The organism is Nodosilinea sp. FACHB-131, from assembly GCF_014695395.1.
Taxonomy (GTDB): Bacteria; Cyanobacteriota; Cyanobacteriia; order Phormidesmidales; family Phormidesmidaceae; genus Nodosilinea.
Genome location: NZ_JACJOF010000027.1, coordinates 399,564 through 457,234, shown reverse-complemented (window position 1 = coordinate 457,234; position 57,671 = coordinate 399,564). Strand labels below are relative to the sequence as shown.

Genomic DNA, 57,671 nt, shown 5'->3' with positions numbered 1-57,671 from the left:
CCAATCGGTAACTTGACCATTCTCAGTAGATCGCAAGGTCTCTGCTAGCCCTCTCCCCCAGCCCCTCTCCTAGGGGGGAGAGGGGAGCCGGAAGTCGCTCAAAGTCCCTCTCCAACGTGGGATGGGAGAGGTATTTTGAGTGTAGTTACTACAGCTTTGTAGATTGGGTTGAACGCAGTGAAAACCCAACTCCGTTGAGGAGCTTTTGGGTTTCGCCGAGCCTCAACACCAACCTACAAATTAAGCTGACCGCGCTGCTACGAGCGAGAACCTGGACTTGGATCTAGTGGTGCTATGCAATCAGCAGCGTTTTGGTCAAAATTGCCATCCACTGGTTGGGTTTTTCGGTAGGCATGGGCTCGCTCCAGTCGTTGGGGTCGGCATAGCCGAGGGCGTGGAGGATCTTGATGGTGCGGTCTATGGCGGCCAGACTGCCGTAGAGCAGGTGGCGCACTTTTTCGGGGTTGAGGGGCTGTCTCCCTTTGGTGTTTGCACCAGATGGCGGCAGCGGTAGGGAAGGGGCCTCTTGGTTGTCTGGGTTGTCGTTAGCATCGGGCTCTTGATAGTCAAACATCGGTTCTGTTTCCTTGTATTGGGTACGGAAGAAACAGAACGCGAAAACCCTAGCCACCCGCAGCGCAAGTGCAAACTGAAGGGGCTAGGGTACCATGAGCCTAGCCTCGCAATCTGCGGCGTAGATTTGCGGGGTTAGCTGTCGGTTGGTGGTGCAAACACCTTCCGGCAGCGCCAAGATTTTCGAGTTCTGTGCTGAACACCGCTCTGCTCGAACGGCTTAACGTAAGAGAGTACTGTTACAAAAGCTCCCCGTCAACCGTATTAAAGGTAGTTGTTGAAGGCAGGCTTAGCTATCCAATGGGCTTCTCACTCCCAGTCCACCTCGATTCAAAACATGGGTGTAAATCATGGTGGTTTTCACATCTTTGTGGCCCAACAGCTCTTGAATAGTGCGGATGTCATAACCGTTCTCTAATAGGTGAGTTGCAAAGCTGTGGCGGAACGTGTGGCAACCGACCCGCTTTTGGATTCCAGCTTGGCGTACAGCCTGCTTGACGGCTTTTTGCAAGCCGCTTTCATGCAAGTGAAAACGGACGATAGCTCCGCTACTGGGATCTCGACAACGGGTCGAAGCAGGAAATACAAATTGCCAAATCCATTGCCGATTCGCATTAGGATACTTGCGAGCTAGGGCAAACGGGAGGGTTACAGCTCCATAGCCCTGATCTAAATCTTGTCGATGGGTGCGCTGTACGTCTTCCAAATGGTCTTGGAGAGGGAAAATAAGACTTGTGGGCAACATCGTAATCCGACTCTCCTGCCCCTTGGCATCTCGCACCACAACTTGGTGTTGAGGAAAATCCATCCTTAATGCGCAACTGCATGGCTTCTCGTAGCCGTAGGCCGCTGCCGTAGAGCAGTTGAACGATTAACCTATGCACACCTGATATTTGCTCAATTACCGATCTAACCTCACCTGGAGTCAGTACAGTTGGTAGTTTGCGGGAGCGTTTAGCCCGAATAGCATCAATCCTGTCGTCTAAGGGCTGCTGCAAGACGTATTTGTATAAAAAGATAAGCGCACTGAGAACTTGGTTCTGGGTGGTTGCAGCAACACACTCTTTGACTGCCAAGTGGGTTAAAAAGGCTTCAATTTCTGGCACTCCCATCTCTTTGGGGTGGGGCTTGTCATGAATCAAAATGTAGTGACGAATCCACTGCACATAGGCTTGCTCTGTGCGGTAGGAGTAATGCTTCAGACGAATGGCATCGCAAACTTGGTCAAGCAGCTTTTTGGGACGAGATTCCGGTTGCATAGGGCCAAATACCAATTAGAGATGGTAAACAAACCTTAAACACTCAAGACAGCAAAATGAAGGACTGATTATACTGAAACTTTCTGCCTAATCACCTATATAGGAGAGTTATGCTGACGTATTTCCACCTACACATCCGTATAGGGCGTATAGGCCGATACCATTTCACCTAATCACCCATATAGGAAAGTTATGCAGAATGGATCTCTCTAATTAAGAGTTAGGCTGCTAGGCGACTGGTGGTGACAGAAGCCTAAGTTCTGTCTTTTGGAGTTCTATATCCTCAGAAAATTGTCGGTAAGGCGGGCAGGCTCCTCAGCTTATTGATGTAAAAAGCTATATTTCATATGATTGGATAAATTCTCATGTGCAGCTTGGAGTCGAGCATCCAACCCTATGAGTAATCTCTTAAAAAGCCCCTTTGTACAAGTTTTTCTGCCTCCTGCTGTTATTGGAACTTTACTAGGTTACTTTGGCAACCAGATACCTGAGCTTCCAGAACGATTCAAACCTTTAAGTATCATTGCGGTACTTCTTCTTACTCTTGCATCGGCTTGGATCGCATGGAAAGGGCAGCAAGAAAAAGTTGCTGAAGAGAAAAATGTTCAAGAGATTAGTACTCTTTTACACGTTGGAAGTGATTCACAGGCGACAGGTCTGATAAATAAAATCATTTCTGACGACGGAAAAAGCAATCGTGCTGCTAATGTCACTGTTAACAACAGTAGTGGACAAGTGCAATTCCAATCTAGTGATAATCAAACCTTTCAAAACAAAATCTATTCACTTAGCGATGATGAAGCAATTAAAGCAACACTACGATCGCTTCTAACGTGGGGAAGCTTACAACCCCCAAGAAGAGTCTTTCCTATTGGGTGGTTGATTGGTGTATTCCTTAGCTATTCAGCTATAGGTTACTCTTTATGTCATTTTCAGCAAACAGTAAGTCCAGAAAGCTTTGGTAGATTACTGCCATTTTTAAATGGTTTTCTACCTAGTGATATAGCTGTAATTTTAGCTCTGCTCATCACGGGAGCAGGAACTTTAGCTGGTGCTTTGGCTGGAAGTAGAAGCATAATTATGCTAATCGGTTTCCTATTTGCTGCGGCTTGGGGTTCAAGTATTCTTTACCTAGGTCCTGCAGTTGGAGTTATTTTTCTAGTCATAGCAATATCTTTAGCCTGGTCTCGAATTGGTGCAGAAGTAGTTCTTGGTGCTGGAGCTTTGGCTACTTCTGTGGTTACTGCTGGTTGTCTCGCTGGGGCTGTATGGTTAACTCGAATTTTAGAGTTAGAGCAGAATTCATCCTCTTTGGAATATTTGTCCTCTCCTAATTCTGTCCCTCAATGGTGTATGGCATTCTCATTCGGCGTATCTACATTCGGTATCATTGCTTTGATAAGAGTAGGTGATAAGATGGGGAACTCCCTAAGCCGATTTGGAAAAAAGTGGTTGAACTTCTCAATTACCTATCCACTTCTTCTCTCCGCTTGCGGCTTAGGCATCATTTTAGGTTGTCAGGTGTTTGCGAAATAACGGAGCAGTCTAACAACTCGGTTGGAGCCGACTGTCGAAAATTCACTGGTGGAGTTGCAAAGGTTGTTTACAGCCGCTTAACCGCACCGTTAGATGCTCATAGCTAGTTCAATTTTATAAATAAAGGACAAATAATGGGATTTACTGTTACAAGAGATAAAATGCTTGAGATTGGCGAGCAAGCTAGATTAAGAACTGATAAGTATCTGACCGTTATAAGCGATATTGTAAAAGCCCCAGGTGGAGATAAGAAGTTAGAAGCAAAATATCGGGGAACAGGTTGTTACGTATTGTTTGATGGTTTTCCATTTGTACTAACTGCTAAACATGTTATCGATTCTAACAATGTAGAATACTGTGTTCACGGTAGAGAGTCGGGCGCAAAACCATTCCCTTTTAGAAGCGGTTGGGTCTCTGCACAAGACGTAGATGCTGATGTCGCAGTATATGGATGTTTCCAACAAGCATTAGATGATTCAGGTATTGTTCCTCTGTCATATTCTGAGCTAATGGTACCATCATTTAATTTCAAAGATGCTTTTTACTATTGCAATGGATTTCCCGGCGCTAACATGCTTCATTTGCCATTCCTTGGCGAATCAACTTTTAATGGGAATCCTTTCATCGGAAAGGAAACCACTTTACCAAGTGGTTATAATGAAGATATACATTTTGCAGTTGAGTATCCCTGTAAAACACCCCCCAATGGAATGAGTGGGTCACCAATTTGGAATCTTCGAATACATTGCATGAATAAAATAGAGGTATGGTGTCCTGATGTTGTGAGTTTTGCCGGCGTAGTACATAGATGGCATCAAGATACTCAAAAACTGATCGTAACAAAAGTAGAGTTTATACGTGACTTTGTTCCAAATGGCATTCTATTCCTTAAAGAAAAGTATGGATGGAAAAACGGAAATGAATAAAAACATCTAACATCTTTCTGCACCTGATCGGTGCTCTGCTGCCGCTTCGCACCGACAGGTGAGAAATGCGTTACGACAGCTACCGAAGCAGTGCACTTGCCACGTTTTTATGTATGCATGAAGGCGTCTCGTCATCAATTGACGCTTAGAAGGCCAAGAAACCCCAAGGTAGAAGGCCTGAAACCTTAACTCTGTTCAGAGAGCCATCGATTCCCTTTTGCACTACGCTAACGGAGAAAAAAATAGAATCGACAGTGCCTCAAACAGAATCGGCAGAGAAAAACATATAACCAACGCTGCCCCAGACAGAATCGATAGAGAAAGATGTAGAACTGACGGTGTTCTAAACAAAATCAATGGAGAAAAATATAGAATCGGCGATGTTCTGAAGCGAAGCAGAAGGGCTTTACTCCGGACACCTACGCCATTTTGCCTATTGATAGCTTGATACATATTAACTCCCGTATATTTACAGAAGCTAGCCGAAGCTTTCATAGAGGATTAATTGAAAAGTGCATCACGGGATGCGTCATCCCTTATTTGAAAATCTAAAATGAACAATCAAACCGTAACAGCTACACTATCTACCCAAGAAGCTTTAGAAATTGTGGCTCAGCTCAAAGCAGTTCGCGAGCAGCTTGCCTTCCTGGTCGGGTTAACCCCCCAAGAGCGGCGTCAAATACCAAAGATGGGCCTCAAATCTCAGACATTTACAACTCGCGCTCTAGACATGGCCGCCCAGCACATCGACATGATGCCACGCCATCTCGATGTCGAAGAAGCCCGCCGCGATCTAGCTCTCTTCGAAGCGCTGAACCCTATTCTGCAAGCAGTGAACCACCTCAAAGAGCTGCTGGAAGATACTCAAATGCTGGCCGGTAGCGAAGCCTATGCAGCAGCCCGACTAGCCTACAACTCCGCCAAAGTGACAGGCAAAAATAGAGGACTCGATGACGTCATCGAAGATCTCTCTCAGCAGTTTCGCAAATCGCGCCGACAAAGCGCGATCGCTCAATCACCCGCTCCCCAGTCGCAGACAGCCTAGCTAACCCTGGATAGCCCTGCACAATTCCAACACCCATCGCCCCGATGATGCCGATAAGGCATCATCGGGGCGATGGTCTTTTTAGCAAACTAGTGCCGCTGCTTAGCTCCACGTTATAGCTAGAGTCAACTAGCGGTCTGGCAAGCCTCAAATTGTAAGTTGGGTAGCGCGCTAGCAGAGCCCAACAAAGCTTATCGTCGTTGGGTTTCACTTCGTTTCACCCAACCTACGAGAACTGCAACACCCCTACAACTCTAGTTATACCAATAAGCACTATGGGTATCCTCTGCTCAGACATGGTTCTGGGCATTACTTGATATAGCTCAAGCATAAGGAGAATTTATAGTATGGGTTTACTGGATATTGCATGCGACGGGTGTACACAAAAGTTTCCCATAGATACACAAATTTCTAGCGGTTCGCCGAACAAGGAGCATGTTCGCAATATTGGAGGAACCTTCAATGGTATTTTTGTGTGTCCTACTTGTTGGAATAGTGCCATATCTGAAGGATTCAAACTAGAGCTTAAGGAAGAAGCAAAACGTTGGAAGTCCGATCCAAAAATTGTAGAAAACAAAAAAATAAGAGTAGAAGAAGCCTCTAGAAAAAAAGCTGTAGATAATAGACAGAGTAAATTGGAAGAAGCCTCAGGTCAAATGTTAGAAACTTTGACTGCGGAAATGGAAAAGCTTTTTATCGACGTATTGTTACCCAATGAAAGATTAATTTATAAGTTGAGAAGCGCTCCTTCAGGGGATCGGAGCCAAGCTGTTCTAACTAACTGTAATCTCATAATCATCAACAAGGGACTTTTGGGCGGTCAAGGTCAGGACTCAGATGGCATCCTTGGGATGATGATGGCATCAGGAAGAATTTCAATTCGAATATATCCTGTAGTAGAAATACGGAGCGTTGAAATTCAACCAATCCAGGGAATGACAGTAGGGCACCTACAGGTGTTAACTAATGCAACTATGGAAAATGATAATGAGTCAAAATTTTTGTTTGATACGGAGTTAGGATATTATAAATCAATATTGATGTACCGAAAAATCCGTCAATTGCAGGGGTTTGGTGTTTCAAGTAAGGCCCCCAGCCCTAATCCATTGCCTACATCAAAAGTACCTGCTTAGCAGCATCCAAACAGTTTGCCTTTGATTGAGACTGCTAGTTTTACAACACCCGCCCGGATGCGCGGCGCGGCAAATATTCGCCCATACCCGATCGCCCCAGCCACTCATCCCCATCCACAATGCACTGGCCCCGCAGAAAGACTTTTTTGACCTTGCCCGTCACCTCTCGCCCCTCAAACAGCGAGTAATCCACCAGGGAATGGTGGGTGCTGGCGCTGAGGGTGTGGGTTTCGTTGGGGTCAAACAGCACCAGGTCGGCGTCGCTGCCGACGGCGATCGTGCCCTTGCGGGGAAATAGGCCAAACATTTTGGCTGGGGCGGTGGCAGTGAGCTGCACAAAGCGGTTGAGGTTGATGCGTCCCGCTCTCACTCCGCCGTCGTAGAGCAGGGTCAGGCGCAGTTCTACCCCAGGGGCACCGTTGGGAATCCGGTTGAAATTGTCTTTGCCAAATTGCTTTGACTTCAAAATCCCGAGCGGATTCTCGTTCATGCAGAAGGGGCAGTGGTCGGTGGCCACCAGCTGGAGATCGTCGAACTGGAGCCCTCGCCACAGGGCGTGCTGGCAACTGTGATCCCTCAAGGGCGGAGTCATGACATACTTTGCCGCTTCAAAGCCAGGGGCGTCGTACTCTGACTCATCGAGAAATAGGTAGTGGGGGCAGGTTTCGGCGAAAGCGTGGATGCCGCGATCGCGCGCCTCCACCACCGCCTCCAACGCTTCCTTTGCCGACAGGTGCACAATGTACACCGGCACCTCCGCCAGCTCCGCAATGCGAATCACCCGATGGGCGGCTTCCCCTTCCATCAGGCTGGGGCGAGTCAGCTGGTGATACTTGGGGGAGGTGTTGCCCTGCTCCAGCGCTTCTTCGATCAGCGCTTGAATCACCACTCCATTCTCAGCGTGGAGGTTGACCATACCGCCGTGATCGCCCGTGCGGCGCATCGTTTTGAAAATGGCCGCATCGTCCACCATCAAAACGCCGGGGTAGGCCATGTAGAGCTTGAAGCTGGACACCCCATCCTGGTTGATCAAGTCGGGTAGCTCTGCTAAGGAGCCGGGGTTAATGTCAGTGAGAATGACGTGGAAGGCGTAGTCAACGCAGCACTGAGGCTCAGCCGCTGCCAGGCGTCTATCCAAAGCCGCCTTGGGGCTATCGTTGTGGAACTGCTGAGCGAAATCGATGATGGTGGTAGTGCCACCAAAGGCAGCCGAGCGAGTGCCCGTTTCAAAGGTGTCGCAGGTGTAGACGTCGTTGCCCATGGGGGTTTCCATGTGCACATGGGCATCGATACCGCCCGGCAGTACGAGCAACCCAGTGGCATTGTGGCATTCAGCATTCTCCACCGAAAGCTGGCGGCCAATGGCCTCAATGCGGCCATCTTGGATGAGGATGTCACCCTGGTAGTCGTCTACCGCTGTGACAATGCGACCGCCCTGAATCAATACCGATGTCATAGCAAGCCTTTGCAGCGAAACGGGGCCTGGCTGCCCATCCCCCTAGGGGGAGCGCAGCGTTGCTATGACTATAGTGAGCGACCTAACGCTTGCCCATTAAATAAATGTGCAGTTGTAGGGGAAGGTTCAAGGTTTAGGGCTTGGGGTACGAGGAACCGCCTTGAACCTTAGACCTTGCACCACAAACCTCCAACCCTAGTTGTGATAGTGCAGCTCTTCAAGCCAGGTGCGGAGCTCGTCGGCAGAGGCGTGGTCGATCGCCATCTGGGTAATGGGGTCGTAGGCATTCCACAAAGTTTGGCCAGAGGTATCGCTGGCTTGCCACACGCGGGGTTCAGTGGTGGCTTCGAGGTGGGCTAGCAGATTTTGCCAGAGGGCACCGAGTTGGGCAACCAGGCCAGTGGTGTTGCTGGAGTTGTTGATCGGCCAATAGCTGCTATTCACAGGTAAATCTCCTTTAATGTTGCGTCAGGGGTTTTCACCCACAACCTAAGAATAGATTTCTGTATCTAAAATTACAAAAACTTTCTGTCATGGTAGGCATGAACAACTTTGATGCCCGATTCGCGGAGCGTTCGGGCTCCGACTCGGAACGAGTATCCGTTCTGGAATCGCTTGCCGAAGCAACACATGTGCTCCCTATGTAGAATTGTCAAAAGCTGATATTTTCAAAAAACAGTAGCGTACTATACAGATATCAAGATAATCGTTCATCTCCCCCTGATATTTACCGGTGCACTCCCCCTCAGGCACCCCAGATGGGAGACGGAAGTAGGGACACTCCCGAAGGAACGCGCCTCACTACGCATCGCTTCTAGGAGGCGACACTATGAAACTCACCTATCGCGGCAACAGCTACGACGCTCCATCTCAGCCTGCGCCCAAAATGGGCGAAACTATTGACACCGGCACCTATCGGGGTGCTCCAGTTGCGTTTGAGTCTGTGGCCGAACTGCCCGCTCAGCCCGCTGCCGATTTGACCTGGCGCGGCGTGCCCCACCGCACGGGTATTGCTGCTCCGGTGGCGGCGATCGCCCCCGTGGTCATCGCCGCAGAGTTGCCGGCGGTTGCCGCCAGCCTCGTTGCCCCTGTGGTGGAATCTGAACCTGCGCCCGTCAACCTTTCTGACCTAGCCCGTAACCTGTTTATTCGCCGTCACCAGCGCAGCCGTCGGCGTGAACAGGGCATGATGGTCCGCCTAGCGGCTGAGGTCGGCATCCCTGTAGAAGACGCGGCCCGTTACGAGAGCCACATTCAAGGCAAAATGCCCCACGATTTCTCCGGCTACGATCGCGGTTCGTCAGCTATGAGCTAGCTTCGAGACGATACGGCAGATGGCCCGGCGCTCTGGCACCCCGGGCCATTTTTTTGTGCGAGGGCGGCGATCGCTGCCCACTCTGGCTCGGTTAGAGGTTGGGAGATGAGCTGGCATTTAAACCAGTCCTCGGCCGCCTGGATCAGCGATTCAACGATTTTGGAGATGGTTAACCCCTGTCGTACGGCCAACTGAGCCTGATTCGCTTGCGGTGCGGGCGTTTGAAACACCTGCTGCCACAGCTCAGCATCGGTCATCAGTCCCATCGATCCGTGCTGAAGTAAGCAGGAACCGCGCCGCAGCTGGGCGCTGCCGATGACTTTGTGGCCTTGAACATCGACCAGGTCGGCGCTGGTGGCCAGGGCAAAGCAGTTGTGCGAACGCCCATAGTCTCGACTGGGTTGCCCAAACGCTAGGGACACACCCAGGTTTGCCCAGCCCGCAATTAAGAATTGGCAGAGAAATCTGTAGGCTTGGTTGCGGCTTCCAGCAGTGTGAGAAGTCACTAAGCCATAGGTTAAATCGCCTTGGTGCAGCACTCCGCGCCCGCCGGTCGGTCGCTGCACCAGATCCACCGGCTGCCCCTGCCAGACAAGACCTCGCCAATGGTCGGGCATCTGCCGCCGCTGGCTTGCTCCCAGGGAAACCGCTGCTGGATTCCAGGTGTAGAACCGCAGAGTAGACGGATGCCCCTGGTGCAGATGCTGATCGAGCAGCCAGGCATCGATCGCCATCTGCACCGCGCCGGGGGCGTCCAACAGTGGAATCAGCCGCCAGGTCACCTGACTCAAGGCGCTTCCCCAGCGTGGTAAGAGCTACGCACCAACGGCCCAGAGCGCACGTGCTCAAAGCCGAGTTCTTGGGCGACTTCTCCTAACCGGGTGAACTCTTCAGGAGTCCAGTAGCGAGCGATCGGGCGGTGATCGAGCGAGGGGCGCATGTATTGGCCGATAGTAAGGCGATCGCACCCCACCCGTCGCAAATCTTGCATCGCCTCAATCAGTTCTGCCTCGGTTTCGCCGTGGCCCACCATGAGTCCTGACTTAGTAGGAATGCTGGGGTCAAATTCTTTAACCAGCAATAGGACTCGGAGAGAGCGATCGTACTTAGCCCCGCGCCGCACCGGGTCTTGCAGCCGCCGCACGGTTTCAAGGTTGTGGTTGTAGCAGGCTGGCTTGGCAGCTACTACGGTTTGAACGCGATCGGCCTGCCCCGCATCCCGCGCAGTGCCACCCCAAAAGTCTGGAGTCAGCACTTCGATGTCAGTTCCCGGATTCTCCTGACGAATGGTGTGCATCACGGTGGCAAACCAGCTGGCACCGTGGTCGGGCAAATCATCCCGCGCTACCGAAGTCAGCACCACATAGCGTAAGTCCAGCAGGCGCACAGATTCTGCTACTTTCTTGGGTTCGTGGGGGTCGAGGGTCATGGGCGCATGGCCCTTCTCCACCTGGCAAAACGAGCAGGCACGAGTGCACACCGACCCCATCAGCAAAAAGGTGGCGGTGCGGTTGGCGTAGCATTCGCCCCGGTTGGGGCAGCGACCCTCTTCGCAGATGGTGTGAATTTGCCGTTCTTTGACAATGCGCTGCACTGCCGAGATCTCGCTGGCGTTGCCAATGGGGCGACGCAGCCAGTCGGGCATGCGCTCCAGCTCAGCCCTGAGCTGCTGCCGTGAGTTGGTTGTAGAAGTCATGAGCCACCGTAGGGTGGGCACTGCCCACCAAATTCTTTGCCGCCAGCAGGATTAAATCACCCTACAAGCTCAGAGCAAACGGTTGTTTGCCCCTACTGGATTCTATCGCGGGTAATTTCTACCGCCACCTGACCGGTGTAGTCGGGGATTGGTGGGGTGAGCTTGGTGATTTTGACCGTTACCTGCTGAAGTCGGGGGTCAGAATTCATAGCTAGAGTGGCGATCGCCCCCGCCAGCCGCTCAATCAGCGCAAACTTGGCTTCGCGAATGATTTGCTGGGTGCCGTTGATCACGGTGCGGTAGTCGTGGGTGTCGGCAAGGCGATCGCTCTGAGTAGCCTCAGCCAAATCCAAATACAGGGTGAGATCGGCTTGAAACCACTGACCCAGCACGTTCTCTTCGGGCAGCGCCCCCGTGTAGCCGTAGGCGCGGATATTGCTTAAGTGAATGGCATCCATAAAATACGAAATTTTTGATTGATAAATGAACGCTGCTGCAGCTCCGCTCCCTAAATGTTTAGTGCAATATGCCAACTAAAACCCCCCTGATTGAGAAAGGCAGGGGAGATCTCTTGCGAGACCGTTGACCACTGCCCTCCCCAACTCGGGGGGCGGGAGATTTGGAGATGTGTCTTACCGAACGGTGTTGAGCTACTTGAGCCAACCTTTGAGGCGAGCAGCCACCTGGGGCCGTCGCAGCTTACGCATAGCTTTGGTTTGAATCTGGCGCACCCGCTCTCGGGAGAGGTTAAAGATGCCGCCCACCTCCTCTAAAGTGTGGGTCTCGCCAGTGGCCAGCCCATAGCGCAGCGTAATAATATCTTTTTCGCGTTCGGTTAGCACCTCGCCCAGCACGCTGGTAATTTCCTGGCGCATCATGTTTTCGCTAATTTTAGACTCCGGCGTTTGGGTGCTGCTGTCTTCGAGCAGTTCCATTAGTTCGGTGTCTTCACCTTTGCCGACGCGGTGGTTTAAGGAGAGCGATCGCCGCCGCACCTGCTGCAAACTTCTCAGTTGATCGACCGTCACATCGAGGGCATCAGCCAGTTCTTGCTCGCTAGGATTGCGCTGCAAATCGCGCCGCAGATCGCGGTGAGCTTTCTTCAGCTTGTTCAACTTTTCCACAATGTGGATCGGCAGGCGAATCGTGCGGGCATCGTTAGCGATGGTGCGAGTAATACCCTGGCGAATCCACCAGTAGGCGTATGTCGAAAATTTGTAGCCTTTGTCGGGATCAAATTTTTCGGTGGCTCGGTTTAATCCCAGCGCTCCTTCTTGAATTAAATCGAGAAAAGGCACTCCTCGGTTTAAATAGCGCTTGGCGATCGACACCACCAACCGCAGGTTAGAGCGAATCATTCTCCGCTTGGCAGTTCTACCTTCGTGAAGCTTTTGGGTGAACTCCGCTTCACTGATCTTTAGTTTCTCAACTAGTTCTTGTCGGTTGGGTTTACGACCCAACTCTTTTTGCAGTTTTTCACTGGCTGCTTCGACCTTAGATAGGAAGCGTACTTGCCGGGCAAGCTCAATTTCTTCGCTCGGTTTTAGCAGTGGGTAGCGCGCCATTTCCTTAAAGAAAGCCCCAACGGCATCGTCGGTAATGGTTTTGCTATAGCCCGACAGCCCCATCTCTGACATGGCCTCTGACTGAGAGAACTTTGCCAGAACCTCCCGATCTTCGTCCCAGGCCGTAAGGTCTGGGGTGATTTGACTATCAGCGGCAGACACCTTTTCTGCCACCCGATTTAAGTCGGTATCGAACCCATCCATGGGTTCATCGGCCCAAGCAATAGAACTGTCTCTGTCGGAGTTATATGTAGTGGCCATGGGGTAAATAAAACTGTATACCTACGGGTCGAAGCATGCAGATTGAAGGCATGTATATTCGGGTTGCCCTGCCAATGACAACCTCTGACAAAACGCTTGATCCCGGAACTGGATCTTTAGACTTATTTTGTGAGTCCACAATACGGATTATTTTGTGAATTCCCAGGCAATGTAACATTTCTTTGGCAACTTGCGTAGTGTAACAGCCAATCCAAAAAATGGACCGAAAATTTAAGGGTAACCTCAAGGATTTTTTGCTATCCTCGGACACTTTGCCTTGCTATTGATTGCCGTCCAGGGACAGAGGCAGGTATCCAGGGTTGAGGCAGATTGCTGTTGCTCTCGGTTTAGAGATCTATATTTTTTCTTCTATATGGTTTGGCTCCGTTTTCAACAGATTGTGGAAAACTTTCCACAATCTGTTGAAAACTTTCCACAGATTGCATTCTGTTGAAAACTAGCAGGCTTGAGTGTTTAGACCTGATTCGAGTCTGGCTGAGGATTGTGATCTGTAGGGACGCTAATCGATGCCAACTTGAATTGGTGATAGACAGCGCTCAGCGCTGAGGCTACTCACGCTATCAACAATCTTGAGTAGTGGATTGCGTCTGCCAGTACTGTTGCCTCAAGCGGTGCGGTCACACCCCAAAATGGGATGTTGTTGGCCGGTGGAAAGGTTGTCAATCAGTCTTCAGTCAGCTGGTCAAACAACCTCTTACACTGGCAGAGGTAACGTAGGTGGTGTAAAACACGTGGGCCTTGGTGAGAGTGGACCCCAGCCTCAGTGGGTCAACGTTTTGGTGGACTATGGCGGCCAGCCCGCAGAATATACCTATGCAGTGCCTGCTTCGTTAGAAGTGCAGGTGGGTGACATCTTAACGGTGCCTTTTCGTCAGCAAAGCATTGGTGCGATCGCCCTCTCCCTTTCCCGCACTCCTCCAGCCAACTTGGTGAGCCACCAAATTCGAGCTGTAGAGGGCGTGGTTGAACAGCGGTTTTTTGCCCCGCCCTACTGGATGTTGCTGCAGCGGGTGGCTCACTACTACCAGGTGCCGCTGATGCAGGTGCTCAAGTCGGCGCTGCCGCCGGGGCTGCTAGCTAGATCCCAACGACGGCTGCGGCTGCGGCGCGATCGCCTGCCCCAGACCCTGCCCTTAGCGCCAGGGCTGAAGGAGCTAGTGGAGGATCTCCAGCGATCGCCCACAGGAGACTACACCTGGCCCTATTTGCAGAAACGCGGCCACAGCTATCGCACTCTACAACAGCTCATCCAGCTAGGCTGGGCCGAGTCCTACCTATCACCGCCTCAGCCGCCCCAGGCCAAGCGCCGCCAGGCGGTAACCCTGGTAGGTGGCGACACCCGACCCCCCGATCTGACACCCCGTCAGCAAGACATCATTGCTACCCTGCGCCGCCAAGGTGGTGATCTGTGGCTCAGCGATGCTCTGCAACTGTGCCAAACCACCAGCCCCACCCTGAAGCGATTGGCGCAGTTGGGCTGCTTGGTGATCGAGCCGCGCGAGCAGCTGCGGACCGAAACCGGGCCAGCGCTGTTGCCTGACCGGCCTAAGCCCCTCACCTATCACCAGGCTCAGGCGCTTGCTCCTATTAATAAGAGTCAGCAGGGAAGTCAGTTTTTGCTGCATGGGGTAACGGGGTCAGGGAAGACCGAGGTGTATTTGCAGGCGATCGCCCCTCGCCTCGCCGCTGGGCAATCGGCCCTAGTGCTGGTGCCCGAGATTGGCCTCACCCCCCAGCTCACCGATCGCTTTCGCCGTCGCTTTGGCGATCAGGTATGGGTCTACCACAGCAATCTGGCCGATGGCGAACGCTACGACACCTGGCGGCAGAGCCTTAAGCCGTCTAAACCGCTGGTGATTGTGGGCACCCGTTCGGCCATCTTTATGCCCCTGCCCAACCTAGGCCTGATTATTCTCGACGAAGAACACGACAGCAGCTATAAGCAAGACGTGCCCCCCTGTTACCATGCTCGCACCGTCGCCCGCTGGCGAGCAGAGTTGGAAAATTGCCCCCTGGTGCTCGGTTCCGCTACACCCTCCCTGGATACCTGGGTGCAGTGTCAGGGGTTGGGCGAGGAGACATTAGACGCAGCGATGCCAATAGATCGGGAAATGGCTGCATCCCAGACGAAGACGCTAGATAACCACCAAATCCAAACTTTGACAGCGACCGCCAACGGCAGCGTAAGGTGGGCACTGCCCCCCTCCAGCCCCGACCCTGTCGAACAACCCGTCGCTAAACCTCCTCTCTACCCCTCAAGTTCCCCCAACTCAAAGAATGTGTCTCCTCTGTTACCCATCCACTCATCCACCCATCTACTTACCCACGCCCCCACGCCTCACACCCTCCCCTGGACATATCTTTCGCTGCCAGAGCGGGTGCAGGCTCAGCCGCTGCCCACCGTAAACGTCGTGGATATGCGCGACGAGCTGCAAGACGGCAACCGCAGCATTCTCAGTCGATCGCTGCAAACCGCCCTGACCCAAATGAAAGCTGAGGGTAACCAGGGATTGTTATTCATCCATCGGCGGGGGCACAGCAGTTTTGTGTCGTGCCGCAGCTGTGGCCATGTGATGATGTGCCCCCACTGCGATGTGTCGCTGTCGTACCACCAGCCTGGGGCGAACAGCGCTATGACCCTGCGCTGTCACTACTGCAACTTTAGCCAGGGCCATCCCAGACACTGCCCGGCGTGCAGCTCACCCTACCTCAAGCACTTTGGCAGCGGCACCCAGCGGGTAGTCAACGCCCTGGCCGAAACCTTTCCAGAGCTGAGCTGCATTCGCTTCGACAGCGACACGACCCGCACTAAAGGGTCTCACCGCGCGCTGCTCACCCGCTTTGCTGAAGGCGAAGCCGACCTGCTAGTAGGCACTCAGATGCTGACCAAGGGCATCGATCTGCCCCAAGTCACCCTGGTGGGTATCATTGCCGCCGACGGACTCTTATATATGAATGATTATTGGGCCAGCGAGCGAGCGCTGCAAATGCTGATTCAGGTGGCGGGGCGGGCGGGGCGCGGCACCCAGCCAGGGCAAGTCTTTTTGCAGACCTATACCCCCGACCATCCGGTGGTGGAAGCGGTCACTCACCATGCCTACGAGGGGTTTATCGCCGCTGAGTGGGCGCAGCGACAGCTGTTGCAGTACCCCCCCGCCGGGCAGATGGTGCTGCTGCGGCTCAGCAGTACTGACCCTAACGCAGTGCAGCAAACGGCTGAAATTTTGGCTCAGTATGTGACTCAGCTGTTAGCCGGCTCGGCTTATCAACTGCTCGGGCCAGCGCCAGCGCCAATTCCACGCGTGGCCCGCCGCTACCGTTGGCATCTGGTCGTTAAAGGCCCTCTAGATGAACCTCTGCCTAACCTGCAAGATTTGAAACAGTACTGCCCAACCCAGGTGAGCCTCACTATTGATGTCGATCCGCTAAATTTGGCTTAAATTCAATCTTTTAAGGATCCAAAGAACTATTTTTTGCTGGAGATATTGTTAGCATTGCTAACCCCTGTAACGACCAGTAACGATCTATCAAACGCCTTTGCAGACCCCTTGGGCTGTGATAGTTTAGATACATCGAAAACAACTGAATACCCCGCAAGCCTAACTCGGTTAACAGCCTTTACGAGCTGGTGCTTTAGTTAGTAACAAACTAAAATTCGCTTCAAAACAATCCTTTTAGAGGTGGTCATTCTTGACCTTAACCTACCCTAGCTGCCGGTCAGGCAATGGATTGTGAAAAGCAACTGTAGTTTAGCGAGATTGCCCATTCTGTTGATTCTTTGTCCGTTCTTGAGGTGTTTAACTCAGTTAAGCAGCTTGTTCCAGCCACGGCAGCCCCTAAGCTTGTCTGGCCAACATAACGTAAAAGACTTAACGGAGAGTGGCCAAGATGGTCACTCTTCAGTTTTTTAAAGGTATTGCTGCGATCGCCCCACCCCTGAAACCTTTAAGCAATCAAAAGAACAGCGTTAGGTACAGTTTTTGCCGCAAAATTTTCCTGTCTCGCCATCATCAATGGGTTTATGGGAACGGGTCACCAGGCTTGGTTAGCGTTAATAATTGGCAATAGCCGTTGGCATTGGGGTGCCTTTGAAAGCAATGCTGACCCCCAAGGCGAGGGTCACCAGCGCTGGCTGGGTTCGTGGCACACCGTTCACCTATCAGCAGCCCAGGTGAATACGCTTCATCGAGGCCACTTTGCGCTCTCGGCCTGGCAGCAGTTGGGGATTGAGACCACCCTTCCTTCCAGCGCAAACGACGGGAGCAGGCCGCTGGGGGAGCACCCGGAAATTTGGCTGGCGTCCGTCGTCGATGCCCCCCTGACCTGGCTGGCAGATTATTCCAACGTTCACTCCATCAAAACTGAACAGGTGCCGCTGCAAAACACCTACGCCACCTTGGGGGTCGATCGCGCTTTAGCTCTGGTGGGGGCAGGGGATGTCTGGGGCTGGCCAGTCCTGGTGATCGACTGCGGCACGGCTCTGACATTCACCGCTGGGGTTGATCAACGTCTGCTAGGTGGCGCAATTTTGCCGGGGCTGCGATCGCAGTTTCGCGCCCTCCACAGCCACACCGATCGGCTGCCAGCGCTAGAGTTTAACCCCGAGAGTTGGCCCCAGCGCTGGGCGACCAATACGGCTGAGGCGATCGCCAGCGGCATTTTGCACACCCAGCTAGCGGGAATTCGCGATTTTATTCAGGCTTGGCAGACTGACTGGCCCCAGGGGGCGATCGTGCTGACGGGGGGAGATAGCGCGGCTGTCTATCACGCCATGAAAAAGCAGACCCCACCCCTGACCCAGCAAGTCAGGGTAGACCCAGACCTGGGATTTTGGGGATTGAGGGTCTGCCGGCAGCAGCTCCAGCATTTGGAGACGCTATAGACCGCGAATGCGATTGCGGTAGGCGTTGGCATCGGTGCCGACCCCATTGTTGGGATAGGTGCCACTGCTGTTCATGCTTTGCAGGTTGCTTACCCGGTTGCCAGGGTTGGGGTGGGAACTCAAAAACTCAGCCGAAGACCCACCCTCTAGCTTTTGCATAAAGGTGATAAAACCCCTAGTGTCGTAGCCTGCCCGGCCCAGGTTGTTGAATCCACGGCGATCGGCATCGTACTCAGCCTCGCGGCTGTTGGGTAGCTGTAGGGCAAGCTGTACCCCAATGTTTACCAGGGCATCTTGGCGCACCTCTAGGGCACCAGCCACACCACTAGCCAGCGCCTGCTGCCGCATCTGGTTGATAGCGTGGCGACCCGTAATATGGCCAATTTCGTGGGCCATTACCCCGGCTAGCTCGGCTTCGTTAGCCGCTGCCTTGATCAGTCCGGTTTGAATGTAGACAAAGCCGCCTGCTGTGGCAAAGGCGTTGACGCTGTCGTCGTTGACCACCTGAAACGTGTAGGGTATGTCAGGGCGATCGCTGCTATCTGCCAGACGCTGGCCAATTTCATTGATATAAGCACTGACGCCTGAGTCGCGGTTATAAACTCGCACCCCCTGGGCCTTGAGCTGGCGATCAATCTGAGTGCCCAAGTTGACCTCATCCCGATCGGACAAATTGCCTAGCTGCACATAACGAATGCCCTGAAAAATTAGGTCAAAAATGCTGGCCTGGGACGCCGTGGGGGTCGATAGGCCAATCGTGATCGCCATGACGGCGGCTAGCAAACCGTACAGCCCGCGGCGCCAAAAGGAGTTTTTGGTCAGTTGTGTGAGAGGAGAAAGCATAGGAGTGCCCCAAGTACCGCTAGGTACAGAACTATATCCATCTTGCCCCGCTAGAAGTCTGATGGCCACAGCCAGTGGTCAGTAATAAATTTGGCCTCGCTATTCTATGGGTACTAGGAGCGGGTGCGTCGCGCGCGGTGCCAGCTCACGCTCCAAACGAGCCACCCTGTGGTTCAATGGGATCGACATTCTCCTCTATCAAAACCATTCACCTTTTCCCTCTGCGAGGGCACCCCAGCCATGACCCTACTTGACGCTAAAGGCCGCCTGTTCGGCAAAGTCAGCATTTTAGATGTTGCGGCGGCGCTGATTATCTTGATGGTGCTGTTCGGTATTTTTCTATATCCGGGCACCTCAGGGTCGGTGGCGCAGGTCGGGTCGACGACCAAGCCGGTGGAAGTAGATGTCATGGTGCGCGGTCTCACCTCCTCTGACCCTAAACGGTTGTTTGAGGCCATTAAAAATTCTGAAACTACGAACATCATTATTCGTAACCAGCCCTACGGCCAAGTCAAGATTAAAAGCGCGGTGCTGCTGCCCCGCAGTACGGTTGTGCCCCAGCCCGATGGCACGGTTAAAGCACTGCCCGATCCTCGCCCCGAGCTGAACTACACCATTGACATGCTCATCACCCTCGAAGACGATGCCCAAATTACCGACACCGGCCCGGTGTTCGGCAACAGCAAGGTCAAGGTGGGTACTCAAATTGAGCTAGATGGCGATCTCTACAATTTCAATACCAGCACTGTAGATGTGCGGGTTTTAGAAAACAGCTAGGTCAGCCTCTGCTCTACATTCTCAGCCCCTCCGCAGTTGCCTAAACAAGACCAGCCGAGGGGGCTCAGATTGAGACGCGTCGCCTGACAAAGTCTTACTGAGATTCTGCGCCTGCTGCGTCTTGGGGAAACAGCCGCTCCTGGACCCGGAAAGCTATAACGACTTAATCTGAGACAATAGAAGCCTCATTCTCCCAAACCATTCACCTCACCGCTATGACTGCCACTTCTACTGTGACTTCCCGCGTCAATTGGCAAACTCTGGCAGATCAGGCTTTAGCTGGTGAGGTGCTGAGTCGAGAGCAGGCCCTCGCTGTCCTCACCGCCCCTGACGCGGAGCTGCTCGATCAGCTAGCGGCGGCTTACCGAGTGCGGCGACATTACTGGGGCAACCGGGTGAGGCTGCACTTTTTGCTCAATGCCCAAAGCGGTCTGTGCCCCGAAGACTGTCACTACTGCTCGCAGTCAAAAATCTCTGCAGCCGAGATCGAAAAATATCCTTTTATGGCTCAGGAGAAAATCCTGGCGGCGGCTGAGCGGGCGAATACATTGAAAGCCGGTACGTTTTGCATGGTGATTTCGGGGCGATCGCCCTCCGATCGCGTTTTTGGCGAAGTGCTCGACGCGGTGCGCCAGGTCAAAGAACGCTACCCGATGAAAATCTGTGCCTGCCTCGGCCTGCTCGACGAAACTCAGACCCAGCAGCTAGCAGCGGCTGGGGTAGATCGGGTGAACCACAATCTCAACACCAGTGAAACCAACTACGGCGAAATCTGCACCACCCACACCTTTGACGACCGGGTAAATACGATTCAGGCGGTGCAGTCGGCGGGCATGACTACCTGCTCTGGAGGCATCTTTGGCCTGGGCGAATCGAACGACGACATCATCGATATGGCCCTCGCCCTGCGGCGACTAGAGGTGACCAGCGTGCCGCTGAACTTTCTCATTCCCATCGAAGGCACGCCCTTTGAGGGGCGCAACGAGCTGAACCCACGCCAGTGTTTGCGGATTTTGTGCCTTTACCGGCTGCTGCTGCCCTCCCAGGAAATTCGCATTGCTGGTGGCCGCGAAGTTCAGCTGCGGCAGCTTCAGCCCCTAGGGCTCTACGCCGCCAACTCAATTTTTGTGGGAGATTATCTGACTACCCCTGGGCAAGCCGCCCAGACCGACTACGCCATGATTCGCGATGCTGGATTTGTACTAGAAGGCCCTGACGGCGAGGCAATCGAGCTGCCAGAAGTAATCTCCAAAGCCCTGTAGGGTGGGCACTGCCCACCAGTCTTGAGTTGCGTAGACCGACGAATTCTACTCAAGCTAGCTGGGGCTCAACCGGGGTTGAGCAGACCGGCGCGACACCCCATCGTGGGCATCGGTGGCGGTGAGTTTAAGCAATTTCAGGCAGCCTGCGATCGCGTCACCAGATTCACCAAACTATCTACCAAACGCTTGGGCTCCATGGGCATGATGTGCTCGCCGTGCATCACGCTCTGGGTCATGATAAAAAATATCGTTGCGCCCAGCACCACGCGCGCTGTGGCCTCTGGGTCGGGCAAATCAAGTTCTGGGCAGCTCTTGAGGTAGTCGGTGAGCTGATCGGCGGCGGGCTTGGTGAGGTATTCCACAAAGGCCTGGGCTAGCTGTGGAAAACGGCCCGACTCACCCGCCACCAAGCGCACAAAATTTTGATAATCGAGGTCGTGGAGCTCGCTCTCAATGGCGTTGGTAATCAACCGTCGAATCACCACTTCAGGACGGCCCTCTAGGTTGCCGTCGCCCATCACCTGCTCACAGCGGGCCTGAGCCACATACTGAATCAGCGCCCGAAACAGCCCCTCTTTGTCTTTAAAGTAGTTGTAGACCGTTGGTTTGGAGACCCCAGCAGTGGTGGCTACTTTGTCCATACTGGTGCCAGCGTAGCCATTTTGCAGAAACTCTTGCATCGCTCCCTGCAAAATTTGCACGGCTTTTTCATTCAGCACTGCCGGACTTTGAACCACGCGTTACCACCTCTTCAACCCAATTGATTCATGTATAGCACCCGATCGCCAGGCGACATAGTAACTCAGCCCCTGCGATCGCATTGAGCCAAGTCGCTGCTTACCCCAGAGCATCCCCTAGGAAGCAAAGCAGTAGAGTATCGCTCTATACATTCATTTTAGCGAGGCATTGACTAATTTTACCAAACCGTTTAGTTTAGTTTTGTTGCCTCTGATGGCTTTGGCGATCGACCTATGCTGACAACAGAATCCAATCAGGATCTGGTGCTTCGTTTCTACAAAGCCTTTGATGAGCGCACCATCGATCGTGCCCTGGCTTTGCTCGATCCTAACTTCGTTGCCCACCTGGCGGGAATGCCTGAGCCCTTAGACGGAGAAGGCTTTAAACAGTTCGGTCTATCGTTTTATACGGCTTTTGGCCAGGGTCAGCATAGGTTTGATGAAATTGTTGCCGCGGGCGATCGGGTTGTCACCTGCGGCACGTTTACGGCCACCCATCTTGGCTCCTTTCAGGGTTTACCGCCCACCGGCAGGCAGATCAGCCTTGCGGTTATGCACATTGACCGAGTAGAAAACGGCAAGATTGTTGAACACTGGGGTCATGGCGATGCCCTGGGGCTGATGCAGCAGCTTGACATAGTCTTTTTACCTGGGCCCAAACTGCTGCCCCATCTGCTGCGCAGGGCTGTAACTCGTTGGTTTTAGCCGGTGCGCCGGCTCTCCACTGAGGCTATGAACTAGCGCCATCCGGTCAGGATTTTGACTGAGCGAACCTGTAGTTAGTTGAGCCTTTTTCTGCGCTCCATACCTGGATATAACCTGTGCAAACTCGCCTCTATCGCGATTTTAAGTGGAACCGTTTAGCGTTTGTTCTGCTGGCAACGTTGATTCTTGCTGACATGGTTCCCCACCCCCAGTTAGGACCAGGGCTGTTGCAAACCTTCGCGGCGCGAGTGCAGTCTTCCCTCCCCAACGGGCAATAGCAAATTGGCAGGCCGTCCCGCCGTGGCTAAGATTCCGTAAACAGGTTCCCCAGTAGGACAGCGGGGTGATTAAGCTAGGGGTTGCCCTCGCTGCGATCGCCCATGACCTCGTCTTCCAAAACTAAGACTGCTGCCCTTGCCACCTCTCGGATTACAGGCTGGGTGCAGCGACAGATCAAGCGAGATTGGGTAAAAATTTCGCTGGCGGGGTTGTGGCTGAGTTTTGTGGCGGCCCACGTGGCTACCGACTCGGTGCCGGTACAACTGCTGGAACGACGGCTGCAAACGGTTTTTTTTGAAATTCGTGGCCCCTTAGCGCCTCCGGATGACATTGTCATTTTGGCAATGGATGACGAATCCTTTGGGCAGGCCGAATATTACCGCGCCAACCCCGAACAGTACAGCTATTTCGCGCCGATCGCGGGTAGCCCATGGCAGCGTACGGCCCATGCGATCGCGATCGAACGCCTGCTGGAGGCGGGGGCCAAGGCGGTAGCGGTGGATATTTTGATGTTCTCTGATAGCAGCTACGGCCCCGCTGACGACCAGGCCCTGGCCGATGTGCTGGCTCGCTATGGCAATCGTGTCGTGCTGGCCAGCTCGGTCGACGATGCTCAGGTGCGTCAGGGGGCTCTAGTTCGCCCCACCCAGCCCTTGCCAAAGCTGCTCAACACGCCCGTTCACACCGGCAACATCAACTTTCCCATCGAGCCCGATGGCCGTATTCACCGCCACGGGCGCACCTACTTAGATGGTCTAATTGCGAGCCAGGCGGATCTCGACCCCGGCACGATCGGAAATGAGGCCGAGAACACTCAGTCCTTTGCTGAGGCCACCCTCGATGCCGCTGGGGTTGACCATCCCCCCTATCAGGGCAACTTTATGGACTTTTATGGGCCTACTCGCAGTTTTAACCACATCCCCTTTTGGCAGGTCCTTGACCCCGACCCTTGGGTCAACTACCTCGATAACGGGCGCTACTTTCAAGACAAAATCGTGCTGATTGGGGGCACTGCCAAGTTTCTGCAAGACTTTCACCAAGCCCCCTTTTCCGAAACCCTGCTGCACCCCGAAACCATGGCCGGGGTTGAAATTTTAGCCACCGACATTGCCAACCTGCGCGATGGTCAAGCCCTGCGTATGGGAATTCCTAACCCCTGGCTGCGGGGGCTGTTAGTTTTGGGTGGCGGAGCCGGATTTGTGCTGCTACTGCGGCGGTTTAATCGCCCCATCGCCCGCTTAGGCTGGACGGCAGCTAGCCTAGGTGGTTGGTTTTGGGTGAGCTATGGAGCCTTTGTGGGAGCAGGTCTGTTGCTACCCACAGGTGCTCCTATCGTGGGATTGATGGTGCTGGGCAGCACCTACATCGTGGCCGATATTGTGACCGAGCAGCTGCGCAAACAGCGCCTGCGTCAAACCCTAGAGCAGTACGTCACTTCTCCTATCGTTCAAGAAATCATCAGTCAGCAAGACGACCTGCAAGATCTGCTCAAGCTGCGAGAGGCGGAGGTAATCGGCCTGCTGCTGGCCAACCGCTACCGCATTGTGCGGCTGCTGGGGTCAGGGGGCTTTGGCGAAACCTACGTGGCCGAAGACACCCAGCGCCCTGGTTCACCCATCTGCGTAGTGAAGCAGCTGCGGATTATCAGCAATGACCCGAGGGCGCACCGCTTGGGTAGGCGCTTTTTTGAGGGTGAAGCCGAAACCCTGGAAAAATTGGGACACCACCCGCAAATTCCGCGGCTTCTGGCCTATTTTGAGGCACAGAACTCTTTTTACTTGGTTGAAGAAATGATCGAGGGATGCCTGCTCAAGGATGAGCTAGCGTCTCGCCGACCTATGCCCCAGGCCTACGTGCTGGATTTGCTGCTAGGGCTGCTGCCGGTGGTGGCCTTTGTGCATGACCAGGGGGTGATTCACCGCGACATCAAGCCGTCTAACATCATTCGTCGCGAGGCGGATGGGCAGCTGGTGTTGATCGATTTTGGCGCTGTCAAGCTAATTTCTAACAAGCTGGCGGATACGGGGGTGAATCTCACCTCCACCTCGACCATTGGGGTGGGCACCCAGGGCTATATGCCCAGCGAACAGTCGGCGGGGCTGCCCAAATTTGGCAGTGACCTCTACGCGCTGGGCATTACTGCCATCGAAGCCCTGACTGGCATCCCAGCCTACGCCCTGCGCCGCGACGTGAATGGGGAACTGCTCTGGCGGCATGAGGCGCCTAACCTCGATCCTAGATTTGGCGACATCGTCACGCGGCTGGTGCTCTACGACTTTACCGATCGCTACCAGCGGGCCGAGGAAGTGTTGGCTGACCTCAGCAGTATTGAAGTGGTGGTGCGATCGCAGCCCCAGCCCGAGGGCCTGCCTGCCCCAGGGGAAGACACTGCTGTCGGTTTTCTCCCCTATGGCGTGCGCGTCGACAGCCTGGCCACCGACGACATGGATGACCCTGAGGCAGTTGAGGACGACACCCGCATGCTGCCCGGCGACTGGTTTGCCACCGCTGAAGAAGCTTCCACCAGCGATGCTGACACCGGCAGTACCGAAACCAACTCCTGAGCCAGCGCCCCTAGGCCTGGGGCTGGGGAATGGTGATGTCGATCGGGGTGACCGTAGTATTTGGGGCCAAGGCATCGAGACCCGGCTGAATTTCTGCTGGATTGCCAACCACTAAAATCACCAGCTGCTCTGGATTGAGCCTGGCCTGGGCGGCGGCCTGTACCTGGGCGGCCGTTGCTTCGCGCACCTGGTCTTGAAACTGAAACACAAAGTCTTGAGGGTAGCCGTAGTACTCGTAGCGAATCAGCCGAGCTAGGGTTTGACCAGGGCTTTGGAAGTTAAACACAAAGCTGTTGAGCACGGCATCTTTAGCTTGCGCTAGCTCTACATCGGTAATGGAAGTAGTGCGGATGCGGGTGATCTCGGCCAGCGTCGACTGAATAAAGGGCACTGTAGCTTCAGAGCGGGTTTGCCCCCCGCCAATAAATAGTCCAGGGTGGTCATAGCGAGGAGCCCAGTAGGCGTAGACCGAGTAGGCCAAACCTTGGCGCGATCGCACCTCGTTAAACAACCTGCCGCTAAAGCCGTTCATCACCTCATTCATCACCGCTAGAGCGGCGTGGTCAGGGTAGTTGAGCTGCCCACCCAGGTGACCTAGCTCCACATAGCTCTGAGTCAGCTGGGGTTGCGACACCATAAACACGCCAGCTTTGGCCTGCTCTACCGCCGGCAACGTATCCTCTAGCGCCTCTCCAACACCCTGCCACTCGCCAAAATAATCAGCAATCCACTGCTTCATTTGGGCGCTGTCAAAGTCACCGACAATGCCCAAAATGGTATGCTCGGGGCGAATGGAAGCCTGATAAAACTGCTCAATATCCTCCTGGCTAATCGCTGCCAGGGTTGCGTACTCAACGGTGCGAGCGTAGGGGCTATCGGCCCCATACACCAGCTTGCGAAACTCGCGGCTCGTAATACCATCGGGGTCGTCGTTGCGGCGAGCAATGCCGCCGCTATACTGGCGCTTGAGCAAATCGATCTTGTCATCGGCAAAAGCGGGCCGCTGCACAACATCGGCAAACAGTTCAAATACCGCTGCGGTGTCTTCACTGAGAGCACTAAAGTTGGCGCTGCCTTCACTCAGGTCAATGCCGGTTTCAATCGACGCGGCCCGCTGCTCAAGCTGCTGATTGAGGGAGTCAGCATCCAAGCGGGTCGTGCCCCCCAGTCGCATCGCATCGCCAGTCAGATTGGCCAACCCGACTTTGTCCGCAGGCTCAAACCGCGCTCCAGTGCGAAAGGTAGCGCTGCCGCTCACCAGCGGCAGCTCATGGTCTTCAAGCAGGTACACCACCAGGCCATTGGGCAATTCATAGCGCTCATAGGCCGGAATCTCAATATCCCGCAGAGCCGGGAACTCTAGCTCGTCATAGTGGCGCGGGGTTAGGGCGCTAGCTGATGGCTGCCAGGCCAGCAGCAATACCCCCAACAGCCCGGCCAGGGCCAGCAGCGGCATCATGCCCCGCCGCAGGGTTCGACGGGTACCCATAAACCAGCTGTTCGCGTTCATCACTGTGCGTTCCAATACCGTAGGTCTTAAATATGAATGTCTTAAAAACGGCCTAGGCCACTCATCTGTTCTGGTGGCTGACTCAAATTGATAGGCTCCTAGGCTACTCGGCAGACGGGGCCTGCACTAGTTTGCCTACGGTGCGGCTTTCAGGCCGAAATAGAGTCTGCGCAACCCGCTGAATATCTGCTGCCGACACCGCCTCAATGGCTTTGAGGTTGTTGAAGATATTCCGCCAATCGCCGGTTTTAGCCTGGTACTCAGCCAGCAGCGAAGCCATCCCATCATTAGAGGCCAAACTTTGCAGCAGCCCCGCCCGAGCCTGGGTTTTTACTCGATCTAGCTCTTCAGGGCTAACGGGCTCCTGCTTAAGCCGGTCTATCTCCTGGGCAAACAGGGTGCCAATCTCCTCGGGGGTATGGCCGGGAGCTGTGAGGCCGTAGAGCAAAAAGATGTTGTCGTAGCGATCGCCCGGAAATCCATTCAGACTACCGATATCCAAGGCAATGCGAGCCTCGTCCACCACAGTTTTGTAAATTCTAGACGTTCGCCCTCCCATCAGCAGACTCTCAATCATGCCGTAGATCACATGGTCAGGGTGGCGCAGACTAGGCCGGTGATACCCCTCCAAGTACCAAGGTTCTGAGGGCAATGCCAGCGAAAATTCCTTAGCTGCTGTCTGGGGTGGTTCGTCAATAGCAGGCTCGGGTGGCACCGCCCGAGGGGTATAGCGGCTAAAGTAAACTTCCGCTAGGCGCTGTACCTCAGTGGGGTTAACATCGCCTACCACCACAGCGGTTAAGTTAGCAGGACCATAGTAGGTGTCATAAAACGTTTGCACATCCTCACGGGTGGCCGCAAAGAGGTCGTCCTGGTAGCCAATCACGGGGCGACGGTAGGGGTGGCTAACAAACGCCTCTTCCAAAAATCGCTCAATCATAGTGCCAATCGGGGAGTTGTCCACCCGCATGCGGCGTTCTTCGAGAATGACGTCCTTTTCTTCGTAAAACTCGCGAAACACCGGGTCAAGGAACCGCTCCGACTCCAGCGACATCCACAGCTCTAGCTTGTTGGCGGGCAGGCTGTAAAAATAGCGCGTCTCATCGGCAGAGGTGGTGGCGTTGAGGCCAACCCCTCCCGCCTGCTGAATAACTTGGCCGTACTGGTTTTGCTCCACAAAGCTAGCCGCCTCTTTCTGCAACGCCACCAACTCCTCCTGTAGCGCAGCCGCTTTGGCCGTATCACCAGCAGTTTGAGCCGCCAGCAGGTCGCTAAATACCGCATCGAGCTGGGTCATCACCTGTTGCTCAGCGGCAAAGTCTTTGGTGCCAATGCGGCTAGTACCCTTAAAAGCTAGGTGCTCTAAATAGTGGGCCACACCGGTTTTGCCATCGGTTTCATCCACCGCGCCCACGTTGGCGTGAATCATAAATGACACCACTGGAGCCTGGTGCCGCTCTAGCACAATGAACTTCATCCCGTTATCGAGAGTGAACTCGGTAACGGCATCCGCCACCCGATCCAGGTAGGGTTGAATAGCCTGGGCAGTCTGCAGGGGCTCCCGTGCCGCCGCTGGAGCAATGGGCCACCACAGCCAGAGGCCAACTAGCGCTACCAGACCCACTAAAGCTGGGCGGAAGCGATGTCTTGACCTGGCCCAAAATCCTGGGACGGTCGGCGGTGTTCCATTCATAAGCAGCACTCAAACGGGATAGGCTAGACTCCGACCTCCAGGATAGTGGAGTCTCACAGACAATGACCACACTCCGCGCTCTGTAGCTAGAGTTCCTCCTGCTAGACCTTGGGGCAGTTGTCAAAGCCTCAAATCCTCAGTAAAGTTCCCATAGACCCACGGTTGAGTGGGCCTTAAACCCCTCTAGGATTAGTCTTAAACCGACCTGCTCTTCAATGATCGCAAGCAGCATAGGACTCTTTAGGAGCAGGCTAATCCCAAGCTCCCAACGAACTCAACTTTACGATTACTTACGTTCCAAAAAGGGGGTCAGGCCTTGACACAGGTGGCAGATAGCACAAACCTGAAGCTGTGGACCCAACGAGCTCTAGCCGCGACCTTTTTAGCAGGTCAGGTTGTCATTCACTTGATTTCTCGTCCGGTGCATCGGCGCAATACCTTAGATCAAATGGCTGCAGTGGGGCCTGCATCCCTGCTGATTGCTCTCATCACAGCCGCCTTTGTGGGCATGGTGTTTACCATCCAGGTGACGCGAGAATTTTTAAACTTTGGGGCTGGATCCGCGGTGGGTGGCGTGCTGGCCCTCACCTTGGCCCGAGAGCTCGGCCCGGTGCTGACGGCGGTGATTATTGCCGGGCGGGTAGGGTCCGCTTTCGCGGCCGAAATTGGCACCATGCGCGTTACTGAGCAAATTGATGCCCTGCAAATTCTCAAGACTGATCCTATCGACTATCTGGTGATTCCTCGGGTAATTGCCTGTGCCCTGATGCTGCCGCTGTTGAATGTGCTGTCGTTTATTACCGGCATGACCGGCGGGCTGTTGATTGCCACCAGTCAGTACGGCATCCCCTATTCAGTCTTTTTAGATTCGGCCAAAAACTTTCTGTCGATTTGGGATCTGGTAAGCTCGCTTATCAAGGCGTTTTTCTTTGGCATTCTAATTGCCATCATTGGCACCAGCTGGGGTCTGACCACTACGGGTGGTGCCAAAGGCGTTGGGCAATCGACCACCACTGCCGTCGTGACGGCGCTGTTGGCTATTTTTATCAGCAACTTTTTCCTCTCGTGGATTATGTTCCAAGGCACCGGCAGCGCTGTGATGAATAACTTTTAAGGGCGGCTGATTCAGCGATCGCCTCTTCAGCCTCAGGGGTAGATGCTCCTATACTTCAGATAAACCCTCATCTTTGTGAATTGTGACTTCTACCACTACAGCGACCCATACTGACCTGCCTCCCAGCTACCGTATCCCTTTGACAGTGATCGGTCTCGGAATATTGCTAGCCTTTGAGAAAATTTGGCTAGGAGCATTGGTGGGCATCTTTGGCCTGTTTTTGCTGGCGCAGGCCGTGACGCTGACGCTACGGTTTACCGACAGCGCGCTAGATATTTACCGACGCGATACGCTGATTCGTCACTTTCCTTACGAGGAGTGGCAGCATTGGGAGATTTTCTGGGAACCGGTGCCAGTGTTGTTCTACTTTCGTGAAATCAACAGCATTCACTTTTTACCAATTATTTTTAGCCCCAGCGAATTGCGCGCCTGCCTCGAAACCCACTGCGCGGCTGCCCAAGAAGAGTAGCGGGCCCCAAGGGGCGAACCAAGCCCTCATCTGATAGGCTGACAACAGGGTCTATGGGAACCGTTATGACCGCAGAGGAGCTATCACAATCGAGTCTGGGGCCAGGTGGTACCAGTAGCTACGGCAGCCCCGAGGCTAGCTCGGCTTTGGGTGCGGATTCAGCAGGACTTAAGTCAGACTGGAGCAATCGCATTGACGCTCTGCGGCAGCAGGAGACTGACCTCAAGCGCAGCATTGCTGACTTGCAATCAACCTACAACCGCTTGACCCAAGACCAGTTTCAAAAAATTCAGACTGACATTGGTCGGATGGTGCAGCAAGGCACGGCAGACTTAGAGCAGCGCAAGCGCAATCTGCAAAAAGAAATTGAAACGCTGGAGCGTCGCCAGGAGCGGATTCAGGCTGAAATGCGCACTACCTTTGCCGGAGCATCCCAAGATTTAGCGGTGCGGGTGCAGGGCTTTAAGGACTATCTGGTAGGTAGCCTACAAGATCTGGCAGTGGCGGCAGAGCAGCTCGACATCACTCCGGCAGCTCGCTCCACCCCAGCGTCGGGGATAGACGCTAGGGGCGATTCTGCAAAGGATGTTCGTTCTGAGCCAGGTGCCGAACGCTCCGCTATCCGCACTTCTCCCCGCCGAGCCGCTGCCGAGCCGGTCTCGGCTCAGCCGGCCTTTGCCTCTAACGCCTTTCAAGATCAAACGGAGCGTATTCGCAGCCTGCTCGACCAGTACCGCATGCGCCCCGATTACTATGGCCCTCTTTGGCAACTACGCCGCACCTTTGAACCCATCCACGCCGAGCGGGTGTCTAACTGGTTCTTTGCCCAGGGCGGGCGGGGAGCGGTTAAGAGTATGGGCAGCCGGCTGCAAAACGTGTTGGTAGCCTCGTCCGCACTGTCAATTTTGTATGCCCTTTACGGCAATCGCCTGCGTACTTTGGTGCTCTCTAATAGCCCCGAGCGCTTGGGAGAATGGCGACGGGGCCTCCAAGACTGTTTGGGAATTTCTCGCGCGGATTTTGGTACGGGTCAGGGGGTCATGCTGTTTGATGCCCCAGAGCCGCTGGCCCAAAGGGCCGATCGCATTACTGCTGATAACGGTCTACCCTTTATCGTGGTCGACGAAGCTGAGTCGGTAATCAGTCTGGCGCTGCTGCAATTTCCGCTATGGCTGGCCTTTGCTCCCGACCCCCTGAACCCGGTAGCTGAGTATGACTACTAGCATCTCGCCTTATGCTGGAGAATCGAGGAACACAGCCGCTACATGTTCTAGGCCTAGAGATTGTGTGGCCTAGTCACTGAAGGCTGTTGTCAATGTGTCGACTACCTGATCGAGGGCAACCGATCGCGAGGCCTTGAGCAAGACGCGATCGCCCGGTTGCAGCATCCCTTGCAGATGCTGGGCTAGAGACTTGTGGTCGGCAAAGCTTGCGGTCTTGACGCCCGCTGCGCCCTCCGCTAGAGCTAAGGATTCTTCAGGATCGGCCAGGGTGAACAGTGCGTCCAGTCCCAAATGGCCCACGACCTGCCCGACTTGGCGGTGCAAATCGACCGATCGCTCCCCTAGCTCCTTCATCGTGCCCAGCACAGCAATCCGGCGTTGACCGGGGGTTTCGGCTAGCAGGTGAAGGGCCGCAGTCATCGACTCCACTCCAGCGTTGTAGGTTTCATCGAGCAGCACAATGTCGTTTGGTAAGAGAATTTTTCGGGCGCGACCGCTGGGCAACTCTACTGAAATGCCTTGGCTGAGCACCCGCCAGTCGAGGTTGAGAGCCTGCATAACAGCGATCGCTGCTAGCAGGTTCAGGGCATTGTGGCGACCCGGCAGCGGCAGCGGTACATGTACGCCCTGCACCTCCAGGGTTTCAGAATCCACCAGCTGACCCCGGACATCGCCGCCCTCTAAGCCAAAGGTAATGGTGCGCCCAGCCCACACGGTACGCGCGGTGGCTAAGAGCCTAGCGTTGTCATGGTTGAGCACAGCAATGCTCTGGGGCGACTCAGCCAGCAGCTCGCATTTGGCGTCAGCAATGGCCTGCTCTGAGCCCAGGCGGCCAATGTGGGCTGTACCCACGTTGGTAATGACTGCCACATCGGGTACGGCGATGCGGGCTAACCGGGCAATCTCCCCTGGCCCCCGCATGCCCATTTCGATCACTCCAAAGGCGTGGTCGGGTCGAAGTTGAAGCAGCGTTTTAGGAACACCAATGTCGTTGTTGTAGTTGGCTTGGGTTTTGTGTACCGGTCCCTGGGTGCCTAAGGCCGCCGCAAGCAATTCCTTGGTGGTGGTTTTGCCCACCGACCCAGTGATTGCTACGATACTGGCCTGCTGTTGGGCACGCCACCAATGCCCCAGGGCTTGATAAGCTACGAGAGTATCGGCCACTGGCAAGCAGGGCAGATGGGGGATGATCTTGTCCTGCTCAACCACCGCCGCTATGGCACCTTGAGCGATCGCCGCTTCAACAAAGCCATGCCCATCAAAGCGATCGCCCGTCAGCGCAATGAAGAGAGCATTTTCTCGGATGTCGCGACTATCGGTAGTAATATTTGCTACATAACTTTCTCGGCGAACAGGCGGCACATGATCTAGAGGTGCCTGCATAGCTGCGGCTAGGGTAGCTAATGATGAAAAGCCCATAGAGTTAACGATGGTAAGCTGTAGCAACGTCTACGGTACGCCAAGTTTTGGCCCGATCTCGTCGCAAAGTGTACTGATTGTAAAGGAATTCGGACCCCGGCTGTCAGGCGCCTCCTCAGGTGCAGGAAGCTGACCTTGCCTAGATCTCGGTAAACTGCCCGCAGTTCAGGGCTAGCCTACAGGCAAGGCTTGAACTCATGCTTTTCGGTGAGCAGCTTAGGGGTATGGGTATTCTAACTTCAACAGGGTTTACTACTGCCTCATGGTTAGGTAAAGAATTTTACCAGAGCTTCGTTAACGCTCGCGACATAATCGCCGAAACTAGAAAATTCACGCAGTAATCTTAAGATACGCAAACGACAGCCTAGTGTAAAAACTGACGCGACCAGGGTTGTCTATCGTCTTTAATAAGCCTAAGGACTGTTGCTGCCATCAAACCGTGCATCTTTTAAGTTCGTACTTTAGCTAGTGAGCTGAGCATCAAAATTCTTCTCATCGCAGTCCGTATGGGCTTAGTTTACTAAGCTCATCTGTTGGTGGGGCAAGGGCGGTAAAGCCGTGAAGACAAAAGCGACCTCTAACAATCGAATTACCACCGCTGACGAGCAGTGTCTCTACAGTCATCTGTTGGCCTGCGTCAGCGTTGAGTCTCCTGACGCCATGCTCGATCGGTTTCAGGCGCTCTTCCTTGACGGGTTTGGCTACCCCGATCGCGATGTCGTAGCAGCCCTCGATCGCCTGCTAGCCTGTCAAGAGATTGAAGAGTATTTTCGGTTCATCCTCAACCGTTGCTGCCACATTCTCATCAACCGCTGGCAAACCAACACTCAACTGCAGCCGGCTATTCCTATCTTGATTGAGCTGCTAGAGTCTGTGCCTGCCGATCGGGTGTCCGAGCTGTCGCGATCGAGGCCCATTCGCCGCTTGCGCCAAGTCACTCAGGACTTTCGGGACACGGAGCAGTATCTCGCCCTCAAGCGATTGGCGCGTGTCATTGAGGCTCGCCACTCTGCCCTACCCCGCAATCGGCAGGCAGAGGCCGTGCCCTTGGGGTCGTTAATCAACCGCTATCCCTATCTTTATGAGCACTGTCTGGTGACTGAAGATAGCGACCTCCAACATCAGCAGTACGTACGTCACATGCAGGTTGAGGCTCAGCACAAATTTGAGGTTGACCTCAGCCACTACGTCACCTATCGAGTGCGCCGGGGGAGACTGCATCGCCAGGGGCAGACGGACTTTGCTGAGCGGCTGCGAATGGTGCCCAACCCCACCTTATTAAACGATAAAGAGCTGGTCTCGTCGCTCAAGCACTTTGCTCGCCGCCGTGATCACGGCCAAAGCTATCGCGACGGAGCCCAACGTTTCTTACTCAACCACAATCATGGGGTGTCGTTTCGGCAGTTCAAAGAAGACCTGTTTGACTACATCATTGCCGATGTCGATGCCGACTACGGTCAGCGACAGTTCAAAGCCATGCTGCAAGACCACCTGCTGTCTGCCTTTACCGACAGCGACAGCAATCCGATGGATGACTTTCTCAAGGTACGTACTTGTAGCAACCTGTTCAACTTTTTGGTGGTTGACCCCAGCGCTGGCCGGCAACACTACGTATTCCTTGATTTAATCAACAACCTCGGGCCAGTGCACACCACGGGACTACTGCTCAGAATTTTGCTGATTTGCCAAAAGGTCAGGCCTTTCTTAGAGCGGCGGTTTTCACTGTTGTTTAATCACTACGAAACTGCCTCCAGCGAAACGGTGGCCTGGTTGATCAATATGTTTGAAAATATCAACATTGCCCTTAGCCTTAACTTCGGCAGCGTTGATCTGTCCCATGCTGGGGCCCGATAGGGTGCTGCTGTAGCCCAGCTCAGCAGCGGCGAGCGCTATCTAACCAGCCGCATACCCGAATCTAGCCCGAGCGCAAATGCTAGAGTCGTACCACGTGCAGATCTCCATTGCCCATTATGTACGACCTTGTTTCTGCCGCCCTTGGGGCTCAGCAGTTGACCCAGGCAGCCCAGTTGATTAAGCAGTGGCAGCAAAAAACGCCGCAAGATCCTTGGCTTAAGCTGGCCATGGGGCAATATTGGGAAGCCAAGACCGAGCTAGAAAAGGCCCAGATTACCTATACCCAGCTGTTGCAAAGCACCGCCAACACTAAAGTGCTGAGCCAGGCGCGGGAGGGCGTGAAACGGGTGCGAGATCGGATGGCCCAGCGTCGAGAGCACGACCTGAGCGCTGCTAAGCAGCAGCCGGGAGCGGCAGCGACGGCCATGCTGGTGCTAGAGCCGGTGACGGGCGATCGCCGAGAACCGGCAGCCCAAGGCCTAGCCCGAGTTATGCAGATTGATGCTTACACGGCCAGAACCCGGCTGCCCAGCAAGCACTGGCGACTGCTGCGAGTCGGCCCAGCGGGAGAGACTCAGTACTTTTGCGAACAGCTTCAGGCCGAAGGTACTCCTGCCCGCTGGGCTACGGTGGATCAGGTCAAGGAGGTAGACACCTTTCGGGTGCAGGCGATTCGCGCAGTGGAGCCAGAGTTGACGGTGATTTGCCTGAATAGTGCAGGCCAGCAGGGCACCATTCAGCTCACTTGGGGTGACATCACTCAATGGGTCGTGGGGCAGCTGCCTGTCTATGAATCAGTGGTGGATTTAGATGTGCGTGGCAAGCTCAGGCGCAAAGATACTACCCAAGACTATGGTGAGGTGATCGACTGGCACCTGCACGGGCGCGGCTGCGTGCTGCGACTGTGCGATCGCACCTACAAGTTTCGTGAGGCAATGCCAATGCCCCCAGCAGAATCGTTTCCATCACCCTTGATTGCTGCTACCGCTTGGAAAGCCATGAAAAGCTACTTTGCAGCCCGGATCGCTTCAGCCCCGCTCACCGATTTCAGCGGCTTTGGGGAAAGCGCCCTGGATTTGATAGAACTACTGCCGGCTTTTGAGAACCAGGTGGAAATGGGGCGATCGCTGCCCTCGCCCTGGGATGCGGCCTTTCACCTGTACAGCGGTCTACGGTTTGTAGTGAAGGCAGAAGCTAGAGGGTCAAAAAAATAAAGTTCAGGGTTAAGGGCTAGTTGTTAGCCGTCAATCCTGAACTTCTAAATTATCCCTGGCGCATGCGTAGCGTTGTTGGTTTAGCGGGTCTTGACCTGCTTAGCCATATTCAAAAAAGGAGACAGGCTAGGACCGGGACGGCGACGACGGGGTAGGGACGTACCTACAGTGGTGAGGTAGGTAGAGGCAAAGGCGGTAGGAACTGGCTCAGCGGGTGCCGTTGCTACTGGGGCGGGAGCAGGGGCAGCTTTAGCTGGGGTTTTGGCCGCTGCTTTTGCTAAAGCCTTTGCTGGAGCTTTAGTTGCTGCCTTGTCTGAAACCTTGGCTAGGGCTTTAGTCGCTGCCTTTGCTGGAGCAGCTACAGACTCAGCCTTAGCAGGGGCTGTGAGAGCAGGCGCCGATTGGGCGCTGCTGTCAGATTCATCGAGTTCCATGAAAAACTCAGACTTTTTGCCTAGACCTACCAGGCCGCCAACGGTTTTGAAGATGCCGCCAAGCAGCCCAAAGATCGCCCCAAAAATCGACTTGATTAAACCCATGGGTGTGTCCTTGATTTATCTGCGTTTCTAAATTAATTATCAAGTTCCGTTACGCCCTCTCACAAGGTGGAGCGACAACTAGATAAAAAAGTTAACACTGGCCTCAGAATTCCTTACAGCTTGTAGCTCTGCTTTTAGGATCCATTAATCTGCTCCAGGGCACATAGGAGATCTTAACTTGTCGGCCCGAGCTGATTTAAGGCGCAATACCATGGTCTGCGTCGAGGGAATGTAGCTGCAAACTTAAACGCTGGCTTTGCCTATGCAGCCATATTTGCTAATGGTAGCGATGTCAGCCGCGCCGCTTAGACAATGGCCCGGCAGGGTTAAAGGGTAAGCCGAGCGATCGCCCTTGAAGACTGTAGGGAGGTGGAGGGCCAAATGGTTTGAATTTTGGTGCGATCGCTCCGGAATGGTCAGATCACGCTATTGGGTTAATTTCTGCCGCTGGGCTAGAACTGGTTTTTTTGTGGAGAAAGCAAATTGCAGTAGGCGGACCCTTTACTTCCCTTAAAACTTCGTTAGGATAATTAATAACGATATTAAGTTTCCTAAACTCCTATGATTGCTCAGCAACGCCTTCTAGCCTTGGGCGGCCTTGCGCTTCAGCCCAATCAGTCCACTAACACCGCTTTTCAGATTTCTTGGACAATTCTGAGAGTGGTTGCCGGTATTGTTATGGTTCATAACGGCCTTGACAAGCTAGCCAACATTGAAAGCTTTGCTAATGCTTACGTGGCCTATCTAGGTCTGCCCTTCCCCATCACTCTGAGCTACATGGCAGCCTTCACTGAGCTGATTGGTGCTCCTCTGGTGGCCCTAGGATTTTTGACTCGTCCTGCCGCTATGGGGCTGGTTTTCACCATGCTGGTGGCGATGTATCACCACATCAAAGTAGCGGGGTTCAGTATTCCTTACTTGGAGCTGTCTGCCCTCTATGCCGCCACCTTCCTGTTCTTTGTAATCAACGGTGGAGGTCGATTCTCGCTAGATGCGCTGCTGGCCAACGTGCTCAACAGACTGCGCACTAACCAAACCAATGGCAAGCGCGCTTCCTTAGAAGATGTGTTTCGGCGGTCGAATGAGGCCAAGTCTGGCACCAAGTCGACTTTGTAATCTGTCTTGTTGGTTTCCTCAATTCCCTTGGTACTGCGCTAGGGGCTTTGTCTCGGGCACTAGATATGGGGGTTCCTAAACAACCCGAAGGAACACCTAGTCTCATCGATGCAGCAGCACCATGCAAGCCACATTGGGGCTGTTGGGCAAAAAGCTTAGAAATCCTACTGCGCTATCTCCGGTTGTCAATTCAGTTATTGGTGATCCGAAGTGAGAAAGGGCGCTAGAAAAAGCTGGCCTCTCCTAGGTGGGTGAGGCCAGGGCGAGGCGTACTAGCTATCGCAAAAAAGCTTTGGTTTGTCTGATCCGTCAGCTACAGCTGAGCGACTCGGCTCAAATTCCCAAACGTTGGTAGACCTGGTCGAGGTTGCGCAGGTGGCGCTCAGGACTAAAGCAGAGGTCAATTTCTGCCTTCGATAGGTGGGCCGTCACCTGCTCGTCTGCCTCAATCAGCCCGCGAAAGTTGCCGTCGTCGGTGTTCCAGGCCTGGTGGGCGCACGACTGCACGATCGCATAGGCCTCTTCCCTCGCTAGCCCTTTGTCAACCAAAGCTAGCAGTACCCCTTGGCTAAATACCACTCCGCCATAGACATTCATATTGCGGGCCATATTTTCGGGGTAGACCAGCAGATTTTTAATCAGCTCAGTCGTCTCCACCAGCATAAAGTGAGTCAGGATGCAGCTGTCGGGAAAGGCCACCCGCTCTACGGAACTGTGGGAGATATCGCGCTCGTGCCACAGAGCCACATTTTCCAGTGCCGCCATAGCATTGCCCCGTAAGAGACGTGCCATACCAGTCAGCCGTTCTGAGCGAATTGGGTTGCGCTTGTGGGGCATAGCCGACGAGCCCTTCTGTTTTTTGGAGAAAAATTCCTCCACTTCTAGCACGTCGGTGCGCTGCAGGTTCCGGATTTCGACCGCAAACCGCTCGATGGAGGCCCCCAGCAGAGCCAGAGCGTTCATAAAGTCGGCGTGGATGTCGCGGGAAATTACCTGGGTAGAGGCGGTATCAGGGCGCAAGCCCAAGTTTTGGCAGGCCAGAGCCTCAATCTTGGGGTCAATGTTGGCGTAGGTGCCCACTGCACCAGAGATTTTGCCAACGGCGATCGCATCCTGTAGATGGGTCAGCCGCTCCCGGTGGCGCAGCATCTCGGCCAGCCAGCCAGCCAGCTTAAAACCAAAGGTAATTGGCTCCGCGTGAATACCGTGGGAGCGGCCAATCATCACTGTGTCGCGGTGCTCCTGGGCCCGATAGCGAATTGCTTGAATCAGGCTTTCCACATGGATCATGATGACTTGAAGGCTGTCTACAAGCTGCAGCGATAGCGCTGTATCCAGCATGTCGGAGCTGGTCATGCCCAAGTGAATGTAGCGCCCTGCGTCGCCCACATATTCGTTGACGTTGGTCAGAAAGGCGATCACATCGTGGCGCACCTCAGCCTCAATTTCAAGAATGCGCTTGGGGTCAAACTTGGCCTTGGCCTTGATTTCCTCGACCGCTTCCTGGGGAATGTAGCCCAGCTCGGCCTGGGCTTCGCACACTGCAATTTCGACTCGCAACCAGGTCTTAAATTTATAGTCGTCGGTCCAAAGATCGCCCATTTCGGGCAGGGTGTAGCGTTCAATCAAGGCTTTGGTCAGAATACAACCGTCCCATTCTACCCGGCGGCCCTAGGCTGTGGAAAATTGAAGCACTATACTTCATGCCTTGGGCCTTGGATGGCGCTTTGCCAACATCAGGTAGCCGATTGATAATTGCTCCAATAACCGCTGCAAAACCCACTAACCGCTGTGGCAGTTAAGCAGGTTTGAACGGCTGCACCTGCAACCGCTCACTTTGCTTGTCAAGAGAGGTTACTGCGACTACTGAGCGTTTTGCCGGGCGTAGTCAAGGTTAGGCTGATAGTCGACCGCCTTTTGCTGGGCAGTGGCGTAGTTGGGGTCAGAGGCTGGAACTCGCTGCATGAGTTCAATAGCGCGGGCCCAAGCGTTGGCTACCTCCTGCCACTGGGCTGGGGTACTGGCGGTTTGGGCCTGGTTGGCGGCGGTTTGAGCCGCATTGACCGCTTGCCTAAACAGCTCATCTTCGGGTACAGCAGCCGGGTCAACTGGAGGTGCAGCAGGCTCGGTGATTGCAGGGTCTCCTCCTGGAGTAGGCTGCCGCAATCGGCCAAGCAGCCCGTTGAGCAGCAGGCCGACCAAAGCTAGGGCCAGAGCCCCCAGGCCCAAGCCGATGATCAAGCGCATGGGCAAGCCAGATCTTCCACCTGACCGACGGACGCTGCCGTCGTCGTTAAACTGGTCTGGAGTGAGAGATACGTGGGTAGAGGGGTCTGAGCCAAACTCTTGAATGAAGTCGTCGGTAGCGTCGGGTTCATCATCGGCTAAGACCACCCCATTGCGGTCTTGGATGAAGCCGTTGCTATCTAAGGAACTGTCGTTGAAGACCCCATCATCAAAACCTTCATCATCAAAACCTGTGTTCCCAAAGCCTTCATCTGCAAAGCCCTCGGTGCCGAAGTCGGTCTCAAAGCCTTCATCGCTTGGCCCTGCGGACTCGAAACCGGGGGACTCAAACTCGTCGTTGCCAAACTCAACGGGCTCAAACGCTGGATCATCTGCGATGTCATTGCTGAGCCCAAGGCCAGCAGCCGGTATAGCCCCAGCAGAATAATCCTCGGGCTGCTCTAGAAAGGCCGCGTCAACGGCGCTTGGGTTGTCAACCATAGCGAGGTCAGGCATAAAGTCGCCGTCGACGGTTTGGTCCAACTCCATAGTTGAGAAAGGCATATCGGCGTCGGCCTCAAAACCTGTTTCGTAGGGCTCAGCCGCAAAGGGATTTGGCGTAGTATAAGGATCCTCAGCTTGAGCATCGAAGGTCAGGCCAGGATCGAAGACGCTCTCTGGTTCGGCCCCGAAGTCGGCGGGAGAGTCTAGCACCAGGTTGGGGTCAAAGCTGTTGTCCTCCGTTGCCCACAAGGGGGTATCGGTCTCGGAGAAATCCAAGCCGTTTTCCTCGGGGATGAAGGCGTCCATGCCAAGGGGCTCTAGAACTAGATCTTCGGAACCGGCTTCTAGATCAAAGTCGCTTGAGAAGGGGGTATCGATCGCTTCATCACTGAGATCGCCTTCGGCTAGGTCAGGGTCAACGGCGGCCAAGTCAGCGGTGCCTAGATCGTCGTAAGTCCCTAGATCACCGTAGGTACCCATATCGTCGTAGGCGCCTAGGTCAGTGTCAGCATCGATAGTCAGATCGGGTTCGTCGGTAGTCCAGTCGCCGCCTGCAAAGGCAGCGGGTTCTGTGAGGTCTAGATCGGCAGCCGCGCCTAAATCCTCAAACGCTAACTCGTCTGGAATCAACAACTCGGGGGGTAGAGGCTCTGAACCCGCTTCCAGGTTTGAATCGGTGGTATCGATGCCTAGATCGAGGTCAGGAAATGTATAGGCATCGGGTGTGCTTTCCTCAACCATCGGTGCTTCTGGATCGAATCCTGCATCCAGTTCTAGATCTAAGCCGGCGTCGAACTCGGTAGCCGCTAGAGGGTCTGGTTCTGTGCCAGGAAAATCCAGGTCGCTGGGAACGTCCTCTAAGTTGGTGAAATCGTCGGCGAGAATGGCTTCGTCACTCAAATCTTCGTCAAAGTCGACTAAGCCATCCATTCCAGACACATCGTCGGCCCAGGGGGCAGCGGTGCTGTCTGCTGGGCCTGCGGCGGAAGTGATGCCCAGATCTGGACTGACGTCGCTACTGCTCCAAAGGTCATCTAGATCGATGTCGACGTCAGGGGCTGTGGGGGGAGCAGCAGGGGCATTGAGATCAAAGTCGAGGTCGTCGGCTGCGATCGCAGCCTGATCCCCAACCGTTTCACTCAGTTCTGGGCTGCTCTCAAGGTCGAGACCAAAGTCCGCCACCTCCTCAGTGCCACCGGCAGCAGCCCATTGCTGAGCTTCTAAATCTAAAGCGGCCTGATCGGCAGCGGCAAAATCTAAGTCAAGGTCGCTGGTGTCGGTGCCTAGGTCAAAGTCGAGTTCATCGCCCGCTCCGGTGGGCACATCATTGAGGCCAAGATCCAAGTCCAACGCATCAGTAGCGATGGGGTCTTCGTCATCCAAATCAAAATCTAGACCGGTGTCAGCTCCGACCGTGGGTGATGAGTCTGGGCCTAGATCCAGGTCTAGATCGTCGTCGTTGAGGCCAAGATCCAAATCCAAGGCATCATCAGTGATGGGGTCTTCGCCATCCAAATCAAAATCTAGACCGGTGTCAGCTCCGATCGTGGGTGATGGGTCTGGACCTAGATCCAGGTCTAAATCATCGTCATTGAGGCCAAGATCCAAATCCAAGGCATCACTAGTGATGGGATCTTCGCCATCCAAATCAAAATCTAGACCAGTGTCAGCTCCGACCGTGGGTGATGGGTCTGGGCCTAGATTCAGGTTTAGATCATCGTCATTGAGGCCAAGATCCAAATCCAAGGCGTCACTAGTAATGGAGTTCTCGCTATCCAAATCAAAATCTAGACCGGTGTCAGCTCCGACTGTGGGTGATGAGTCTGGGCCTAGATCCAGGTCTAAATCATCGTCATTGAGGCCAAGATCCAAATCCAAGGCGTCACTAGTGATGGAGTTCTCACCATCCAAATCAAAATCTAGACCGGTGTCAGCTCCGACTGTGGGTGATGGGTCTAGGCCTAGATCCAGGTCCAAATCATCGACTGGCGCTCTAGCGACTTCATCACCCATAGCGAGGTCGCCCATGCCTAAATCGAGGTCAAAATCGCTTGCTGAAGCACCTTCCTCGGGCGTATCGATGAAGTCTAAGTCAAGATCTGGGTTGTTGGCGGTGTTGGCGGGTGCCTCCTCAAGGTCTAGGTCAAAGTCCAGCTCAGTGTCATTGGGAGCTGTGCTCGTCGAGTCTTCGGTAAAGCTCAGGTCAGCGGCAGGGGCATCGGCTAGGGCCAGGTCGAGATCAAAATCAGCGGCAGACCCGGTAGCGGCAGGCTCTGAGAACTCTAGGTCAAAGTCTAGATCGGTAGCTCCAGCAGCGCTCGGCTCTTCACCAAGACCTAGATCGAAATCGAGATCGCTGGCATTGGCAGAGGTGTCGGTAAACTCTAGGCCAAAATCATCGGTGGCCCCCAGGTCGGTGCTGCTTTCGGAATCGGTGGCTCCAGCATCGCTCGGCTCTTCACCAAGACCTAGATCGAAATCGAGATCGCTGGCGTCGGCAGAGGTGCCGGTAAACTCTAGGCCAAAATCATCAGTGACCCCTAGGTCGGTACTGCTTTCAGAGAGGCTAGTGTCGGTCAGATCGAGATCAAAGTCGCTAGCGCTATTATCGGTAAAGCTCAGGTCAAAGTCGGCTGGGGCGTCGAGGTCTAGATCGCTGGAGCTATCGGTAAACCCTAAATCGAGGTCTAGGTCGCTGGGGCTATCGGTAAACCCCAAATCGAGGTCGGCACCGCCAAAGTCATTGCCTAGGGACGCGTCAAAGTCGCCTAGCTGATCGAGGTCGGCACCATTGGTATTGTCGAGGTCAAACCCGAGGTCGAGGTCATCGCTGGCCGGGGCCGGTGCTAGACCCAGGTCAAAGTCCAGATCGCTAACCGGAGAGTCTTGCAGTACCAGGCTTTCGCTCCAGGCGCTGGTGTCAGCCCCCAGCTGTTTACCGCTGACAGTCAGCTGTTGAACGGTGGCTAACTCCAGCCCGGTAACGCCCTTTTTAACGTAGGCGACCAGATCGGCCTGATTAGGAATTTGGGCAGCCTCTAGGTTCACCTGGAGGGTGCTGTCGTGTTGCACTACGTGGGCAGTGATACCCTGAGCCTCCAGGTGGCGATTCATCAGAGCCGCGATCGCCTCTGGGTCACCCTGACGGGCCAGTTGCAGAACAGTGGGGGGCGTATTAGACATAGGGGTCTATTGAATTCAATGAATTCAGCGCACAGGCCGGAGAATTCCCTATAGTATGCCCGTGGTGGCTGATATTGACACAATCATTGGCTCACAGGGTGTAAACCTAAGGTAATGTCGTCCCAAATGTTACGGATTTTGTTGATTTAGCTCCTGTAAAGCGCGCTCTAACTGCTGCTGGGCTTCGCCGTAGCGCTGCCAATCGCCCTGCTGAAGCGCCTGCTGGCCACTTTGGTACGATTCCAGCGCCGACTGCACCAGATCGGACACAGTGCTGGGTGGGGCAGGTTCGGTACCGGGAACCGCAGGGGTGGGCGGTGGGGCAACTGCATCGCCAAAAATGGCGTCTAAGCTCTGAGTCAAAGTCTCTCGCATCACCACGCGATCGTTGTAGGCAACAATCACTCGCCGCAGCTCGGGCAACTCACCCTGGTCGGCCCGCAGATAAATGGGCTGCACATAGAGCAGCGACTGCTCCACCGGAATGACTAGCAGGGTGCCGCGAATCACCCCTGAGCCCTGCTGACTCCAAAGCGTGAGCTGCTCAGAGATTTCTGGAGTCTGGCTAATGCGGGCCTCGACCTGGGTGGGGCCAAACACCAGTTCCTGCTTCGGAAATTCGTAGAGCAGCAGCCGACCGTAGTTGTCGCCGTCGGAACCGCCCGCCATCCAGGCGATCATGTTGTCGCGATTGGCCGGGGTAAAGGGCAGAATTTGCATAAACTCCTCTCCCTCTAGCTGGGGCAGCTTCATAATCACGTAGTAGGGCTCCATGGGCTCCACTTCGTCCTCTTCCCCATGCTCTGGAAACCGCCACAGGTCTTCACGGTTGTAGAACACCTCAGGGTTTTCCATGTGGTAGGCGCGGTACATCTGAGCCTGCACCGTGAAAATGTCTTGGGGGTAGCGCAGGTGCTCGCGATAATCGGCGGGCAGATCTTCTATGGGTTTGAAGAGACTCGGGAAAATCTGGCTGTAGGTGGCCAGCAGCGGGTCGTCGCGATCGCGGGCGTAAAACTCCAGGGTGCCGTCGTAGGCATCGACAAACACCTTGACTGCATCGCGGATGTAGTTGACGCCGTTACGCATCAGGGGGTTGGTGTTCTCCACCAGCGAGACCATGTCAGTGCGACGGTTGAGGGGCTCAGAATAGGGGTAGCGATCGCTGCTGGTGTAGCCATCCAAAACCCACTTGATGCGCCCGTCGATCACGGCGGGGTAGGGGTCGCTGTCGTAGGTGAGAAAGGGGGCGACGTGGCGCACCCGCTCAGTAATCAGCCGGTGGTAGTGAATCCGGGTTTCAGGGCTGAAATAGTTGGAAATCAGCACTCGCACGTTGCCCAAGTCAAAGGCGTAGGCCAGCCGTCGCAGCCATGAGTTGAGCGGCACGCCGCCCGCTCCGGTATAGCGGTAAGACGCGTTGGTGTCGCCTTGGGGATAGTCAAACTCGTCGGTGTTGGCCCCCGTGAAAATGTAGTTGCGGGTGCTTTCGCCGTAGTAGAGGCGGGGCTGATCGAGGGGCAAATCGACGGTGGAAGCCGGAGGCACATTGCGAATGAAGAAGTCGGGCAGCCCGTTGGGGGTGACCTGATTGACCGGGCTCATCACGATCCCAAAGCCGTGGGTAAATTTGAGCTGACGGTTGATCCAGTTTTGGGCCTCGGGGGGTAGCTGCTCGACCGGCAGCTCGCGGGCCGAGAGGGTAACCTGGCGGTAGTCGCCGTTGAGGGTGTAGCGGTCAACATCCACATCCTCAAAGTTGTAGTAGAGGCGAATTTCTTGCAGCTGCTTGTAGGTGCTGAGCAGAGGGGCGTAGTCCCACAGGCGAATGTTGCCGATGGTGGGCTCATTGGCGTCGAGTACCGCGCGATCGAGGCGGTTGTCAGCGGGGAAGGGCTCTGACACCACGCTGGTGAGATTGTAGGCCGCGCGGGTAAAGGCAATGTTGTGCTCAATGTAGGGGCGCTCCATGGTGAGCTCGTTGGGCTCAACCACAAAGTTTTGCTGGAACCAGGGATACATGCCGTTGACCAGCACCAGCACGCCCAGATAGATCACAATGCCAAAAATGGGCAGCGAAAAGCCGCTGCGCCCCAGGGCAATTAGAAACAGCGCCGCCACCGCCAGGGTGACAAACCCCATCAGCCAAAAAGACTGGAGCCGGGCATGGACATCGGTGTAGCCTGCCCCAAAAATGACGCCGCTGTCAGAGTAGAGCAGCGAAAAGCGATCGAGCCAAAAGCCCACCGCCAGCAGGGCCGCGATCGCCGCCAGCAGCAGACACAAGTGGGCTTTAGCTTCCCCCGTGAGAAAGTATTTCCAGCCGCGTTCGGGGCGCACCTCGCCCTTGAGGGCATACACGGCGCTAGCCAGCAGCAGCGACCACACCAGCAGGCCCAGCAAACTGTCTTGCAGCCCCTGCCACAGGGGCAGCTTAAACATGTAAAAGCCAATGTCGCGCTGAAAGATGGGGTCGGGGGTGCCAAACTCGGTGGGGTTGAGAAATTGCAGCACCGTTTGCCAAGCTGACGCCGCCCGCAGCGCCACCCCCAGCGAGAGCAGAAAAACCAGCCCTGCTACCCCCAGGTGGGTAAAGCGCTCAATCTGTTGGCGCTGAACCGGGTTGCTGTAGCGGCTCAAAAAGCGGTAGACGCGATCGCGGGTTAGCTGCCGCGCGATCTGGTAGTTGGCCCACAGCACTCCGCCGTAGACGACAAACGACCCCACTCCCAGGGCTAGCTGCCATTTAATGCGCACCCAAAACACCGACGCATAGCCCACTGACTCAAACCACCAGGACTCGGTGAGCAGATGCACTAAGCTGCCCGAAAAGACCAGCAGCAGAGTGATTGCTACCACCCAGGGCAGCAGCCGACGGGCCTTGAAGGATGTAGCAGGGGAATAGGTCACAGGTATGGCAGGTAAGGGCGAAGTGCAGCCAGGCAAAACCTCTAAACATAGCGCCTGAAGTGCCGTTGCTTCTAAAGTCTAGCGATCTCACTGCTGAGACAAGCTGCCTATACCCCCAGGCTTAATCTTTTTTTAGGACGGCGATCGCATCGATAGTCCCCCTCCGTTGGCTGACTAACTTATCTACTGATAGAGTGTTGCGCCACTATGCTTGGGTTAACCTGCGATCGCCGCGGTGTCTCCCAGGCTGATTGTCAACTTTTACTAAGCTCGTGCGGAACGCCCGTAATTTCACGGAAGTTACCTGGGAAACCTAACTGGCAGTAGCCCTCCCTCGGTGCCCCACCTATGAGCGAATATACAGGCATGACCCCCACCGTCATCATTGGCGTCGGGGGAACTGGCAAAGAGATCCTGATCAAAATTCGCCGCATGATCGTGGAGCAATATGGCTCCCTCGACGCCCTGCCAATCGTCTCGTTTTTGCACATTGACACCGAGCAAAACGCCAAGGTTTCCGAAGCCCAGACGGTGCTAAAGCAGGATATTTCTCTGCGACCGATCGAGCAGGTGTGGGCCAAGGTCGAAGATGCCAAGGCTATTCTCAACAAGCTGTCGGCTTACCAATACCTAGACGAATGGTTCCCCAGCGAACTCAAGGGCACCGACTCGATCTTGTCTGGGGCTGGCCAGATTCGCGCCCTGGGGCGGTTTGCCTTTAGCCTCAACTATCCGCTGATTAAGGACTATTTCACCAAGGCCAAGGGGCGCATCGTCGGCCATGAAAAATTCATGCTCGATCGCTGGAAGGTGCAGCTCGACAAGGGCATCAACATCTTTGTGGTCTGCTCCCTCTCCGGCGGCACCGGTTCCGGCATGGTGATGGATCTGGCCTACAACCTGCGCGACTGGGTGCCGGTATCAGAACTGCCGCAGACCAGCGCTTTTTTGGTACTACCGGGGGCCTTTTCGGGCCTGGGCGATCGCGTCATCGCCAACGCCTACGCCGCCCTGATGGAGCTTAACCACTACAGCCGGGGCGATACCCGCTTTGACGCTCAATATAGCGACAGCCAGAGCGATCGCATCACCGCCCAGAGCGGGCTTGACGTGCCCTTCAACTTCACCTACCTGGTGGGCAACAGCAACGACAAAGTCACCTTCCCCACCCTGGGTGACGTGCTCGAAATGGTGGCTCAGAACGTTTTTCTCGACTTTAGCTCCGGCTTTAGCCAGTACAAAAAGCTGGTGCGCGACAACGTGCGCAAGCACTGGGCCAGCCCCGACGCCCTAGGCTACCCGCAAAATTTCATGAGCTTTGGCCTCTCCAGCATTCAGTTTCCGGTCGAGCGGGTGCTAAACGCCTGCTCAGCCCGCCTCGCGGCCAAACTGGTGGACTGGTGGAGCAACCCGACCCCAGCCCCGGCGGCGATGTCCGACCTGATTCGCACTGAGATCCTCCCCGGCCTGTTTCTGGCGGAATCGGAGCACGACCACCAGGTGATCGACAGCATCAGCATGGGTGACAACAAAAAGCCCTACGCCAAGGAAGTCGCCGACTGGGTGGCGGGGGTGCGCAAGTGCCGCAACGATCTGAATATTCCCTTTGAAAATCTCCAGCGATTTATCTCCAACGAGCAGGAGAAATACGCTCCCCACTTCAACGACACCGGCACCGACCCCAAGCGCTGGAGCGACTACTTCCAGAAAATGTGGGACAACCTCACCTGGCTGATCCCCGAGAAGCGCAAGGAACTGCGGGCCGCTGTCTATCAGATGGTGGAAGATCGCTTCCGGGGGCCAAAATTCACCCGGCAATTCTTGGAAGTCTTAATTGAGGTGTTTGCCGACTTTCGCAGCAGATTTGATCAAGATCGGCAGAAACACTGGCTACCGCGCGAGCGATCGGCCCAAAACGCCCTCCAAACCCTGCTGAAGCAGATCGACGATCATGCCAAGCAGATGATGATGCTCAACCGCAAGAAAGTCATTGAAGACGACTTTCAAGGCATCATGCAGGCCCTGGAGCAGATCTATGTCTCTAAAGTCGAGGTTAAAGCCCGCACCCTGGGGGTAATGCTGCTCGACGGCCTGCGCGAAGAAATTGACCAGCTGTTGGTCGATCTCACCGCCTTTGAGACGGTACTGAGCAACGTCCAGGTCGAACTGAAGGATAAAGAGCGAGTCTACACCCGGGAGACTGGCGGCCTGACGGTCAACGGCATTCTGCTCTACGACGAAAAGGAAATCGACGCCGCCTACCGCAAAACCGTCGCCGACCAGGAAGAAACCCTCTGCCAAACCCTTTCCCAGCAGGTGCTCGAAGAACTGCGGGTGCGCCTGTTTGACCTCTATCCCTATGACGCCCTCAAGACCAAAGACCTCTACGAACGCCTACTGGGTCAGGCGATGGATGTGTTTCGCCGCCGCAGCCAGCTCGATATCTCTACCGCCCGCAAATTTCTGGAGCAGTACCCTACCGTCGAGATGCAGGAGGCCCAGATCAAAACCACCTTCGAGAAGTCGGAAGCCTTTTTGCGCCTTAGCCAGGAGCAGAAGAAGCTGGGCTGGGACGACAAGCTAGAGAAATACCAAAAGCTGGTTGGCATCCAGGGCGGCAGCAAGCCTACGGATCCGGCGGTCTCGGCCCTGCTGCCGATGATTCGCAAAACCAGCACCGTCACCGACAAAGAAATTCGCCCCCTCAACGACCCTTACCACATCTACTTTGTGCAGGAGACGGGGGCTTTTCCCTTACGGCTGATTGAGGGCATGGAGCGGATGCGATCGCTCTACCGCGCCGTCAGCCAAGCCGACCACAACCCCCTGCACACCCACCAAGACTACCGCCAGTTTGGCGACGTGATGCCTGAAACCAGCAACGAACGCCAGGCTCGCTACAACCTGATGCTGGCCAACGCCTTGGGCCTAGTTCGCCAGGAAGACAACCGCGTCACCGGCTTCGCTGAGGTCAAATTTACCTACCGCGACAAGCTCACCGGCTTCGACAAAACCGAAGTCATGGGAGACACCTGGGAAGAGGCCGAGGACTTCCTGCTCACCGACCAAAACCGGCGACTGGCCGAAACCCTGGATGGAGCGATTCGCGCCATTGGCGAACAGGCCGCCACCAAACCCCAAAAACAAGCCCTCTACACCCAGGTGATGACCTACCTGCAACAGCAGGAGCAAACGATTCCAGGCGGCTCCGACAGCGAGGATTACAAGCGCATTCAGGCCGCGATCTCCAACTTTGTCACCACCCACCGCCTCTTCATCCCCACGGATGCGCCCGCCACTCCCTCACCCGCCATACCCATTACCTCCCCATCTTCCTCACCCTCCCCATCTCCCCTCCCTGCCCCCCCTCCCCCCTCCCTCGACTCCGAGAACATAGCCAAATACGCCAAGCTAGTCGAAACCTGCTACCGGCGCGGCAATCCCTCGCCCACGGAGCTAGAACTGCTGGAAAAATTTCGGGTGAAGTATGGAGTTTCGGTGGCTGATGCCAATGCGATCGCTGCCCAATTTCTGCCCCAAAACACCATCGAGCAAGCCGCCGCTGAGTATGCCCTGATGTTCCGCGCCTTCCTCGACAACGACAGCGAGATTGACCTAGAAGAGCAGGCCCAACTGCTCGACCTTCAAGAAGAACTGGGGCTCACTAACGAGCAGGTTGCCACCATCGAAGACAACGTGCGCGCCGAAATAAATCGACCGTAGGAAGAAAGTTCTGAGTTTTGAGTTCTGAGTTTTGAGTTCTTGGATGCCGTATGTTGGGTTAGCGCGTTAACAGAACCCAACGGAACCCTCTCTGGTGTTGGGTTTCACTCCGTTACACCCGCCCTACCTGACTTCTTGTACTCAAAACTCAACACCTAAAACTTAAAACTTCACTCCCCACCCATCCACCCCCTACCCATTCGCCATGACCGACAGCTTCAACCATGTCACCTGCCCCAAGTGCGGCTACGAAGAAAACTCCACCACAGCCCAGAAGTGTGAAATCTGCGGCCAACCGCTGAAAAAGAGCAAGTCTATCGCTCCGCTGATTGCTGGGGTTGGGGCACTTATCTTTCTAGCAGCGCTGGGTTTCACGGGCTACAACGCCTTTGTGCGTAAGGATGCGCCGCAGTCGCCAACGGCGGTGCAAACTACCCCCACAGATCCTGCCGCTGATGCCGACACGACGTCTACCGCCGCTACACCGACGACCACCCCAGGCCAGCCTGCTGATGTGACGAATGCTCTGAGCTGGGGCGATCGCGTCCTCTTTACTGATGCTCCCAACCCCGATATGCAAGCTGGGGCTGCTGCCTACGCCTCGGGCGACTATGCCACTGCCGCCGCGCGGTTTGAGGCGGCCCGCAACGCGGTTCGCAACGACCCCGAAGCGTTGATCTACCTCAACAATGCGCGGATTGGGGCTAATCCTGCTTTGGGCATTGCTGCGGTAGTACCCGTTGGCGACAGCCCCAACACCGCCCGCGAGCTGCTGCGCGGCGTGGCCCAGGCCCAGGATGAGGCAATCAAGGCCGGCACCCCCGTGAAGGTGCTGATTGCTAACGATTACAACAATGCCGGTCAGGCTGCCGCGATCGCCAACGCTTTAGTCCAAGACCCCAATGTCGTTGGCGTGATTGGCCACGGCACCAGCACTACGACCCTAGCCGCTGCCCCCGTCTACCAACAGGGCCAGCTGCCCATGATCTCTCCCACTAGCACCACCACAGAGCTGACCACAATACCTAGGGAGGGCGGCAACTTTGTTTTTCGGGTGATTCCCAGTGACCAGTTTACGGGCACTACCCTGGCCCGCCACATGCTTACCTTGGGTAAGAGCAAACCCATCGTCTACTACAACTCCCAAAGCTCCTACAGCAAGTCGCTGCAAGACGCGTTCTCCACTACCCTGGGCCTAGAAGGGGGACAGGTAGCCAAGCTGGTCGATTTATCCCAGGGCAATCCAGCGGCGGAGTTGCAGGGCAGCGGGGCCGATGCTGTGGTGCTGCTGCCCGACTCGGCCACCTTTGATGCGGCGATCGCCGTCGCCCAGCTCAACAATAGCCAGCTGCCGGTGCTCGCTGGCGACGCTTTCTACCGCATCGACGCTCTGGAAAAGGGCGGGGCCAGCCTGACGGGCACCGTGGTCACCGTGCCCTGGCATCCGCTCAAATCGGCCCCACCCTTTGCTCAGACTGCCTCTGGCCTCTGGGGCGGCGATGTCAACTGGCGCACCGCCCTCAGCTACGACGCGTTTCAGGTGTTGAGTTCAGCCCGCACCGTGGGGAATGTGGCTCCCGACAGCGGCACCTCAGGACGAGCTGCGCTCGGTCAGGCGTTGACCACCCAAGGGTTCTCCGCCAATGGATCCACAGGGGCAATCAACTTCTTGCCGTCGGGCGATCGCAATACCACCGTCCTGCTGGTCGAGGTTAAACCCGGTACCCGCTCAGGCACCGGCTTTGACTTCGTGCCGCTGCCCTAGCCAGCACCATGTACAAAATCCAACCTATGAGACCTTAATCGCCATCATGCACTATCGATCAAGACATTGGGTCAAGCATCTGGCTATAGCGTTCTTTCTTGGGGGAGCGGGGATAGTGCTGGGCCAGGCAGCCTTGGCCCAGACCTGGGCTGCGGCTAACCTGTCAGCATCGGCAGGGGTGCGCAATCTTTGGCTAATTGCAGGCCTACTATCGCTGTGGCTGTTTGTGCCTTTGATCGCCACTGTTATCATTTCGCTGCTGGCCTTTCGAGTGTCACCTACGGAGGGTGTAGAAGCTTCTGGGGAAAATGTAATCAAGGTGCTGCCGGGTCTCAACTTCAAAGCTCGGGGGCCGACTGCAACCTTTATCATCTTGATCGGCCTCAGCTCCCTAATTGTGTTGAGCCAGATCGGCAATGTGATCGCCCCCATCAACAACGATTTTGAGTTGAACAAAGTCAAGCAGATTCTAGTCGATCACGGCATTATTGATTCCACCGATGACCAGTTAGCCGGACTCAACCTAGACGGCACCCTGGGACTGCTGAACACCTATATCACTGAGACCGACCGGGGCCTCAACCCCTGGACCTTGAGCACCAAGGTGGGCCTCTACCGCCCTGATTCTTCCAGCCCTAGTTTGATGTCGGACTCCGAGGTGCGGCGCATTGTCAATGAGAGAACTCTCGAGGTGCGGGTAGAGTCGGTGCCCAAAGTCGAGCCGCCCTTTGGCACTAACGTGGTAATTGAGAAACTGCTGTACTTTCCCATTGGGGCTAAAACCACCGCCGATATTCAGCGGGCGATCGAAGACAGTAGCGATGGAGTCAATCTGGGCTTTAGCGTCGTCAGGCCGGGAGATTCATACCACTTTAAGCAGGCTGCCAATCTCAAGGGCATGAGCCTGAGCGGGCAGCTTGATTATCAGTCATCGAGTGAGGGGCAGGGGCCACCAGCCATTTGCGATCCCAGCCAAGAAAAACTCACTCTGTCAATTAACTTTCAAGATCGCCGGGTGTGGTTGGGCCCCTGCGTGCTGCTTGACTACGAACCCGCCTCTTGACAAGTTAGCCATCGGCTCGACTCTGCCGCGCCCGCATGCGCTCCTTCATACCCTCAACAAAGTCGCCGCTGATCATGCCCTGCTCAATTTCGAGCTTGACCTCTTCTTCCTCGCGATCGAGCGCCTTTTGCAGGTTGGCCACGTAGAACTCCATCTTGTGGTCATCTACGGCATCGGGGGTGCCGGAGGTGACAATGGCGTGAATCATGCCAAACAGCCGGTCAGGGAAGCGCTGGGTCATAAACGACTGGCGGCGCAGGTTGCCAGAGTTGTTGAAGTAGCGAAACTGGCCCATGTGGCCGTACACCCGCGTCGGCACCCAGGGAATAATCTGCGGCGGAATCATCGGCACGATGTCATTGTTGTTGGCGTAGCGGACGATGCGATCGCCCATCCGCGCATTCATGTAGTTGACTAGCTTCCAGTCGGCTACCCGGGGCTGGCCAAAGGTATAGAGCCCGCTAACCTCAAACCCCTGGGTTTCTAGGGAAATAGTGGCCACTGCCGCCAGGGCACCGCCCAGGCTATGGCCGGTCACCCACAGCTTAGTTTCCGGGGTTCGCCACTTTTTCAGGTAGTAAACCACCTGCTTTTCTACACTTTGCCAGGCGTCTAAAAAGCCGCGGTGGACTCGACCCGTCGGCGGTACGGCCTCTTGATCGGCCAGCACCGTAAATTCTTTCAGGCGAATTTTGAGGTTCGTTTTCCAGTCGCTGAGCTGCTGGGTGCCCTTAAACACCAAAATCAGGTTGTTGTCTCGCCGAAATATAAACGCCTGAGTGTCGGTGAGGCGCATGTCGAGGTACATAAAATTGTCGCGGATATCGCGGATGCTGGCTTTTTCGCCCTCTTGTAGCCAAGTTTTAAGCACCTCGACCACATACTTGCTGGCGCTGAGCTGCTGCCAGCGGTTGTCGATGTCATCGCTGAGCCACAGCCGCGAAATATCGGTGACATAGTCGCGGTCTTCATAGACCAGATGGGCGGCTTTAGCCAGGCAGAGGGCGCGGTAAGTGTCGTACTTGCCCTCTTCTAGCTCAATGCCGCTAAAGTCGTGGGTGCTGTAAGGGGGCGGCAAAATCTTAAAGCCAAAGCGCTCAAACAGCTTTTGTACCCGTCCGTAGCCCGCCCAGTAGATGTAGTGAAACAGCTTGTCGTAGAACCCAGAGCCACCCTTGCGCCGGTAGCGGCGATCGCCAATCAAGTTGATCCAGTAGATGATGAAGGGCTTAATCTCCTCGGCCGTCACTAAGCCCGACTCGATCATGGTTTCGAAATACTCTAGACCGCCGAGAAATGATTCAAACCAGTCGCGCAGGGTGATCTCAATGATGAATTCTTCGCTGTCGTACCGCTGCACCAGCTCCAAGGCTTTGGGGGAAAAGGTGTTTTTCTGACTGGCTCGGTGCTTGAGCTCATCGAGGCCATTGCGCATCTTGACCATCTGATCGTGCGATCGCAGCGCCCGCCGCAGGCGATGGTCAGTAGCTTCAAAGCTAATCAGCCGCCCATCTTCGGGGTGTTTGATATAAAATATGCGGTACTCTTCGTAGTCGAGAATATCCAGCACGTTTTTGACTGGCTCGCGCTCACGAAAGGCCTTCACTTCCTGGCGAGCTAACTCTACCCGCTGCCAGCGGCGCTGCTGTTGATAGACATGCAGCCAAGCCAGAGCAATAAACGCGCCGCCTGCCAGGCTCAAGCTAGCCAGCAAGAGGGCTGGGGAGATGCTCGCCATCATTCTCAACGGCGATCGCAGCAGGCGCCTCGGTAGGCTCTGAGCAATGAGAACCTCTTTTTGAATGTCTAATCCTGTTGTCAGCGCTGGCGTTGCCGTCGGTACTGGTGCGATCGCCCCCAGGGTCTCACCGACTATTGCGCCCGCGCTCAAGCTCAGTGAGACCCCAAAAACCAGAAAAAACCGACGAATCGCCATAGTTACGAGCCACCCAGTCCCATTGCTGCCCCGATGCTACCGAAAAATTCTCTGAAAACTCTCTGGATACCCGCCGTCTCTGACCTTCAGCGCCAAATTGGCTGCTCTGTCCCTAAAACTAGCCAACTGAGCAGGGCTGGGTCTCTCCAATACAGGTAAGCAATCCCTAGGAGCAGGAGTAGCGTTGCTCCCAAAATCCCTAGGGGCCAGCGGGGCTGAGCGTCGGGGGGTAGGCCCATGACAACCTCGATCGCATTTTGCTAACTCTACCCTGGTCTAGAGCAGCCCCAAAGAAATTCTCTACACAACGGCTCGACGACGGCGCGAGCGCAGGTTGTTACAATTTTTAAGGGCTCTTTAAAGCAAATTTTGCCCTAACGCTGACGTTATGAGGCTAAAAAGACAATGGCAATTAATTGCGCAGTAGACTGTAAAGACGGCTGTGTGCTGGGGAACGACTGCCCCAACCTGAAGTACACCGACGAAGCGTCAAAATTTATTTCTGACACTCCCCTTGATAAGATGCTTGAAATGGCCGACGAGGCTGTGCGGCGCAGAATGATGGAGCGTGCCTCACGGCCGCCTAAATGGGTACTGCCGGAGGATTAGACAACTCTGGCAGACAGTTTGCGATCGCCCCATACTGGTCACAAGGTAGCCCTGTGCTATCGTGTGACAAGCAAGTTGTTAGTTGCATTACCGGCTTGGCTTAGTCCTTAGTTGAGTACATCTCCTTGATAACTTTCTACTCCTTCTCTCTCTATTTGGAGATGTATCCATGTCGATTTACGTAGGGAATTTGGCCTTCAGCGCCACCCAAGACCAAATCACCGAGGTCTTTGCTGAATATGGTGCTGTCAGCCGGGTTAGCCTGCCCACCGATCGTGAGACCGGTCGTCCTCGTGGCTTTGCCTTTGTCGAAATGGAAAGCGAAGCCGACGAAGACAAAGCCATCGAGGCCCTCGATGGTGCTGAGTGGATGGGGCGCGACCTAAAGGTCAACAAAGCTCGCCCCCGGGAGTCCCGTGGTGGCGGTGGTGGCGGTGGTGGCGGCGGCTGGAACAACAGCCGTCGCTAGGCAACTAGGTATGGCCAAGGCCCTTGGCCATACCTCAGCCTGCGGGCTTTCGAAGTAGGGTATCGCGCTCAGCGATACCCAGTGGTTTTAGGCTGACGCTACTAGAGCGCTGCTTTACCCGCGTTAGCAAATTTTTAGGAGAACTAATGGCCCAGGTTGTATTGGGAGAAGACGAAAACATTGAATCGGCCCTACGACGCTTTAAGCGCAAGGTGGCTCGGGCCGGCATTTTTTCGGATATGCGAAAGAATCGCCACTTTGAAACCCCGATCGAAAAGAAAAAGCGTAAGACTATCGCTCGCCAGAAGCAGCGGCGTTGGGGTTCAAAGCGCTAAGCGCTCAACCCTGATTCAGAGTCTGTAGTCCAGTAATCAGCTGATGCAGGTGATCGGGCTTATGGGTAGCCATAACCGTAATTCGCAGGCGGCTTGTGGGCACTGTGGGCGGGCGTACGGCTGCCACCCATAGCCCAGCTGACTGTAGGTACTGGCTAGCCTTCAAAATATCTCCTGCTGACGAACCTTCCAGGCAAATAATAGGCGATGCCGAAGGCAACCGCCTCAGCCTCAGGGAGACTGCTGCTGGCTCTGTCAAGATTTGATCAATTCGTTGAACCAAGTGATTCACCTGGTGCCAGAGTACTTCGCGGCGCCAGGTTTCTTGCTGAATAATCTTCACCGCCGCTAGGGCTGCCGCTGTGTCCGCCGGCGATAGACCCGTAGTGTAAATCCAGCCGGGGGCGCGGTTGCGGATAAAGTCGATGAGCACAGCAGATCCAGCTACGTAGCCCCCGAGGCTGCCCAGAGCTTTGCTGAGGGTACCAACGGTGACTAAAGGACGTTCGGTGCAGCCCAGGTGCTCTACAGCCCCTGAACCGCGGTCGCCAAATACTCCTGTGCTGTGGGCCTCATCCACCAATACCATTGCGTTGTGAGCCTCTGCTAGGTCAAGAATGGCCGCCAACAGGCACAGATCACCATCCATGCTGAACACACTGTCAGTAGTAATCAGGCAGCGGCGATGGCGATCGCGGTGCAGCTTCAGCAATTCTTCCAGGTGGGCAACGTCACCATGGCGATAGTCTAGGGCAGTGGCACCGCTAACTTTGCCCCCCGATTTGAGGCTGGAGTGGTTGTATTCGTCACCCAAAATTAGGTCTGGGCTGCCGACTAGGGCGGCAATCGCTCCCATATTGGCCAGATAGCCCGAGCTAAAGACGACCGCATCTTCAGTGCCCTTGAGAGCGGCGATCGCCCGCTCTAGCTCCCCATGCAGCTTTCGGTGGCCGCTGAGCAGCCGCGAGCCGGTGCTGCCAGTGCCGTAGGTCTGGATAGCGGCGATCGCTGCCTCCGCTAGCCTAGGATCGCTGGCTAGCCCCAGGTAGTCATTGCTGGCGAAGTTGATCAGGGTTTGCCCCTGCCGCTGCACGACGGCTCCGGTCATACCATCAACAGCCGCTACTGTTCGATAGCGGTGGGCCCGGTGCAGGGCGGCCAGAGATTTATCCAGCCAAGCGTAGGGGTTGGTGCCCATAGACGAGTGATTACATCGTTAGACTTTGCTGCGACAGCGCGGTCATTCGCTGATGGCGACGGCGCTGCCAAATTTTAGGAATGACGCGCATGCGGCGTTTAAAGGTGCTCCATTCCTCTGCGCTCAGCGCGATCTGCTGCCAGGATGGTCGAGCCAGCAGCCGTTCAGACCAGTGACTTAACCGAGGATAATCGGTCAGCGCAACTCCCAGATCCGGTACCTTGTGGACTATAGTTCCAGCAACGATTTCTGCAAAAGTGAATTGCTTGCCCGCGAAATAGCAGCCGTCGCCCAGCAAATTCTCCAGAAAACCCAACGTATTTTTGATCCGTAGCTGAGCATATTCTATCTCAGCCGATTTCTGGTCCGATCGCTGGTTATCAATCAGCAGCTTAAAAACTCCTGGCAGCAGTTCGTTGAGCGTCAGCATCTGCACCATGCGAACTTTGGCCAGAGCGGTTGCATCCTTGGGCAACAGCGCTATATCGGGATAGCGGGCTTCTAGATAATCCAAAATCGCCATCGACTCAATAACGCGAAAATCGCCGTCTTCTAGGACCGGCACATGGCCAAAGGGGTTAACAGCCAAAAACTCAGGCTCAAACTGCTTGCCGCTTAAATCGACTGTTACCAATTCAAAGGGCAACTGCTTTTCAATCAAAGTGAGCCACACCGGGCGAGCATAAACAGATGGTCGGGCGTAGTAGAGCTTCAGCATGGGCACGGTTCCTTATAAGACCATGAAAGACCGATCGGTCTGTTTT

The 57,671-nt window shown here is 55.0% G+C and carries 44 protein-coding genes, 1 pseudogene and 1 riboswitch (1 of these 46 only partly in view); of the genes and pseudogenes, 25 read left to right on the top strand and 20 right to left on the bottom strand.

Features of this window, described 5'->3' with window-relative positions; all coding sequences use genetic code 11:
• On the top strand, window positions 1-16 hold the 3' portion of the coding sequence (locus tag H6F75_RS18400) for a DUF4440 domain-containing protein (RefSeq protein WP_190753886.1). It extends 377 nt beyond the left edge of the window; only the last 16 of its 393 coding nucleotides appear in the window; its start codon lies off the left edge, out of view; the stop codon is at window positions 14-16.
• A 276-nt stretch (window positions 17-292) separates the two neighbouring features.
• Here H6F75_RS18400 and H6F75_RS18395 read toward each other — a convergent pair whose 3' ends face one another.
• Window positions 293-574 carry a hypothetical protein gene (locus tag H6F75_RS18395; RefSeq protein ID WP_190754210.1) on the bottom strand — a complete coding sequence of 94 codons (282 nt, stop codon included), beginning with the start codon at window positions 572-574 and terminating at the stop codon, window positions 293-295.
• Window positions 575-862: 288 nt separating this feature from the next.
• Window positions 863-1,832 (bottom strand): annotated as a pseudogene (locus tag H6F75_RS28865) (integron integrase).
• A gap of 396 nt (window positions 1,833-2,228) precedes the next feature.
• On the opposite strand from H6F75_RS28865, the gene H6F75_RS18385 reads away from it, so the two are divergent.
• The 4 genes from H6F75_RS18385 (at window position 2,229) to H6F75_RS18370 (ending at window position 6,472) form a co-directional block, all read left to right on the top strand.
• Window positions 2,229-3,368, top strand: coding sequence for a hypothetical protein (locus tag H6F75_RS18385; RefSeq protein ID WP_190753885.1), 1,140 nt, complete (start codon window positions 2,229-2,231; stop codon window positions 3,366-3,368).
• A 134-nt stretch (window positions 3,369-3,502) separates the two neighbouring features.
• On the top strand, window positions 3,503-4,294 hold the full coding sequence (locus H6F75_RS18380; RefSeq protein ID WP_190753884.1) for a serine protease: 792 nt from the start codon (window positions 3,503-3,505) through the stop codon (window positions 4,292-4,294).
• A gap of 553 nt (window positions 4,295-4,847) precedes the next feature.
• Window positions 4,848-5,339, top strand: a complete 492-nt coding sequence (locus H6F75_RS18375) for a hypothetical protein (protein WP_190753883.1) — start codon at window positions 4,848-4,850, stop codon at window positions 5,337-5,339.
• 347 nt (window positions 5,340-5,686) lie between these two features.
• A complete protein-coding gene (locus H6F75_RS18370) occupies window positions 5,687-6,472 on the top strand; it encodes a hypothetical protein (RefSeq protein ID WP_190753882.1) in 786 nt (261 codons plus the stop codon).
• Between the two features lie 40 nt (window positions 6,473-6,512).
• Here the strand turns inward: H6F75_RS18370 and hydA are convergent, their stop codons facing one another.
• Together hydA and H6F75_RS18360 are read right to left on the bottom strand one after the other, a co-directional pair.
• Window positions 6,513-7,928 (bottom strand): dihydropyrimidinase, encoded by a 1,416-nt coding sequence (gene hydA / locus H6F75_RS18365; RefSeq protein WP_190753881.1) that lies wholly within the window; start codon window positions 7,926-7,928, stop codon window positions 6,513-6,515.
• A gap of 195 nt (window positions 7,929-8,123) precedes the next feature.
• Complete coding sequence (locus tag H6F75_RS18360; protein ID WP_190753880.1) at window positions 8,124-8,372, bottom strand: hypothetical protein; 249 nt, start codon at window positions 8,370-8,372, stop codon at window positions 8,124-8,126.
• Between the two features lie 261 nt (window positions 8,373-8,633).
• A riboswitch (Glutamine riboswitch) is annotated at window positions 8,634-8,726 on the top strand.
• Window positions 8,727-8,757: 31 nt separating this feature from the next.
• On the opposite strand from H6F75_RS18360, the gene H6F75_RS18355 reads away from it, so the two are divergent.
• On the top strand, window positions 8,758-9,243 hold the full coding sequence (locus tag H6F75_RS18355) for a DUF4278 domain-containing protein (protein WP_190753879.1): 486 nt from the start codon (window positions 8,758-8,760) through the stop codon (window positions 9,241-9,243).
• Here the strand turns inward: H6F75_RS18355 and H6F75_RS18350 are convergent.
• From H6F75_RS18350 to H6F75_RS18335, 4 genes are all read right to left on the bottom strand, one after another.
• Window positions 9,240-10,025: a biotin/lipoate A/B protein ligase family protein gene (locus H6F75_RS18350; RefSeq protein ID WP_347710682.1), complete on the bottom strand. Its 786-nt coding sequence runs from the start codon at window positions 10,023-10,025 to the stop codon at window positions 9,240-9,242. The two genes, H6F75_RS18355 and H6F75_RS18350, sit on opposite strands and share 4 nt — an antisense overlap.
• Window positions 10,026-10,030: 5 nt before the next feature.
• On the bottom strand, window positions 10,031-10,939 hold the full coding sequence (lipA, locus tag H6F75_RS18345; RefSeq protein WP_190753878.1) for a lipoyl synthase: 909 nt from the start codon (window positions 10,937-10,939) through the stop codon (window positions 10,031-10,033).
• Between the two features lie 92 nt (window positions 10,940-11,031).
• The gene (folB, locus tag H6F75_RS18340; RefSeq protein ID WP_190753877.1) at window positions 11,032-11,397 is read right to left on the bottom strand and encodes a dihydroneopterin aldolase; all 366 of its coding nucleotides are present in this window, start codon (window positions 11,395-11,397) and stop codon (window positions 11,032-11,034) included.
• Window positions 11,398-11,589: 192 nt separating this feature from the next.
• Window positions 11,590-12,765 carry an RNA polymerase sigma factor, RpoD/SigA family gene (locus H6F75_RS18335; protein WP_190695244.1) on the bottom strand — a complete coding sequence of 392 codons (1,176 nt, stop codon included), beginning with the start codon at window positions 12,763-12,765 and terminating at the stop codon, window positions 11,590-11,592.
• 752 nt (window positions 12,766-13,517) lie between these two features.
• Between H6F75_RS18335 and priA the strand changes: the two genes are divergently transcribed.
• Both priA and H6F75_RS18320 read left to right on the top strand, forming a co-directional pair.
• Window positions 13,518-16,226, top strand: coding sequence for a primosomal protein N' (gene priA / locus H6F75_RS28205; protein ID WP_347710674.1), 2,709 nt, complete (start codon window positions 13,518-13,520; stop codon window positions 16,224-16,226).
• A gap of 581 nt (window positions 16,227-16,807) precedes the next feature.
• Complete coding sequence (locus H6F75_RS18320) at window positions 16,808-17,668, top strand: pantothenate kinase (protein WP_190753876.1); 861 nt, start codon at window positions 16,808-16,810, stop codon at window positions 17,666-17,668.
• On the opposite strand, the gene H6F75_RS18315 is transcribed toward H6F75_RS18320, so the two are convergent.
• A complete protein-coding gene (locus H6F75_RS18315; protein ID WP_190753875.1) occupies window positions 17,663-18,511 on the bottom strand; it encodes a M48 family metallopeptidase in 849 nt (282 codons plus the stop codon). The genes H6F75_RS18320 and H6F75_RS18315 overlap by 6 nt on opposite strands.
• A gap of 240 nt (window positions 18,512-18,751) precedes the next feature.
• Between H6F75_RS18315 and H6F75_RS18310 the strand changes: the two genes are divergently transcribed.
• Together H6F75_RS18310 and bioB are read left to right on the top strand one after the other, a co-directional pair.
• On the top strand, window positions 18,752-19,288 hold the full coding sequence (locus H6F75_RS18310; RefSeq protein WP_190753874.1) for a DUF4330 domain-containing protein: 537 nt from the start codon (window positions 18,752-18,754) through the stop codon (window positions 19,286-19,288).
• Window positions 19,289-19,503: 215 nt separating this feature from the next.
• A complete protein-coding gene (bioB, locus tag H6F75_RS18305; protein ID WP_190753873.1) occupies window positions 19,504-20,550 on the top strand; it encodes a biotin synthase BioB in 1,047 nt (348 codons plus the stop codon).
• A gap of 134 nt (window positions 20,551-20,684) precedes the next feature.
• Here bioB and H6F75_RS18300 read toward each other — a convergent pair whose 3' ends face one another.
• Window positions 20,685-21,287, bottom strand: a complete 603-nt coding sequence (locus tag H6F75_RS18300) for a TetR/AcrR family transcriptional regulator (protein WP_347710673.1) — start codon at window positions 21,285-21,287, stop codon at window positions 20,685-20,687.
• Window positions 21,288-21,521: 234 nt separating this feature from the next.
• On the opposite strand from H6F75_RS18300, the gene H6F75_RS18295 reads away from it, so the two are divergent.
• The 3 genes from H6F75_RS18295 to H6F75_RS18285 all read left to right on the top strand — a co-directional run bounded on the left by H6F75_RS18295 (window position 21,522) and on the right by H6F75_RS18285 (window position 24,835).
• A complete protein-coding gene (locus H6F75_RS18295) occupies window positions 21,522-21,992 on the top strand; it encodes an ester cyclase (RefSeq protein WP_199303998.1) in 471 nt (156 codons plus the stop codon).
• A gap of 116 nt (window positions 21,993-22,108) precedes the next feature.
• Entirely contained in the window at window positions 22,109-22,270 is a 162-nt protein-coding gene (locus H6F75_RS18290) for a hypothetical protein (protein ID WP_190753872.1), read from the top strand.
• Between the two features lie 102 nt (window positions 22,271-22,372).
• Window positions 22,373-24,835 (top strand): serine/threonine-protein kinase, encoded by a 2,463-nt coding sequence (locus H6F75_RS18285; RefSeq protein ID WP_190753871.1) that lies wholly within the window; start codon window positions 22,373-22,375, stop codon window positions 24,833-24,835.
• 10 nt (window positions 24,836-24,845) lie between these two features.
• On the opposite strand, the gene H6F75_RS18280 is transcribed toward H6F75_RS18285, so the two are convergent.
• Together H6F75_RS18280 and H6F75_RS18275 are read right to left on the bottom strand one after the other, a co-directional pair.
• Complete coding sequence (locus tag H6F75_RS18280) at window positions 24,846-26,294, bottom strand: pitrilysin family protein (RefSeq protein WP_190754179.1); 1,449 nt, start codon at window positions 26,292-26,294, stop codon at window positions 24,846-24,848.
• A 154-nt stretch (window positions 26,295-26,448) separates the two neighbouring features.
• On the bottom strand, window positions 26,449-28,038 hold the full coding sequence (locus H6F75_RS18275; RefSeq protein ID WP_190753870.1) for a pitrilysin family protein: 1,590 nt from the start codon (window positions 28,036-28,038) through the stop codon (window positions 26,449-26,451).
• Between the two features lie 316 nt (window positions 28,039-28,354).
• Between H6F75_RS18275 and H6F75_RS18270 the strand changes: the two genes are divergently transcribed.
• The 3 genes from H6F75_RS18270 (at window position 28,355) to H6F75_RS18260 (ending at window position 30,844) form a co-directional block, all read left to right on the top strand.
• Entirely contained in the window at window positions 28,355-29,152 is a 798-nt protein-coding gene (locus H6F75_RS18270) for an MlaE family lipid ABC transporter permease subunit (RefSeq protein WP_190753869.1), read from the top strand.
• 82 nt (window positions 29,153-29,234) lie between these two features.
• Window positions 29,235-29,621: a DUF3119 family protein gene (locus H6F75_RS18265; RefSeq protein ID WP_347710672.1), complete on the top strand. Its 387-nt coding sequence runs from the start codon at window positions 29,235-29,237 to the stop codon at window positions 29,619-29,621.
• Between the two features lie 65 nt (window positions 29,622-29,686).
• Window positions 29,687-30,844, top strand: a complete 1,158-nt coding sequence (locus tag H6F75_RS18260) for a DUF3086 domain-containing protein (protein WP_190753868.1) — start codon at window positions 29,687-29,689, stop codon at window positions 30,842-30,844.
• A gap of 69 nt (window positions 30,845-30,913) precedes the next feature.
• On the opposite strand, the gene murF is transcribed toward H6F75_RS18260, so the two are convergent.
• Complete coding sequence (murF, locus tag H6F75_RS18255; protein ID WP_190753867.1) at window positions 30,914-32,263, bottom strand: UDP-N-acetylmuramoyl-tripeptide--D-alanyl-D-alanine ligase; 1,350 nt, start codon at window positions 32,261-32,263, stop codon at window positions 30,914-30,916.
• A gap of 558 nt (window positions 32,264-32,821) precedes the next feature.
• Here murF and H6F75_RS18250 point away from each other — a divergent pair.
• The gene (locus H6F75_RS18250; RefSeq protein ID WP_190753866.1) at window positions 32,822-34,117 is read left to right on the top strand and encodes a hypothetical protein; all 1,296 of its coding nucleotides are present in this window, start codon (window positions 32,822-32,824) and stop codon (window positions 34,115-34,117) included.
• Window positions 34,118-34,233: 116 nt separating this feature from the next.
• A complete protein-coding gene (locus H6F75_RS18245) occupies window positions 34,234-35,331 on the top strand; it encodes a hypothetical protein (protein WP_190753865.1) in 1,098 nt (365 codons plus the stop codon).
• A gap of 80 nt (window positions 35,332-35,411) precedes the next feature.
• On the opposite strand, the gene H6F75_RS18240 is transcribed toward H6F75_RS18245, so the two are convergent.
• Window positions 35,412-35,870 carry a hypothetical protein gene (locus H6F75_RS18240; RefSeq protein WP_190753864.1) on the bottom strand — a complete coding sequence of 153 codons (459 nt, stop codon included), beginning with the start codon at window positions 35,868-35,870 and terminating at the stop codon, window positions 35,412-35,414.
• A 561-nt stretch (window positions 35,871-36,431) separates the two neighbouring features.
• On the opposite strand from H6F75_RS18240, the gene H6F75_RS18235 reads away from it, so the two are divergent.
• Window positions 36,432-36,986, top strand: a complete 555-nt coding sequence (locus H6F75_RS18235; RefSeq protein WP_190753863.1) for a DoxX family protein — start codon at window positions 36,432-36,434, stop codon at window positions 36,984-36,986.
• 333 nt (window positions 36,987-37,319) lie between these two features.
• On the opposite strand, the gene purB is transcribed toward H6F75_RS18235, so the two are convergent.
• The 3 genes from purB to H6F75_RS18220 all read right to left on the bottom strand — a co-directional run bounded on the left by purB (window position 37,320) and on the right by H6F75_RS18220 (window position 45,809).
• The gene (purB, locus tag H6F75_RS18230; RefSeq protein ID WP_190753862.1) at window positions 37,320-38,615 is read right to left on the bottom strand and encodes an adenylosuccinate lyase; all 1,296 of its coding nucleotides are present in this window, start codon (window positions 38,613-38,615) and stop codon (window positions 37,320-37,322) included.
• Between the two features lie 234 nt (window positions 38,616-38,849).
• The gene (locus tag H6F75_RS18225) at window positions 38,850-42,899 is read right to left on the bottom strand and encodes a hypothetical protein (RefSeq protein ID WP_190753861.1); all 4,050 of its coding nucleotides are present in this window, start codon (window positions 42,897-42,899) and stop codon (window positions 38,850-38,852) included.
• A gap of 129 nt (window positions 42,900-43,028) precedes the next feature.
• The gene (locus H6F75_RS18220; RefSeq protein ID WP_190753860.1) at window positions 43,029-45,809 is read right to left on the bottom strand and encodes a UPF0182 family protein; all 2,781 of its coding nucleotides are present in this window, start codon (window positions 45,807-45,809) and stop codon (window positions 43,029-43,031) included.
• A gap of 348 nt (window positions 45,810-46,157) precedes the next feature.
• On the opposite strand from H6F75_RS18220, the gene H6F75_RS18215 reads away from it, so the two are divergent.
• The 3 genes from H6F75_RS18215 (at window position 46,158) to H6F75_RS18205 (ending at window position 52,360) form a co-directional block, all read left to right on the top strand.
• On the top strand, window positions 46,158-49,532 hold the full coding sequence (locus tag H6F75_RS18215; RefSeq protein WP_242020112.1) for a tubulin-like doman-containing protein: 3,375 nt from the start codon (window positions 46,158-46,160) through the stop codon (window positions 49,530-49,532).
• A 205-nt stretch (window positions 49,533-49,737) separates the two neighbouring features.
• Window positions 49,738-51,297: an ABC transporter substrate-binding protein gene (locus H6F75_RS18210; protein ID WP_190753859.1), complete on the top strand. Its 1,560-nt coding sequence runs from the start codon at window positions 49,738-49,740 to the stop codon at window positions 51,295-51,297.
• A gap of 46 nt (window positions 51,298-51,343) precedes the next feature.
• A complete protein-coding gene (locus H6F75_RS18205) occupies window positions 51,344-52,360 on the top strand; it encodes a hypothetical protein (protein ID WP_190753858.1) in 1,017 nt (338 codons plus the stop codon).
• A gap of 4 nt (window positions 52,361-52,364) precedes the next feature.
• On the opposite strand, the gene H6F75_RS18200 is transcribed toward H6F75_RS18205, so the two are convergent.
• Entirely contained in the window at window positions 52,365-54,296 is a 1,932-nt protein-coding gene (locus tag H6F75_RS18200; protein ID WP_190753857.1) for a lipase family protein, read from the bottom strand.
• A gap of 405 nt (window positions 54,297-54,701) precedes the next feature.
• Here H6F75_RS18200 and H6F75_RS18195 point away from each other — a divergent pair, with 405 nt between their 5' ends.
• From H6F75_RS18195 to rpsU, 3 genes are all read left to right on the top strand, one after another.
• The gene (locus tag H6F75_RS18195; RefSeq protein WP_073608159.1) at window positions 54,702-54,905 is read left to right on the top strand and encodes a hypothetical protein; all 204 of its coding nucleotides are present in this window, start codon (window positions 54,702-54,704) and stop codon (window positions 54,903-54,905) included.
• 169 nt (window positions 54,906-55,074) lie between these two features.
• On the top strand, window positions 55,075-55,374 hold the full coding sequence (locus H6F75_RS18190; protein WP_190753856.1) for an RNA-binding protein: 300 nt from the start codon (window positions 55,075-55,077) through the stop codon (window positions 55,372-55,374).
• A gap of 146 nt (window positions 55,375-55,520) precedes the next feature.
• A complete protein-coding gene (gene rpsU, locus H6F75_RS18185) occupies window positions 55,521-55,709 on the top strand; it encodes a 30S ribosomal protein S21 (RefSeq protein ID WP_073608157.1) in 189 nt (62 codons plus the stop codon).
• A gap of 4 nt (window positions 55,710-55,713) precedes the next feature.
• Here rpsU and bioF read toward each other — a convergent pair whose 3' ends face one another.
• Both bioF and H6F75_RS18175 read right to left on the bottom strand, forming a co-directional pair.
• Window positions 55,714-56,907: an 8-amino-7-oxononanoate synthase gene (gene bioF, locus H6F75_RS18180; RefSeq protein ID WP_190753855.1), complete on the bottom strand. Its 1,194-nt coding sequence runs from the start codon at window positions 56,905-56,907 to the stop codon at window positions 55,714-55,716.
• Between the two features lie 10 nt (window positions 56,908-56,917).
• Window positions 56,918-57,625 (bottom strand): glutathione S-transferase family protein, encoded by a 708-nt coding sequence (locus H6F75_RS18175; RefSeq protein WP_190753854.1) that lies wholly within the window; start codon window positions 57,623-57,625, stop codon window positions 56,918-56,920.
• Window positions 57,626-57,671: the final 46 nt, after the last annotated feature.

Coding starts and splice junctions, on each gene's coding strand:
- H6F75_RS18205 (WP_190753858.1), top strand. CDS start 51,344: ATGCACTATCGATCAAGACATTGGGTCAAGCATCTGGCTATAGCGTTC.
- hydA (WP_190753881.1), bottom strand. CDS start 7,928: ATGACATCGGTATTGATTCAGGGCGGTCGCATTGTCACAGCGGTAGAC.
- lipA (WP_190753878.1), bottom strand. CDS start 10,939: ATGACTTCTACAACCAACTCACGGCAGCAGCTCAGGGCTGAGCTGGAG.
- bioF (WP_190753855.1), bottom strand. CDS start 56,907: ATGGGCACCAACCCCTACGCTTGGCTGGATAAATCTCTGGCCGCCCTG.
- H6F75_RS18225 (WP_190753861.1), bottom strand. CDS start 42,899: ATGTCTAATACGCCCCCCACTGTTCTGCAACTGGCCCGTCAGGGTGAC.
- H6F75_RS18295 (WP_199303998.1), top strand. CDS start 21,522: ATGCTGACAACAGAATCCAATCAGGATCTGGTGCTTCGTTTCTACAAA.
- H6F75_RS18195 (WP_073608159.1), top strand. CDS start 54,702: ATGGCAATTAATTGCGCAGTAGACTGTAAAGACGGCTGTGTGCTGGGG.
- H6F75_RS18235 (WP_190753863.1), top strand. CDS start 36,432: ATGATTGCTCAGCAACGCCTTCTAGCCTTGGGCGGCCTTGCGCTTCAG.
- H6F75_RS18395 (WP_190754210.1), bottom strand. CDS start 574: ATGTTTGACTATCAAGAGCCCGATGCTAACGACAACCCAGACAACCAA.
- H6F75_RS18215 (WP_242020112.1), top strand. CDS start 46,158: ATGAGCGAATATACAGGCATGACCCCCACCGTCATCATTGGCGTCGGG.
- H6F75_RS18320 (WP_190753876.1), top strand. CDS start 16,808: ATGGGAACGGGTCACCAGGCTTGGTTAGCGTTAATAATTGGCAATAGC.
- H6F75_RS18200 (WP_190753857.1), bottom strand. CDS start 54,296: ATGGCGATTCGTCGGTTTTTTCTGGTTTTTGGGGTCTCACTGAGCTTG.
- H6F75_RS18175 (WP_190753854.1), bottom strand. CDS start 57,625: ATGCTGAAGCTCTACTACGCCCGACCATCTGTTTATGCTCGCCCGGTG.
- H6F75_RS18210 (WP_190753859.1), top strand. CDS start 49,738: ATGACCGACAGCTTCAACCATGTCACCTGCCCCAAGTGCGGCTACGAA.
- folB (WP_190753877.1), bottom strand. CDS start 11,397: ATGGATGCCATTCACTTAAGCAATATCCGCGCCTACGGCTACACGGGG.
- H6F75_RS18240 (WP_190753864.1), bottom strand. CDS start 35,870: ATGGGTTTAATCAAGTCGATTTTTGGGGCGATCTTTGGGCTGCTTGGC.
- H6F75_RS18245 (WP_190753865.1), top strand. CDS start 34,234: ATGTACGACCTTGTTTCTGCCGCCCTTGGGGCTCAGCAGTTGACCCAG.
- H6F75_RS18315 (WP_190753875.1), bottom strand. CDS start 18,511: ATGCTTTCTCCTCTCACACAACTGACCAAAAACTCCTTTTGGCGCCGC.
- H6F75_RS18310 (WP_190753874.1), top strand. CDS start 18,752: ATGACCCTACTTGACGCTAAAGGCCGCCTGTTCGGCAAAGTCAGCATT.
- H6F75_RS18260 (WP_190753868.1), top strand. CDS start 29,687: ATGACCGCAGAGGAGCTATCACAATCGAGTCTGGGGCCAGGTGGTACC.
- H6F75_RS18335 (WP_190695244.1), bottom strand. CDS start 12,765: ATGGCCACTACATATAACTCCGACAGAGACAGTTCTATTGCTTGGGCC.
- bioB (WP_190753873.1), top strand. CDS start 19,504: ATGACTGCCACTTCTACTGTGACTTCCCGCGTCAATTGGCAAACTCTG.
- H6F75_RS18375 (WP_190753883.1), top strand. CDS start 4,848: ATGAACAATCAAACCGTAACAGCTACACTATCTACCCAAGAAGCTTTA.
- murF (WP_190753867.1), bottom strand. CDS start 32,263: ATGGGCTTTTCATCATTAGCTACCCTAGCCGCAGCTATGCAGGCACCT.
- H6F75_RS18190 (WP_190753856.1), top strand. CDS start 55,075: ATGTCGATTTACGTAGGGAATTTGGCCTTCAGCGCCACCCAAGACCAA.
- H6F75_RS18280 (WP_190754179.1), bottom strand. CDS start 26,294: ATGATGCCGCTGCTGGCCCTGGCCGGGCTGTTGGGGGTATTGCTGCTG.
- H6F75_RS18285 (WP_190753871.1), top strand. CDS start 22,373: ATGACCTCGTCTTCCAAAACTAAGACTGCTGCCCTTGCCACCTCTCGG.
- H6F75_RS18355 (WP_190753879.1), top strand. CDS start 8,758: ATGAAACTCACCTATCGCGGCAACAGCTACGACGCTCCATCTCAGCCT.
- H6F75_RS18385 (WP_190753885.1), top strand. CDS start 2,229: ATGAGTAATCTCTTAAAAAGCCCCTTTGTACAAGTTTTTCTGCCTCCT.
- H6F75_RS18380 (WP_190753884.1), top strand. CDS start 3,503: ATGGGATTTACTGTTACAAGAGATAAAATGCTTGAGATTGGCGAGCAA.
- H6F75_RS18275 (WP_190753870.1), bottom strand. CDS start 28,038: ATGAATGGAACACCGCCGACCGTCCCAGGATTTTGGGCCAGGTCAAGA.
- rpsU (WP_073608157.1), top strand. CDS start 55,521: ATGGCCCAGGTTGTATTGGGAGAAGACGAAAACATTGAATCGGCCCTA.
- H6F75_RS18370 (WP_190753882.1), top strand. CDS start 5,687: ATGGGTTTACTGGATATTGCATGCGACGGGTGTACACAAAAGTTTCCC.